Genomic DNA, 57,671 nt, shown 5'->3' with positions numbered 1-57,671 from the left:
ATCTTTTTCCTATTATGAGGCTTGAGGTAAATTGAAAATTATTTTCGGACAAGCTCTTATGGTTTTATGCTGGGCTTGTCCGAAAAATAATTTTCCAAACCGATAACAGACAACATATAGCGCTTATTCCTGAGGCTTCTCCGTTTTGAACCCCGGATGTCCCATCCCTTTGCCCTGATGCCGGTTCATGGCCCTTTCCCGCCGTTCTTCCCGAAGCTTGCGAAAAGCGTCCATCTGATCTTCGTTGAGAATTCCCTTCAGCTTTGTTTCTTCTTCGGCATCCATGGCGTCCATGGCGGCCCTGGCCTTTGCATGGAGATCCTCAATCAGGGCATGCCGTTTTTCCATCATTTCGGCAAGAACGGGTTTCAGGGCTTCCTTCTGGGTGGCATTGAGATCCAGATACTCTTCCAGACGATCCGCCATGCGTTCAGGATCTCTCTGTCTGTGGCCCTTTTCATAGGCCAGGGCACTGACGGGCAGAAGAAAAAGGATGAGGGCAAGGGGAATCAGGGATTTCAGTTTCGTTTTCATGGCGTACCTCCCTATGGGCATGTTGAAGACAGGCCGGAGGGGCTGAACACTCCGGAACATGAAAATGAGCATACTTCCTTTTCCCGTAAAGGGGGGTGAAGTTGGGTAAAGTCGGGCAGAAAGTCCCTTTACAAATATTTACGCTGGAGTGTGCAGCGTTCTGGCATGATGGCAGGGTAAAAAGGAGGTGGGAATGCTGCGGATTCTGGTGATTGACGATGACAGGGAACTGACGGGTCTTCTGGCCGAGTATCTGGGGCCGGAGGGGTTTGGGGTGGAGGGCGTGCAGGACGGGGCCGAGGGTCTGGAAAAAGCCCTGGCCGGGGATGCGGATCTGGTGGTACTGGATGTGATGATGCCGGGTATGGGGGGCCTGGAGGTGCTGCGCAGACTCCGGGCAAAAAGCCGTATCCCCGTGATCATGCTTACCGCAAGGGGAGAGGATGTGGACCGTATTGTGGGGCTTGAGATCGGGGCGGATGACTACCTCGGCAAACCCTTTAACCCCAGGGAACTTGTGGCCCGTATCCGTGCCGTGCTCCGCCGCAGTGCCGCTGAGACCGACGGTTCGGGGAACATGGAGGAAAGCCGGCCTGTGGAGCTGGGGGATGTGCGTCTGTATCCGGGAACACGGCGGGTGCTCTGCGGCGGGGAAACGGTGAACCTGACCATGGCGGAATTCGATTTTCTGGCCCTTTTTCTGAGCCGCGCAGGAACGGTATTGAGCCGGGAGTTTTTATCTTCCGAGGTGCTGGGCAGGCCCCTGGGGGCCTATGACCGCAGTGTGGATGTGCATGTGAGCAGCCTGCGCCGCAAACTGGGGCCAAGACCCGATGGTGTGGAGCGTATCCGGGCCATCCGGGGGGTGGGCTACCTGTACGTCTTTTCCGGAAGGGACTGAGCATGCACCGGCTTTTTTTTAAACTGTTTTTTGGGTTTCTGGCCTTTACCCTGGCCAGCATGGCCCTGTCCCTCATTCTTGCCTTCACCGCGTCCAAGGGCCCCTGGGGGGAGCATCGCCAGCGGGTACGCCAGGAACGGCAGGAGATGTTCCGGCAGTCCATGGCCCTGTACGGATATGGTGCCGCCGCCGTACTGCGGGACGAGGGACTTCAGGGCTACCTTGATTACAGAAAGCATTTTCTGGAAAGAATGCATACCGCAACCTGGCTGTTTTATCCGGATCAGACCACCGTATCCGGTGATTTTCCGCCGCTCCGGGTACGGGATGCTGTCCAGACCCTGCCCGCAGCAAGGAGGGCGCGGGTGACGGTTCTTGACGGTGAACTTCTGGTGCTGACCCGGTTTTCCCACAGGAATCAGCGCTGGCTGATGGCGGCACTGGTTCCTCTTCCGCCCCATGCGGAGCGCCTGCTGTTTCGTTTTCCCAGGGATCTGGGATTTCGGTTCTGGACGTCGATTTTTCTTGCCGTTCTGCTCTGCTGGGCCATTGCAAGGCATATTACAGGCCCGATCACAAAGCTTCGTTCTGCCACCCGGAATGTCGCTTCCGGAAATCTGGATGTCCGTGTGGCTCCGGATCTGGGGAACCGCAGGGATGAGCTGGGGCTTCTGGCCAGGGATTTTGATGCCATGACCGGTCGCATGGCGGATCTGCTGGAATCGAGAGACAGGCTTTTGCGCGACATCTCCCATGAGCTGCGTTCCCCTCTGGCCCGGATGGCCGTGGCCCTGGAGCTGGCCAGACAGGGCGGCGGCAATGCTCCGGCCCTGGCGCGTATGGAAATGGAGATGGAGCGTCTGAATGCCATGATCGGCGAAATTCTCACCCTGGCCCGTCTTACCTCGGGCAATGAAGGGGGAGACGCTTTTGAAAAAATTGATTTTTCCCGCCTTGTCATGGATGTGGTGGCAGATGCGGATTTTGAAGCTCAGGGTGAAAGACGGTCTGTGGTGTTTTCCGGTGTGCAGGGAACGGGGCTGACGGGCCTGCCCACCCTCCTGCACCGGGCTGTGGAAAATGTGGTACGCAATGCCCTGCGGTATACGCCGGAAGAAGGGGAAGTGCAGGTGTTTCTTGCCGTTGAAGAAGGCCGGGAAGCCGTGCTGCGGGTGGAGGATCCCGGGCCGGGGGTGCCGGAAAAGGATCTGCCCCGGATTTTTGAACCGTTCTACAGGGTGCACGACGACAGGGATCGCCGCACCGGTGGCGTGGGACTGGGGCTGGCCATTACGGCCCAGGCCGTACGGCGTCATGGGGGACGCATTGCCGCCCGCAACCTTGAGAAGGGGTTCTGTGTGGAAATCCGGCTGCCTGTGAAGGGAAAGGGGTAGGGCTTTCGTGGAGAACAAGGGAAAAAACGGGACAGAAAAAGAAGCCAGCCTCTGGTTGCAGGATCAGGTGAAGCGGGTGCAGGGCCTGCTCCGGCTTTCCGCCCTTGCAGGGGGGCTGGCGTCGGTGCTCATGGTGTTTCAGTGCGGCCTGCTTTCTTCCTTCCTGGTGGGGCTGGCCCTTGAAGACCGCCTTGAGATGCGGACGTTCTGGCTTCTCGGGCTTTGCCTGCTGCTGCGTCCCTTTCTGCTTGCGGCCAAGGATCTTCTGGGAGTACGGGCAGGGCTTCGCCTGCGCCGTCATCTGCGCGGGGAGCTTCTGGAAAAAATTGTTGCTGCCGGGCCGAAGAGAAGCCGTATTGCAGGAGACGGTGCCCTGTCGGCCATGGTGCTGGAGCAGGTGGATGCCATGGATGAGTATATCGTGCGCTACCTTCCCCAGAAGATTCTGGCCCTTGTTACACCTCTTCTGATTGTGCTGGCCGTCTGGCCCCACAGTATCCTTGTGGCCCTTCTGCTCATGATGACCGCCCCTCTCGTTCCTTTTTTCATGATTCTTGTGGGCAATGAGGCGGCCCGTGCCGGTCGCAGGCAGTTTCAGACCCTTGCCCTTCTCGCGGGACGGATGCGGGATCTTTTGACGGGGCTTCCGGTGCTGCGACAGCTCAATGCCCTGGAGCCTGCCAGGGAAAAACTGAGCCGCTCGGCGGAAGCGTACAGAAAACGTACCCTCTCCGTTCTGCGTCTGGCTTTTCTGTCTTCTGCCGTGCTGGAGCTTTTTGCCTCCCTTGCCATTGCCCTTGTCGCCGTGTATCTCGGTATGGGCCTTCTCGGCCATGTCCCCTGGGCCAGAGGGGTGGTGCCGGTTCCCCTGGAATCCGGTCTTTTCATTCTTCTGCTCATCCCTGAGTTCTATATGGCCCTGCGCCGTTTCGGTGCGGACTACCATGCAAAGGCCCAGGCTCTGGCAGCGGCTGCGGCCCTCCTTCCCCTTGTGAAGGCAAGGATTTTTTCTCCCCCCGGTGGTGGTGTGAATCTGAAACTGACGGCAGCCCCTGACCTTCGCATGAAAAAGGTGAGCTGGCAGCCCGACGCCAGGGAGCCTGTTCTCAAGGCGGTGGATCTGGTGGTTCAGGGAGGGCAGCGGGTGGGGCTTGTGGGATCCAGCGGTGCGGGAAAAAGCAGTCTCCTCCAGCTGCTTCTGGGCTTTGACCGGCCTTCGGAAGGCCGCATCTGGGTCAATGACCAGCCCCTTGATACCCTGGATGCCGACGGGTTCCGCAGCCAGATCGCCTGGCTGGGGCAGCGTCCGGAGTGGTTTTCCGGTACCGTTGCCGAAAATCTGCGTCTTGCCCGCCCCCAGGCCCCGGACGGAGAACTTCAGCGGGTGCTGGAAGAGGCCGGAGCCTGGGAGTTTATTGCGGCCTTACCCGAAGGGGTGAACAGCCGTCTTGGTGAAGACGGACGGGGGTTTTCCGGAGGACAGTTGCAGCGTCTGGCCCTGGCCAGGGCATTGCTTCAGGATGCCTGGCTCTGGATACTGGATGAGCCGGGAGCCCATCTGGACACCAAAACGGCCAGAGCGGTGCGGGCGCATCTGGGAAAGGTCACTGCGGGGAAAACCCTGATTCTGGCGACCCATCATCTGGAAGGGCTGGAGTGGCTGGATGGTCTGGTGCGGATAGAAAAGGGACGGGTGCTGTCCTTTTAAGAATCCGCAATAAAAAAACCTTCCGGACACCCACAGGGGATGCCCGGAAGGCGGACAAAAGTCTTCAGGAATCAGGGCAGGGGAATCAGTTCCACCCTGCGGTTTTCCGCCTGACCTTCCCGTGTGTCATTGGAGGCAACGGGCTGATCCGGGCCATAGCCTTTGACCTGCAAACGGTCTGGGGCAATCCCTTTACTGATGAAGTAATCCGCCACAGCCTGGGCTCTGGCTGCGGAGAGTTTCCGGTTCAGGGCAAGGGATCCCCGGCTGTCCGTGTGACCGCCGATTTCCACGCTAAGTTCCGGATTCTGTTTCAGCACATGGAGGACGTTGTCCAGAATGCCATATTGCCCGGGCTGGATGACGTTGCTGCTGCTGGCAAAGGCAAGCCCCTGGATTTTCCAGCATCCCTGCCGGGTTACCGTGGCCCCTTTGGGGGTTCCCTCACAGCGGTCCAGATAATCGGGAATACCATCTCCATCCGTATCCACAGGACAGCCTTTGGCATCTGTGGTCACGCCTGGGGGGGTATCCGGACAGGCATCCCGGGTATCCACAATACCATCGCCATCCCTGTCGCCTGCCAGGGGACAGCCTTTGGCATTCACGACCACACCGGCGGGGGTACCGGGGCAGGCATCCAGGGTATCGGAAACCCCGTCGCCGTCACTGTCCAGGGGACAGCCCTTGGCATCCACAGGCACACCGGCGGGGGTGCCGGAACAGGCATCCAGGGTATCGGAAACCCCATCCCCGTCACTGTCCAGGGGACAGCCCTTGGCGTCCACGGTCTCACCCGCAGGGGTTCCCGGACAATGATCCAGATAATCGGGTACCCCATCCCCGTCACTGTCCAGAGAACAGCCGGTGGCATCCACGGCGACACCCGCCGGGGTGTCGGGGCAGCGATCCTGGGTATCCGGAAGACCATCACCATCGGAATCCCGTACCACGGGCGGGGTGAGCTTTACGGGTTCCACGGCCTGGGTACGGCCAAAAGTCCAGGCCAGACCCGCATGGGCAGCCAGATTCCACTCCATGCCATCCGGAGGCAGGATAAAGCGGCCATCCAGACGGAAGGCCAGATCCTGCACAATATCCGCAAAAAAGCCTGCCCCTGCGTTCAGGGCAAAGTCCTTGTCCTTGTCCTTGCCATCCACGTCCCAGGCAAGCACGCCAAAGCCTGCGGCACCATAGGGCCGGAAAGCCTTGTCCGGGCGCAGCAGATACAGGCCGTTCAGGGAGGCATGCATGGCTTTGGCTGCAATGTGGGTTTTTTCTTCTTCCGTGTTTACGCCGTGTACCATGATCTCCCCCATCCACTGGGGAGCAAAACGGTATCCCAGCCCCAGCCCCAGACTTCCGCCCGTGTCCAGGTTCTGATCCTCATGGAAGCCATGAAGCCCTATCATGGGACTCAGAATCATTTCTTTCTGAAAATCACCGCTTTCGGCAAAAGCCGCGTGGCTGAGAATGAGGCTGGCAATGAGCAGGCCTCCTGCGAGAAAACTTTTTTTCATACAAGCTCCTTTGTTCAGGCTGACAAGGGTAAAAATCTGTACCGAATACAGATCCGTAAGATTTCTGTTCATGCAGAATGGCGGAAAGCTGGAGAAGAAACGGCAATGGGCATCAGTATATGTCCTGTCGGCGTGGGAATCAAGATCAAGAAACCGCTCTGTATTTTTTTGATCCAGGATGGACAAAAAAGGGGTTTTGTGGAGGTGTTCATACAAAAATGTTGCATTTTACCGCTCCCTTGTTTATGAGACAGGAAATTTTATCATTTTCCCACTTCAAGGAATCCCCATGCCCAACATGTCTGATACTGTAAAACTGCCCATCACGGATAATATTGAGGAAGTGACCCTTCTCTATGAAATCTCCAAGGCCCTTGGCGAGCATATGGATCTTAAAAAATCCCTCTATACGGTCATGGATATTCTGGCCAATTATGGCAACATGCTCCGGGGAACCATCACTCTGCTGAATCCCGTGACCGGTGAAATCCGCATCGAAGTGGCCCATGGTCTGAGCAAGGATGCCATGGCCAAGGGGATTTACAAGCTCGGCGAGGGGGTGACGGGGTCTGTCATCAAGGAAGGAAAGCCCGTTGCCATTGAAAGGGCTTCCCAGGATCCCTCTTTTCTCAACCGCACCTCCGTGCGCAGGACAGACGAAGACTTTTCCTTTATCTGTGTCCCCATCAAGGAGGGGGATCATGTCATGGGGGCCTTGAGTACGGACAGACCCTACCTTGCGGCCTTCAATCTCAAGCGGGGGGTTCAGCTCCTTTCCGTCATCGCCACCATGATTGCCCGCCATGTGAGCAATCTCGAACGCATCCAGATGGAAAAGGAAAGGCTCAAGGCGGAAAACCGCAGACTCCAGGAAGAGCTGGAAAAAAAATACCGCTTCACCAATATCGTTGGCAATTCCAATAAGATGCGGGAAGTTTACCAGATGATTTCCCAGGTGTCCCGGAGCAATGCCACCGTTTTGATCCGTGGGGAATCCGGCACGGGCAAGGAGCTTGTGGCCAACTCCATCCATTACAATTCCAACCGGGCCAACCAGCCCTTTGTGAAGGTCAACTGCGCGGCTTTGCCGGAAAATCTCATTGAAAGCGAGCTTTTCGGCCATGAACGGGGGGCCTTCACCGGTGCCGTCAGCCAGAAGAAGGGTAAGTTTGAGCTGGCCCACAAGGGCACCATTTTTCTCGATGAAATGGGTTCCGTATCTCCGGATGTTCAGGTGCGGCTTCTGCGGGTATTGCAGGAAAGGGAGTTTGACCGGGTAGGCGGGCACAAGACCATCAAGGTGGACGTGCGGGTGGTGACAGCCACCAACAAAAACCTGGAAAAGGCCGTGGAGGATGGCAGTTTCCGGGGGGATCTCTATTACCGCCTCAATGTGTTTCCCATCTACATGCCCCCTCTTCGGGAACGCAAGACGGACATCCTCCTCCTGGCCGATCATTTTCTTGAAAAATATGCGAAAGAAAATGAAAAGGACATCAGGCGTTTTTCCACACCGGCTATAGACATGATGATGGCCTACCACTGGCCGGGCAATGTCCGGGAGCTGGAAAACTGCATTGAGCGGGCCGTTCTTCTCTGCGAGGAGGGGGTTGTTCACACTTACCATCTGCCTCCTACCCTTCAGACCGGGCTTGAAACGGACAGTCTGCCCAGTCACTCTCTGGAAGACGCTGTGGCCAAGCTGGAAAGGGACATGCTCATTGATGCCCTGAAAAACACCCGGGGCAATGTCACCCAGGCTGCCACCCTGCTCCAGACCACGGTGCGCAAGTTTTCCTACAAGGCCAAGGCCTATGACATTGATTACCGGGAATACCGCTGACAATTTCGGCAAAAGGGCTTGAAAAAATGGCCTGGGGCTATTCCTGAAGAAACGTCGGGGATCCCGGTTTTTGTTCAAAAATTAAAAAAAGCGAAGGGCCGCATTCCGTATCCCATGAGGGTACAGAGTGCGGCCCTTTTTATTTGGACTGGCAATATGATGGTGTCGCTTATTCCGGTTTTTCCGGGAACATCCCGCCTGCACCACCGCCAAGGGCCGCGTAGAGCTGCACCTGATTGACAAGCCGTGCAAGGCGGGTGGCGATGAGTCCCTGCTGGGCACTGTACAGGGAACGCTGGGCATCCAGCACACTCAGGTAGGTGTCACTGCCTTTTTCATACCGGGCATTGGAAAGCCTGTAGGTCTGGGAAAAGGCTTCCACAAGGGATTCCTGGGCCTTTAGCTGATCGCCCAGCGTACCTTTGCGGGCCAGGGCATCGGCCACATCCCGGAATGCTGCCTGAATGGCCTTTTCATACCGGGCCACAGCGATTTCCTGCGCCACCTTGCTGGCCTCAAGACCGGACCAGATGCGGGGATTGAAAATGGGCACGCTGATGGCGGGTGCGAAACTCCAGGTATCGGATCCGGAACGGAAGAGTCCGGAAAGTTCGCTGCTGGCCGTACCGATGGAGCTGGTCAGGGTGATGCGGGGAAAGAAGGCCGCCCGGGCGGCACCAATGTCCGCATGGGCCGCTTTGAGCAGGCTTTCCGCCTGAAGGATATCCGGTCTCTGGAGCAGTACTTCCGACGGGGTGCCAAAACCGCCTTCCTTCAGGGGATACAGGGCGCTGAGGTTTTCCGGCAACAGGGTTTCATCCACAGGTCTGCCCACAAGAAGGTGGAGGGCATTGAGATCCTGGGCCGTCAGCTCCGTGAACCGGGCCACATCCAGGCGGGCGCTTTCCACCCGGGTCTGCACCTGTCTGAGATCCAGCTCCGGCACCAGTCCCACCTCAACGCGGCGGCGGATCAGTTCAAGGGAAGCCTCCTGGGCCTTGAGGGTGGAGCTGGCCAGATGCAGGTTTTCCCTGTCCATGGCCAGGGTGAGGTAGGCTCTGGCCACTTCGGAGATGAGCATGAGCTGCACACTGCGCCGGGCCTGTTCCGTGGACAGATATTCTTCCAGTGCCCGCTGTTCCAGGCTGCGGAGGCGTCCGAAGAAATCCAGTTCCCAGGCGGTGATGCCCAGCTCCAGCCCGTACTGTTCAGCGGTCATGGAGCGGCCCGTGCTGGAAAGATCCGCAGGCACACGCTGCTGCGAGGCTTTGGCTCCCGCATGGACGGAGGGCAGGAGGTCACTGCGCTGGATACGGTAAAGAATGCGCATTTTTTCCACAGAAAGGGCGGCGATGCGCAGATCCCGGCTGTTGTCCAGAGCCGCCCGGATCACCTGCCGGAGTCTGGGATCCGTGAAAAAGGATTCCCAGGGGATGGCCCCTGTGACTTCCCCATCGCCGGATTCGGGATAGGCCGGTCCCTGGGGCCAGGCCTTTGGCACAGGGGCTTCGGGCTGATGGTATTCGGGAATCAGGGAGCAGGCGCTGAGAAAAAGCAGCGCAGGCAGTATCAGTAATATCAGAGGTCTTTGCATATCAGTGTCCCTCCGAAGGAATGGGCGGATTCGTCAGGGCCTGTGGGGTGGCAGCAGCCTCTTTTCGGCCAAAAAACCGCACCACCACGACGTAGAACAGGGGAATGAAGAGAATGGCCAGGGTGGTGGAGGTGATCATCCCTCCCAGAACACCGGTGCCGATGGCGGTCTGGGCGCCTGCGCCGGCACCTGAGGCCAGAGCCAGCGGCAGAACCCCAAAGCCAAAGGCAAGGGAGGTCATGACAATGGGCCGAAGACGCAGCCGGGCTGCTTCCAGGGTGGCTTCCACCAGGGGTTTCCCCTCCTGCATGCGAACCATGGCGAACTGGACAATGAGGATGGCGTTTTTGGTGGTCAGGCCCAGAACGGTGAGAAGACCGATCTGAAAATACACGTCATTGGGAAAGCCCCGTGCCATGGAGGCAAGGACACCACCAATGACGCCGAGGGGCAGAACCAGCATGATGGCTACGGGTACGGTCCAGCTTTCATAAAGGGCGGCAAGGCAGAGAAAGATGACAATCATGGAAAAGGCATAGAGAAGGCCGGTCTGGGATTTGGCCATGCGTTCCTGAAAGGAGATGCCGCTCCAGTCAAAGCCGATGCCTGAAGGCAGGCGCTCCACGATTTCCTCCATGGCCTGCATGGCCTCCCCGGTACTCGTACCATGGGGGGCTTCCCCCCAGATGTTGATGGAAGGAAAGGCGTTGAACCGGGCCAGCTTTGGCGCGCCATGGGTCCAGCGGCCGGAGGCGAAGGCGGAAAAGGGGGTCATGGTGCCGCTTTCGTTGCGGACATAAAGACGCTCAATGTCGCTGGGCAGCATGCGGTGTTCGGCATCCGCCTGAACAAAAACCCGTTTGACGCGACCGGCCTGAATGAAGTCATTTACATAGGCGCTGCCAAAGGCTGCGGCAATGGTGGTGTGGATGCTGTTGATGGGCACACCGAGGGCTCCGGCCCGCTCCCAGTCCACGTCCATGCGGTACTCCGGCACGTCTTCCATACCATTGGGCCGGACGCGGGTGAGGCGGGAATCCTGGGCGACCATGCCCAGAAGCTGGTTTCTGGCATCCATGAGGGCGGCATGGCCCAAGCCACCGCGATCCTGGAGCTGAAAGTCAAACCCGCCGGCCTGCCCCAGCTCCGTAACCGCAGGCGGTGCAAAGGCAAAGACCCGGGCGTTGCGGATACGGGTGAAGCGCCCCATGGCCCGTCCGGCGATGGCATTTACCTTGAGATCCGGACGATTCCGCAGATCCCAGTCCTTCAGCTTGATGAAGGCCAGGGCCATGTTCTGTCCGCTGCCGGCAAAGCTGAATCCGGACACGGTGAGAATGGAGGCCACAGCTTCCTTTTCGTCTTCCAGGAAATAGGCCCTCACCTCGTCCATGACCTTTTCCGTCTGCTCCATGGTGGAACCTGCGGGAAGCTGGGCCTGGATGAACATGATGCCCTGATCCTCGTCGGGCAGATAGGCCGTGGGCATCTGCTGGAAAAGCCAGCCCAGAACGCCCACGAGAAGAACATAGATGAAAAGATACCGGAATTTTTTACGGATCATCCTGCCCACCCAGGCCTCATACCGGTTCCGGATCCAGAAAAAGACCCGGTCAAAACCCCGGAAAAAGGGGCGGAACAGGAAAAAGGCGTTGTCTGAAGGCTCATGCCCCATGGGCACAGGTCTGAGAATGGAGGCACAGAGAACGGGGGTGAGGATGAGGGCCACCACCACGGAAAGAAGCATGGCGGCGATGACGGTGACGGAAAACTGCCGGTAAATGACGCCGGTGGAGCCGCCAAAAAAGGCCATGGGCCCGAAAACCGCAGAGAGCACAAGGCCGATGCCGATGAGGGCACTGGTGATTTCCTTCATGGATTTTCGGGTGGCTTCCATGGGCGAAAGGCCTTCTTCCGCCATGACCCTCTCCACGTTTTCCACCACGACAATGGCATCATCCACCAGAAGACCGATGGCCAGTACCATGGCAAACATGGTGAGCATGTTGATGGAGTAACCAAAAAAACTCAATACGGCAAAGGTGCCGAGGATGACTACGGGCACGGCCATGGTGGGGATGAGGGTGGCCCGGATATTGCCCATGAAAAGGTACATGACAAGGAATACAAGGAAGATGGCCTCAAAGAGGGTTTTTACCACCTCATTGATGGCCACCCGGACAAAGGGCGTGGTGTCGTAGGGATAAATCACCTTCACGCCAGGGGGGAAATAGCCAGAAAGCTCCTCCATTTTTTCCCGTATGGCCCTGGCCGTATCCAGGGCATTGGCCCCTGCGGCCTGACGGATGGCCATGGCTGCGGTGGGCTTGCCGTTAAAGAGGGCATTGGCATCATAGCGCTCCGTTCCCAGTTCCGCGGTTCCCACATCCCGCACCCGGACAATGGAGCCGTCGGGCCGGACACGTAAGGGAATCGCTTCGAACTCTTCCGGAGTTTTGAGCAGGTTCTGGACAATGATGGAGGCGTTCATCCGCTGTCCCTGCACCGCAGGCAGGGCACCGAACTGACCTGCGGAGATCTCCACGTTGTAGGCTCTGAGGGCAAGGATGACATCTTCGATGGTGAGCTGGTAATCCGTGAGCTTTTCCGGATTCAGCCAGATCCGCATGGCGTACTGGGTGCCGAAACTTTCCACCTCCCCCACGCCGGGAACCCTGGCCAGAACCTTTTCCACGTTGGACTGGGCGTAATCCCGGAGATCGTTGCCGTCCATGCTCCCGTCTTCGGAGATCAGCCCCACGATGATGAGATAGTTCCGGGTGGACTTGCTGACTTTCACACCCTGACGCTGCACCACATCCGGAAGACTGGCCATGGCAAGCTGGAGTTTGTTCTGCACCTGGGACCAGGCCAGATCGGGATCCGTTCCCGGTGCAAAGGTCAGCTCCACCCGGCCCGCACCGGAAGAGTCACTGGTGGAGGCCATATAGAGGAGCTTGTCAAAGCCCGTCATTTTCTGTTCGATGATCTGCACCACGCTGTTTTCAACGGTTTCCGCCGAAGCACCGGGATAAAAGGCCTCGATGGCGATGGAAGGCGGGGCAATGGGCGGATACTGGGAAATGGGCAGGTGATGAATGGCCAGCCCACCTGCCAGCATGATGACAATGGCGATCACCCAGGCAAAGACCGGGCGATCCAGGAAAAAGTTGGATAACATGACCGTGCGCTCCCTCTAGGGCCGGTTGGCGGTTGTCAGTTGGGAAAGTTCCGTGTGCTGCACGGTTTCCCGGACAAGGGTCGCGGGAACGGCTGTCACCTGCATGCCCGGCCTTACCTTGAGAAGACCTTCCACAATGAGACGGTCTCCGGGGGCCAGCCCGGAGGTGATGAGCCACTGATCCCCGATGGCGCGGTTGAGCACCAGAGCGTGCTGCTGCACCGTATTGTCGTTATCCACCACCAGGGCCACGGGCTCTCCTTTGGGTGTGCGGCCCACCCCCTGCTGGGGAACAAGAATGGCCTGATCCGTGATTCCTTCCTGAATGACAGCCCGTACAAACATGCCGGGAAGCAGCACATGATCGGGGTTGGGCACCACAATTCTCAAGGAAAAGGAGCTTGTGGCCGGATCCACCGTCACATCCCTGAACTGCAGGCGGCCTTCCAGGGGATAGGGCGTTCCGTCTTCCAGAAGAAGACGCACGCGGGTGCTCTTTTCCTTATCCGTATTGAGCAGGCCACTTTGCAGACTGCGGGTGAGGCGCAGCAGTTCCGCGGAAGACTGGGTCACATCCACATAAATGGGGTCGAGCTGCTGCACCGTGGACAGGGCCGTGGGCTGATAGGCTGTGACCAGGGTTCCGGTTCTGGCCTGGGTGCGTCCGATGCGTCCGGGAAAGGGCGCCTTGATCCGGGTATAATCGAGATGGATGCGGGCCGCATCCACAGCGCTTTTCCAGTAGGCGATCTCCGCCTGTACCTGGAGCAGGGCTGCGGAGGCATCTTCATAGTCCTGATGACTGACGGCGTTATCCTGGAGAAGATCCCTGTACCGTTCCACCCTGGATCGGGCGGGCGGAAGATTGGCTTCGGCCTTGCCAAGGGAGGCCCTGGCCGAATCATGGGCCACCTGGAAGGGGGAGGGATCAATCTGGTAAAGAACCTGTCCTTCCTCAACATCCGTGCCTTCCTCAAAAAGGCGTTTCTGGATCATGCCGTTGATCTGGGGCCGGATTTCCGCAATCCGGTAGGCGGAGGTGCGCCCGGGCAGCTCTGTGCTGAGTTCAAGGGTTTCATGCTGAAGGATCAGTGTGCCGACCTCCGGAGGAGGGGGCGGCTGGGAAGAGGGTTCGCTGTGGCTGGTCTGGCATCCTGCAAGGAGCAGAATTCCAAAGAGGAGGCAGAGGCCTCCTGACAGAAGACGGAAAACGTGACTGGGGTACATCCGCAACCTCCGGTATGGGGTAGGGGGAAGGAAAACTGGAACCCGCTGGGTTTCAGGAAACAAGCAGGCCTTTAAAAAGTATGTCGAGAATGGTGTCCGGATTATCGGGGTAAGGGTGTTCTTCGGGCTTTTCCAGCCAGAGGAGGAGAAAGGCATCCAGGATATTGTCCAGTACCACGGCCAGGGTGAAGGGGGGGGCGATTTCCCGGAAAATGTTTTCCCGGATTCCACGGGCAAAGACTTCGGCCACCTTTTCCAGGAAAAGGGTATACCGTGCCCGCACTTCCCCATCGAGACCGGCGTTGAGGTTAAAGCTGGCCCCCTTGCTCTCCGCAAGAAAAAGGCGGACAAAGGCGAGGTTTTCACGGAACATGTTCCCCTTGGCCTGAATATAGCTGCGGAGTTTTTCCGTTACGGGTTCGGCGGCATCCAGAGCCTGGGTAAAGGCCAGGTCAAAGCGGTCGCACTGATCCAGCACCATGGCCTTGTAGAGGTCTTCCTTGTTCTGGAAAAATTTGTAGAGGGTGCCGATGGCAAATTCGGATTTTTCGGCAATCTCCTGCATGGAGACATTGTGGTATCCCTTTTCGGAAAAAAGGAGCAGGGCGGTGTCCAGCATTTCCTGGCGCTGCCGGATTTTTTCCCTTTCCCGTCTTGTGAGGGGTTCCTGGTTCATAGGGACTCTTTCTTTCTGGGGAAGAAGGTGGCAATAAAAAACGAAGTTATCGATAAGTACTGTAAAATTAAAATTTTACATAAAAAAGAGAATCTGACGTCAGATTATATAATAAGATTTCGCATTGTCAATTTTTTTCTGATTCCCCCCGGACTCAGCCATGCCGTCGCAGATTTTAGCCATGCAGCATCAAACCCATCGTCCCCACGCTGGAGCTGGGAACGATAGCTGCAACAAAATGGTAATCCGTATTTTTTGTGTCTGCTGCCCTTCCCTGGAAAAATCCGGGATCACGGGAGACACAGAAAAAAAAGGGGAGTCAGAGGTTAAGACCTCCGACTCCCTTTCGTTATAGCTGGGTCAGGCTGGATTCAGATATTTCCGGCCTAGATATCGTAGTACAGGTGGAACTCGTGGGGATGGGGTCTGCGCCGTACTTCCGTGACTTCCTTTTCCATCTTGTAGGCAATCCACTTGGAGATCACGTCCTCGGTAAAGACGTCTCCCTTGAGGAGGAAGGCGTGATCCGCCTTGAGGGCGTTGAGGGCTTCTTCCAGATCGCCGGGGGCGTTGGGGATGTTGACCAGCTCTTCGGGCGGCAGGTCGTAGATGTTCTTGTCCATGGGATCGCCCGGATCAAGCTTGTTCTGGATGCCGTCGATCATGGCCATGAGCAGGGCGGAGAAGGCCATGTAGCCGTTGCAGGAGGGATCCGGAGTCCGGAACTCGATGCGGCGGGCCTTGGGCGAATCGCTGCCGATGGGAATACGGATGGCAGCGGAACGGTTTCTGCCGGAATAGGCGATGTTGATGGGTGCTTCAAAACCCGGCACCAGACGCTTGTAGGAGTTGGTGGTGGGGTTGGTGATGGCGCAGAGGGCCCGGGCGTGTTTCATAATGCCGCCAATGGCCCAGAGGGCTTCCTGGGAAAGACCTGCATAGCCGTTGCCGGCAAAGAGGGGCTTGCCTTCCTTCCAGATGGAGGCGTGGATGTGCATACCGGAACCATTGTCCCCAAAGAGGGGCTTGGGCATGAAGGTCACGGTCTGTCCGTTCTGGTAGGCCACGTTTTTCAGCACATACTTGAACCAGGCCAGCTGATCGCCCATTTCCAGAAGAGACTTGAAGCGCATGTCGATTTCGCACTGTCCGCCCGTGGCCACCTCGTGGTGATGGCATTCCATCTCAATGCCCACATTCTGGAGGGTCAGCAGCATTTCAGAGCGCAGATCCTGAAGCTTGTCCAGGGGAGGCAGGGGGAAATAGCCTTCCTTGGAGCGGGGCTTATACCCCAGGTTGGGGCCTTCATCCCGGCCCGTGTTCCAGGTGGCGGACTTGGAGTCAATGCGGTAGAAGGAGGACTGCTGGGTGGATTCGTAGCGGATGTCATCAAAGATGAAAAATTCCGGTTCCGGTCCCATGAAGCAGGTATCGCCGATGCCTGTAGATTTGAGATAGGCTTCCGCCTTGGCAGCAATGTGACGGGGATCCCGGCTGTAGGGTTCTTTGGTGATGGGGTCTGCGATGTTGCCGATGAGCACCAGGGTCGTGTGCTTGAAAAAGGGGTCGATCTTGGCGGTTTTGGCATCGGGAATCACCAGCATGTCCGAAGATTCAATGCCCTGCCAGCCACGGATGGAAGAGCCGTCAAAGCCAAAACCGTTTTCAAAGGTGGATTCATCCAGCTCGCTCAAGGGGTAGGAACAGTGCTGCCAGGTACCGGGGAAATCCATGAAGCGGACGTCCACCATTTTCACATTGTTTTCCTTGGCAAAGGCCAGAACTTCTTTCGGGGTCATGATACTTCTCCTTATCAGTTTCTTCTCTGGGGTCGGATGGGCAGAAAAGCCAGAATCTTTCCGCCTCTTGTTCTCTGATGCCTTAAAAAAACAGTTTTTTCAGATGGCGTCGGCACCCGTTTCTCCGGTACGTACCCGCACCACGGATTCCACGGGCATGACAAAAATCTTGCCGTCACCGATTTTGTCCGTCACGGCCGCCTTGCGGATGACTTCCACCACTTCTTCCGCCCTTGCTGCGGGCAGAACAATCTCGATTTTTACCTTGGGAATGAAATCCACCACATATTCCGCTCCCCGGTAGATTTCCTTGTGACCTTTCTGTCGCCCGTAGCCTTTGACTTCGGAGATGGTCATGCCTTGGATGCCGATTTCATTCAGGGCTTCCTTCACGTCATCGAGCTTGAAGGGTTTGATGATGGCCTCAATCTTTTTCATGGATGAGCTCCTTTCTTCAGACATTTTTATGGGCATGCGTTGTTCTGGCAGGCCTTCCTTACCGGGCTGCCGGAAGGAAGGCGCAGTATCAGAGGGTGTATCCGACCTCGCTGTGCTGGGAGAGATCCAACCCCTGGAGTTCCTCTTCCGGGCTGACGCGCAGGCCGATGAAGCGGTCGATCAGCTTCAGGATAATCAGCGAACCTACCAGAGAAAACGCAATCACTGCAAGGGCGTCGATGAGCTGAATGCCCAGCTGCGCCGGGTTTCCGTAAAAGAGACCATCCGCACCGTTGGGGTTGATGGCAAGAGAGGCGAAAAGTCCCGTGGCCAGAGCCCCCCAGAGTCCGCCCACACCGTGGATGGCCACCACATCCAGGGCATCATCGTACCCGAAGCGGGTTTTCATGCGGATGGCCACACAGCAGAGCACGCCTGCCACAAGCCCGATGAGGAGGGCAGCCATGGGGCTGACAAAGCCCGCAGCCGGAGTGATGGCCACAAGACCGGCCACGGCACCGGAGGCTGCGCCCAGAGCCGTGGGCTTGCCATGGCTCTTCCATTCATAGATCAGCCAGGAGAAGGCAGCGGCGCCTGCGGCGACCTGTGTGGTCATGAAGGCATTGGCTGCAATGCCGTCTGCGGCCAGGGCACTGCCCGCATTGAAGCCGAACCAGCCCAGCCAGAGGATTCCTGCCCCCATCACCGTCATGGAGACGTTGTGGGGCGGCATGGCTTCTTTGCCCCAGCCTCTGCGGGGCCTGATGACAATGGCCGCCGCCAGGGCCGCCACGGCGGAGTTGATGTGGATGACCGTACCGCCCGCAAAGTCCAGGGTGCCGTGCCCTCCGATCCAGCCCCCTCCCCAGACCCAGTGGCATACGGGGAGGTAGATGAAGGTGATCCAGAAGAAGGTGAAGACGAGGAAGGCGGAAAAACGGATGCGCTCGGCAAAGGCACCGGTGATCAGGGCCGCTGTGATGACGGCGAACATCAGCTGAAAGGCGCAGAAGAGAATATGGGGAATGGTATCCGAGTAAGGGCCTGCACCCGCATCCACGCCCTGAAGGAAAAGAAACTCCAGGTTGCCGATGAAGCCGCCCACATCCGTGCCAAAGGCCAGGGTGTAGCCGTAGGTCACCCAGATGAGGGTAACCAGTCCAAGACAGATGAAGCTCTGTAAAATGGTGGACAGTACATTGCGGGAGCGCACCAGACCACCGTAAAAGAGGGCAAGGCCGGGGGTCATGAACATGACAAGGGCAGTTGCAATGAGCATAAAAGCGGTATCTCCGGTATCCATCAGATTCTCCTTTTAATTTCAGAAAAAAGCGGGACAGACATGCTGTTTTTTGGGGTCAGGGTTGAACAGCCCATCTTTTTCCCTCCTTTCTGAGGGGTTAGCGTATCCGGATGGATTCTGAAACCTGGCTCATGCATCGGGCAGAACGTTGCGCACCGTCTGCCGGATCAGGGCTTCCTGCTCCGGTGAATCCATCTTTTCTCCGTCAAAATCCCGGACGTAGAACACATCCACCACCTGATCCACCTTGGTGGCGATTTTGGCGCTTTTGACATCCAGTCTGCACCGGAAAAGTGCGCTGGTCAGCCGGAACAGCAGTCCCGGAAAATCGTAGGTATGTACTTCCACAATGGTGTAGAAGCTGGAACTCTCGTTGTCGATGCGGATCACCGGCGGCTCCACGGGCAGGCCTTTTCGGGAGCGGATCACCGGAGGGCTTGCCGCGATGGAGCCGATTTCGATTCTGCCGCTGAGAAGATCTGCAAGATCTTTTCTGGTCTTTTCCCAGACTTCCTCCTCAAACATCTGATCTGGCGGGGGCTTGAGGATGAAGAGGTTGGCTGCGGATCCGTCCTTCCAGCCGTAGATGCGGGCATCGAGGATATCAATGCGGTTCAGGGTGAAGGCCCCTGCGGCTCTGGAAAAGAATCCGGGCTTGTCTTCGGCATGGATGAGCACCCTGCGGAGATTGGCGTCCGGGCAGCGTTCAATATGCCAGGCAAAGGAGGCGTCGCTCCGTTGCATCCTCAGGCGCAGATGGGTGCGGATGTCCGCCACGGAAAGCTCCAGCAGGTAGGCGGGCGGCATTCCCGTGATGAGGGTTTTCATGACCGGGTACTCGGTATCCGATGCTTCTTCCAGAATGCGATACTGTTTTTCCTCAATGCGGTCCACGGCCCTTTCGTCGGCAAGATCGCCCTTTTCCAGCATTTTCAGAATTTTGAAATAGAGGCTGGTGAGCAGGCTTGCCGTCCAGTCGTTCCAGGCCTTGGGGCCGGTGGATACGGAATCCGCAACGGTCAGGAGAAAGAGCATGCGCAGGCGTTCCGGTTCCCGGATTTTCATGGCACAGGCGATGACCGTCTCTTCATCGTTGATGTCCCGGCGTGTGGCGGCTTTGATGAGAAAAAGGTGTTCCTGTACAAGAAAGATAACGGTGTCCACATAATCCGAGCGCAGGCCCAGACGGCTGAGGATCAGCCGGGTTCTTTCGGCTCCAGCGCTGCTGTGATCCTCACTGGAAACCCCCTTGCCGATGTCGTGGAGCAGGGCTCCCCAGAGCAGGAGACGCTTGTTTTTGATCTCCTGGAAGGTCTCGTGATAGAGCTTGCCATGGGTCAGGGAAATCTGATCCGGACTTAAGGAAAAACCTGCGGTGGTCTGCACCGTACGCAGGGAATGCTTGGCGACAGGATAGAGGTGATACTTGTTGTACTGGATACGGCTGATAATGGAGGCGAACTCCGGAATCAGCCGGGTCAGAAGCCCTGTGGCCTGCATTTCGTTCAGGGGGTGGTAGTCAAAGGCCGGAATGGCCAGAATTTTTTCAAACATCTTGACCACATCCCTGCGAGAGCAGAGCGCCGTATCGAGAAGGTAGCCCATTTCCCGCACAATGCGCTTGGCCTCTGCGGAAAGGGGCAGGCGTTTCGCACCGCTTTCCTGAAAGATGGCCATGAGCAGTTCCGGCTGTTTCAGGACGGTCTTGATGTCATCAAAGCCCAGCATTCCCTTGTGCACCACCAGACCGGGAATTTTTGTGTTTTTGTGATACCTGCGTTTCAGGCCCAGTTTCTGTTCGTGTCCCACCTCATCTAAGAGCATGAGCAGGTGCTGTTTGATGAAATCCATTTCCATGTGCAGGGCACCCAGAAAACGTTCCACCGCCGTCATACCGTCCTCTGCGGCAAAGCCCAGGGTTTCGGCAAGACGTATCTGATGCTCAAAGTACAGCTGGTCACACTTTCTGCCCGTGATGTGGTGCAGGTGGTTGCGCACCTTCCAGATAAAGGCCAGGGCGTTTTTCAGATGATGAAATTCTTCCCAGGAAAGGTAGCCGTTGTATTCGAGATCTCTGGGTTCTTTCAGGTGAAATTTTACCCGGCCCAGCCAGAGCATGGTGTGGTAATCCCTTAAGCCCCCCTGTCCCAGCTTGAGGTTCGGCTCCAGAAGATGGGTGGAATCCCCGAACTGCTCATGGCGTTTGCGGTTGCCCTCCACCAGCCAGCCCATGATTTTTTTGGGATGGGAGACCACAAAGCGGGCCCGGAGTTTTTCCATGAGGGTCATGAACAGAGGTGACATGCCGCAGATAAAGCGGGCGTCCAGAATGGCCGTCAGCACCTCAAGATCCTGGGAGGCGAGGTGGAGGCATTCGTCAATGGCGCGGGTGGCATGGCCCACCTCAAGGCCGATATCCCAGAGGGGATAGATCACTTCCTGGATCAGGGCTTCGGCGGTTTCGGGGACTTCATTTTCAAAGAGAAAGAGGATGTCCACATCGGAATGGATGCACTGCTCCATGCGGCCGTATCCGCCCAGGGCGATGATGGCATAGGGATTGCGGTCAATGCCCATGCGGGGCCCCACATCACTGCGGGTAAAGCTCTCCCAGAAATACGCATCAATAAGGGCGGCATGGCGGACAAGAAAATCATCGGCCTGACCCTCCAGGTATTCCTGGATCAGCGCCCTGCGCCTTTCCTGCAAGACCCGGACTGCGGATAAATTTTGGGGGGACTTGTCTTTTGTCATGGTCGCATCACCTTTCTGGCGTATACTAAAAGCAAGGTATGTGCCACATTGCTTTTTATTTCATAAAATATTGAAACTATAGTATTTATTTTATTTTTAAGGCGGAGGGCTTTCTGTGGATTCACTTCAAAAATGTAAGAACACAGGGAGAGGAAAATGACATTTTTGTTTCCATGCCTGGGAAGCCCTGGAAAAATATCCCATGGACGGCCTGACCTCTCATGATTTGGGGGAGAAGGCAAGCCTCAAAACGGGATCCCTCAATCCGCCCCTCGGATGCTGGCCCGCTGTCCGCCCCATGGATGCTGACGCTGCGCCTCATCACAGATCCACGGGCCGTGGCGGAGCATGGTGGTATTGACAGTCTTGTTGGGGGGGCGCTGGGATTTTTAGCAACAACAGGGGAGGGGCTTATCAAAAGTGCCCGACGGATGGCTTGACCTTTCAGGATTCGGGGTATATGGCAAGCCCCAAAAAAGGCATAAAACGTCCATGACCCGGCAGAGGGGCCAGCCTGTTTTATTTGCCGCTTTCCCGAAACCCCAAGGCCGAGGTTGTCCATGGAACCCCTCTCCCCTTTCATGCAAGCCCAGATTCCGCGTCTTCTGAAACGTTTCTGTCTTGTCTGTCATGCTGAAGACTGCTGTATGCACTACGCCCTGCAACGCCGTGAGGATGGAAAAGAAATTTCAAAGGAGCTGACCCTTTCCATCAATGCCTTTTCCCATGAAATTCATGTCAGTAAATTTTATCCGGAACTGTACAGGGAAACCCGCTGTCACTATCTTTCCGCAGCCTGTCTTTTTCTCATGACCCAGCATTTTGGCCATTTCTACGGGCTGGATGAGGGCTGGGGGCTGTATCTGGACGCCGAGCCCTCGGTGTTTGAGGATTTTTACGCAAAACTTCAGGATTTTGATTTTCATACCGAGCAGTCGGCAAGGATGGGTACCCTGGCCGTCCGTGCCCATTATGTTCCCTTTGAAGTTGAGACGGAAGTGGTTCAGGTGCTCTGAGCGGCAGCAGGGGCATGGTATGTAAAAAAGGGTGGTCTTCCTGTATGGGAAAACCACCCTTTTTTTATTTTATGCAAAGCCGGGGAAGATCAGGGGCGAAGGATCAGATGACACCCTGAGCGATCATGGCTTTGGCCACCTTGATGAAGCCTGCGATGTTGGCACCTTTGACATAGTTGCCTTCGTCACCGAACTGCTTGGCCGCATCCCAGGCATTGTCATGGATGCTCTTCATGATGCCCTTGAGCTTGGCGTCCACTTCTTCGCGGCTCCAGGAAAGACGCATGGAGTTCTGGGTCATTTCCAGGCCGGAGGTGGCAACACCGCCAGCATTGGCCGCCTTGCCGGGCCCATAGAGCACTTTGTTGGCCAGGAAGACATCCACGGCTTCCGGGGTGCTGGGCATGTTGGCCCCTTCAGCCACCACTTTGCAGCCGTTCTTGACCAGGAGGGCGGCCTCTTCTCCGGAAACTTCGTTCTGGGTGGCGGAGGGGAAGGCGCAGTCCACAGGAACACTCCAGGGACGTTCGCCGGGGGTGAAGGTGGCCTTGGGGTATTTCTTGAGGTATTCCTGAATGCGGCCCCGTTTTACGTTCTTCAGTTCCATGACAAAGGCCAGTTTTTCAGCATCAATGCCGTCTGCGTCATAGATGAAGCCGTTGGAATCGGAGAAGGTTACGGGCTTGGCACCCAGCTCCAGGAGTTTTTCCGCCGTGTACTGGGCCACGTTGCCGGAACCGGAGATGGAGCAGACCTTGCCTTTGAAGCCATCGCCCTTCTGGGCCAGCATGTTTTCCGCAAAATAAACGCAGCCGTAGCCTGTGGCTTCGGGACGGATGAGAGAACCACCGAAGGGAATTCCCTTGCCGGTCAGAACGCCGGTGAAGTGATTCACAATACGCTTGTACTGGCCGAACATATAGCCGACTTCGCGACCGCCTACGCCGATATCGCCAGCGGGAACGTCGGTATCCGGGCCGATGTGGCGGTAGAGTTCGGTCATGAAGCTCTGGCAGAAGCGCATGATTTCGCCTTCGCTCTTGCCATGGGGATGGAAGTCGGAACCACCCTTTCCGCCGCCCATGGGCAGGGTGGTCAGACTGTTTTTGAAGACCTGCTCAAAGCCAAGAAATTTCAAAATTGAAAGATTTACCGAAGAATGGAAGCGAAGGCCGCCCTTGTAGGGGCCGATGGCGCTGTTGAACTGAACCCGGAAGCCCCGGTTCACACAGACCTTGCCTGCATCGTTCACCCAGGGCACCCGGAAAATGATGACCCGCTCCGGTTCCGTAACGCGCTCCAGAATGGCGTTTTCCTGGATCTCCGGCATCTCAGATACAACAGGCTCAAGGCTTTCAAGCACTTCATGCACAGCCTGAAGGAACTCGGGCTCATGTCCACTTCTGGTTTTTACCTGGTTCAGCACGTCCTGAATATAGGCGTTTCCCATTCCCATCTCCTTTTTGGGCAGCTTTCGTTCCCGCAGCGTTCTGCCGGAATTTCCCCGCCGTTTTATGGTGAATAACGTTGTTTGACAGCGGGCGAACCTAACATTTTTGAATTTTTTTGTACAGATTTACATGATACTTTTTTTGTCTTGCCGTGATAAAATTTTGTATTTCGTTAAAAATCAATATTTTGATGCTTGATTCGTTGTTGTGCCCTGTTTGGGAAAAACAGAATAAAAAAGGGTTCCCTGCAAAAAACTTCTTTGCAGGGAACCCAACAAGGCTTAACAACAGGTTTTTTTATACAGATGCCTCTGTCCGACACACAGGGGCTTGGGATTTTATGGCATAAAAGCCAAAAAAGTAAGAATCAGCCCATTTCTGCGTGGAATGCCTGAAGGCTCTGTACCGCCTCCTTGCCTTCCCTGCGTGCGGCAATCCCCTTTGCCGCAGCCAGGGCCGCAGCCGGGGTGGTGATATAGGGTACCTTGAAGCGGATGGCAGCCTTGCGGATATAGGAATCATCGTGCTGGCTTTGCCTTCCGGAGGGCGTGTTCACCAGAAGCTGGATCTCGTTGTTTTTAATGGCATCGGCAATGTGGGGACGGCCCTCATGGAGCTTGAGGATCAGCTCCGCAGGAATGGCGTTTTTCGTAAGAAAGGCCTGGGAGCCCCGTGTGGCAAGAATCCGGAAACCCAGGGTGTGGAAAAGACGGGCTGCCTCCAGAATATCCTTTTTGTCCTGTTCCGCCACGGTGATGAGCACTGTCCCTTCCAGGGGAAGGGAGGCGTTGGCGGCTTCTTCTGCCTTGAAAAAGGCAAGTCCCGGAGAATGGGCAAGCCCCAGCACTTCGCCGGTGGAGCGCATTTCGGGGCCCAGTATGGGATCCACCTCCGGGAACATGGAGAAGGGGAAGACCGCCTCCTTGACCCCGAAATGGGAATACACTGCGGGTTTCAGACCCATATCCCCTATCTTTTCTCCCAGCATGGCCCGAACGGCAAGGCGGGCCATGGGAATGGCGCAGACCTTGGAAACGAGAGGCACGGTGCGGCTGGCCCTGGGATTGGCTTCGAGAATATAGACCGTATCATCGGCAATGGCGTACTGGATGTTCATGAGTCCCACAACGCCCATCTCTACGGCGATTTTTCGGGTATAGGCTTCGATGGTCTCAACATGGCGGGGGGGGATGGAAACGGGGGGAATCACGCAGGCGGAATCCCCGGAATGCACGCCCGCCATTTCGATGTGCTCCATCACCGCAGGCACAAAGGCATTCTGGCCGTCACAGATGGCATCCGCCTCTGCTTCCGTGGCGTTTTCAAGGAAACGGTCGATGAGAATGGGCCGCTCCGGAGAAACATCCACGGCTTTCTGCAGATACTCCTTGAGCGTGCTTTCATCATGCACCACTTCCATGGCCCGTCCGCCCAGCACATAGGAGGGCCGTACCATGAGGGGATAGCCGATGCGTTCTGCAATGGCGATGGCTTCTTCTTCCGTGGCCGCCATGCCGGAGTCCGGCTGGGGAATGCCGAGACGCTGCATCATGGCGTTGAAAAGCGCCCGGTCTTCGGCCATGTCGATGGTGGAAGGCGGGGTTCCCAGAATGGGGACGCCTGCGGTCTCCAGCTCCCTTGCGATATTGAGCGGTGTCTGACCGCCGAACTGCACCACAACGCCCTCGCAGCCTTCCTTTTCATAGATGGACAGCACGTCTTCCACCGTAAGGGGTTCAAAATAGAGCTTGTCCGAGGTGTCATAGTCCGTGGATACGGTCTCGGGATTGCAGTTGACCATGATGGTCTCATACCCCGCATCCTTCAGGGCAAAGGCCGTGTGCACGCAGCAGTAGTCGAACTCGATGCCCTGGCCGATGCGGTTGGGCCCGCCGCCCAGTACCATCACCTTTTTGCGGGAAGAAACGGGCACGGTGTCTGTTGCATGGTAGGTGGAATAATAATAGGCTGCATTTTCAACGCCGCTTACGGGTACAGCCTCCCATCCGGACTTCAGGCCCAGCTTTCTGCGCTGCTCCCGGATTTTTTCTTCCGGAATGGCCAGAAGTTTTGCCAGATACCTGTCTGCAAATCCGTCCTTTTTCGCCTGGATGAGGAGGGGATCAGGCAGAAGATGGCCTTTGTGTCCGAGGATTTTTTCTTCCAGATCCACAAGCTCTTTGATCTGCTGGAGGAACCAGCGCTTCACATGGGTGACCCGGTGCAGGTTTTCCAGATCCGCGCCCTTACGTAAGGCCTCATACAGAATGAAATAGCGTTCGCTGGAAGGTTCCACCAGAAGTTCCATGAGGGCTTCCAGGCTTTTTTCATGGAAATTTTTCGCAAAGCCCAGACCGTAGCGGCCAATTTCAAGGGAACGGATGGCTTTGTGCAGGGCTTCCTTGAAGTTTTTTCCGATGCTCATGACCTCACCCACGGCCCGCATCTGGGTACCGAGACGGTCATGTACGCCTGCAAATTTTTCAAAGGCCCAGCGGGCGAATTTCACCACCACATAGTCGCCCGAGGGGGTGTAGCGTTCCAGAGTACCGTCCCGCCAGTAGGGAATTTCATCCAGGGTGAGGCCTGAGGCCAGCATGGCGGAAATCAGGGCAATGGGAAAGCCTGTAGCCTTGGAGGCCAGGGCCGAGGATCTGGAGGTGCGGGGGTTGATTTCAATCACCACCACCCGGCCCGTTTCCGGGTCATGGGCGAACTGTACGTTGGTACCGCCAATGACCTCAATGGCATCCACAATGCGGTAGGCGTAGTCCTGCAATTTTTCCTGAAGAGCCTTTTCGATGGTCAGCATGGGGGCCGTGCAGAAGGAGTCCCCCGTATGCACACCCATGGCGTCCACGTTTTCAATGAAGCAGATCGTGATCTTCTGTCCTTTGGCATCCCGAACCACTTCCAGTTCCAGCTCTTCCCAGCCCCGGACGGACTCTTCGATGAGTACCTGACGCACGGGGCTGGCCGCCAGTCCCCGGCTGACAATATTTTCGAACTCTTCCATATTATAGGCAAAACCACCACCCGTTCCGCCCATGGTATACGCAGGACGCACCACCACGGGAAGCCCCATGCGTTCCACCGTGGCCATGGCCTCTTCCAGGGTGGTGACCACCTCACTTTTTGCGGTTTCAATGCCGATGGTGGCCATGGTTTTCTTAAAGGTATCCCGGTCTTCCCCCCGCTTGATGGCATCGAGGTTCACACCGATGACCTTCACCCCGTACTGGGCAAGGATTCCTGCTTCAGCCAGATCCGAAGAGAGGTTCAGGGCTGTCTGACCACCGAGGTTGGGCAGCAGGGCGTCAGGCCGCTCTTTTTTGATGATTTCCCGGAGGCTTTCCACATTCAGCGGCTCAATATAGGTGGCGTCCGCCATAGCGGGATCCGTCATGATGGTGGCGGGGTTGGAGTTGACCAGTACAATTTTGTAGCCCAGGGCCCGCAGCGCCTTGCAGGCCTGGGTGCCGGAATAGTCAAACTCACAGGCCTGGCCAATGATGATGGGGCCGGAACCGATGATGAGCACCTTATGAACATCGTGCCGTTTTGGCATAGGTATCCTCCTTGGAAGGGAAAAAGGGAAATGAAGGCCATTTTTTCGGGCGCAATATGGCAGACTTTCAAAAAATCCGCAAATACATACAAAAACGTATCCGGAGTGCGCCGAACTGCCTGCGACCCCGGATACCTTCCTGCATTTGCAGCCTTTTTCACCATTCACCTAAACCGGATCTGCTCCCATTTCATTCCGCAGTTTTTCCGGAAGCAGATTTTTCCCCATGCACCTCCTCCCATCCGCTGATCATGGCCTTCAGATGGGCAAGGGGGGTGTGGCCTGTGGTGATCATGTACACATGGATCACCACAAACATGAGAAAGAGAAAGGCTCCGGCCAGATGCAGAAGGGCAAGAAGGCCGAGATCCATGGAAAAACCCGCAAGATGCCAGTCATTGTAGACCCAGTACAGAAGTCCTGTGAGAACCTGAACCGGCACAATGGCAATGGCCACTCCGAGATAGGTGAGCCGCTGAAGGGGGTTGTGTTTGGCTTCCGCCGTCTTGGCTACAGGATGGGCTTCTCCCCGGAAAATACCTACGAGATAATACCGGATGACAGAAACCAGTTTGCGGGTGGTGGGAATGTAGTGTCTCCATTCTCCGGTGGTGGCTTCCCAGAAAAGAATGAAGGCGAAAAGAATCAGCCAGGAAATACCCAGCCGATTGTGCCAGGTCACAGCGGTTTTGAAATCCGGCCAGGGAAGATCCCCGTGTACGGCAAAGCCCGTCCAGAGCAGGGCGCAGATGAGAAGGGCCTGGGCCCAGTGCCAGAAACGTTCAAACCGCGTATAGAGGTAAATTTTTTTCATGGTTTTTTTCCTCCTCGGCCCAATGTGCGTCCAAGGGCATGAACCCCCACGCCCAATACGGAAAGAGCGGTCAGTATCCAGCCTGCCTGCGACAGGGGCCCGCCGCTGTCCCGGCCCGGCATGTAGACCCCGCCAATCCCTGCAAGGCGACTGCCGTCACGGACATGGCATTCCGCGCAGGAAAGGGCCTTCTCCTTAGGGGGCACCATGTGGGTGATGGGATAACGGAAGGTGGTCTCCACAAAGCCCACCTTGCCACTGAAGGGAAGTCCCGCAGCCGCCATGCCCTGGGCTACGGCTTTTTCCCAGTTAAAGTCAGCCCAGTAGGCACCGCTGCCCTTTGGGCCAAAGAGTTTGGGGAAGACAAGGGTTTTCAGCTCCGCATCATAGGGCTGCACACCCCGGTGTACTTTGAAGGGATAAATTCTGGCTCCCGGCTCATCGGGGGCTGTGTCCACAAAATTCACCCCCACAACGCTGGACGGATCCAGGGTATCCGTGACCAGGGTGTTCCGGATCACGCCCCTGAACCAAGCATATTCCGGTACCACATTCTTTGCCCATTCAAACACCCCCTTTTTGCTGTCATAGACGGTTCTGTCCAGAGCCCCTTTTTCTTTATAGGGTTTGCCATCCTGCATCCGTCCGGCCTGAGACCAGTCCCAGAACATCTTGGTGGGCAGCTCCCGGGCAAAGGCGGGGATGTGGCAGGTCTGACAGGCCACCTTGTCCGTATGGTCATTGAGTTTGGCCGTATTTTCATGGGGGCTGTCGCCATGACAGGCCACACAGGTAATACGGGCAGTCTGATCGTCTTCCAGGAGGCTCTTGTGTTCCTGAACCGCAGGCGTCTGGTAGCAGCGGCCTGCCACCTTATGGGCTACGGTGGTATGGCAGCGGGTACAGGAAAAATTCCCGCCCTCCGCAGACATATGCACATCAAGCTCCCTGGACGGGTTAAAGAGGGAGGAATCCAGATCCCCATGCTTCACACCGTCGCCGCCGCCACCGTAAAAATGGCAGACGCCACAGTTGTCCCGGCTGGGTCTGGCCACACTCTGGGCGGCCGTATTCCAGTCCGGCGGCTCGAAGACCTTGCCATTTTCGGGAAAACGGGTGGACTTGTCCACGGGATGGCCCGCACCGGAAGGATATTTTTCATAGCTTCCCGTCTGTTCATGGCAGACGAGACAATCAATGTTCTCCTCCTTGCTGAAATCAAAGGACGCATCTTTCCACCCGTAGCCCGCGTGACAGGAGGTGCAGCGGGCTTCGTTACCGGGGATACTGATACAGAAATTGTTCAGGGATTTTCCCGCTTTGCCCAGGCTTTCATCTTCAGAATGGGGACAGATCCAGGTCCAGTGGATGGTTTTCATGAACTGGTTTCCCGCTTCATTGTGGCAGCCGAGACAGGCCTTTGTGACTTCCGGGCCGGAGCGGAAGGGCTGGTGCAATTGCGTAAAACGGCTGTGATCCGCCGTGGTACCAGGGGGGCTGGCCCAGGCAGGCAGGGACAAGAGCAGGGCCAGGACAGATGCCCAGCCCATACCTTTTTTTTTCATGTGATCCTCCTTCTATATCCGTTTGGGTGGGGGTGCTTTGCCAAAGGGAAACCCGGCGCCTGAAAAAGGTTACAAAAAAAGAGAAGGGGTATTTGTTATGTTTTTGTTTTGTAAAACCATACACGTAATGAAAGCCGGAAGGCAAGAAAAGGAAACGGGAAAGTATTTTTGTTTCCGCTTCTGTCCGGATCCCTGCCTTAGGCTTGCCTGTACCGTAAAAGAGCACTATTCTGATCCGGATCTGTACAGCCTGCCACCCTCCAGCCCCGGGAAAAAACGCCATGCACCTTTCCGATGAAAAAGTCTGCAAGTCGAAGCCCAGCGTCGCCCTTGTTTTCCGGGAAGAAATTCCTGATATCACAGAAGCCATTATCCGCTCCTGTGAGGAACCGGGGAGCTTTACCCATATCAACCATGAGCCCATTCCCTCCAGAACGGAGGTGGTTGCCATTGTTCATGCGCTTCAGAAGCTGATTTTCCCGGGGTACTTCAGCCGGGAAACCCTGGATGCCACCAATCTGCGGTACAAGATCGGACACAGTGTCTCCCGGCTTTTTGACACCATGGCGCAGCAGATCATCCACAGCCTGCGCCACGATTGTTTCCGCTACGATCAGCCCTGCTCCCACTGCAATGAACAGGGCTATGAAACGGCCCGCAGACTTTTCAAGGCCATTCCTGAACTGCGTCGTATCCTGGCGACGGATGTCCATGCCGCCTATGATGGGGATCCTGCGGCCACAAGTCATGATGAAATTATTTTTTCCTATCCGGGCATCTTTGCCATTGCCGTGCAGCGCATGGCCCACATTCTTTACCAGGATCAGATTCCCTTTATCCCCAGAATCATGACCGAATACGCCCACAGCGTTACGGGAATTGATATCCACCCCGGAGCCATCATTGGGGAGCGTTTTGCCATTGATCACGGCACGGGTGTGGTCATCGGGGAAACCACCACCATCGGGGTCAATGTCCGCCTGTATCAGGGGGTTACCCTGGGAGCCCTCTCTCTGCCTCCGGATGCGGGAAACCGGCTGCGGGGTAGAAAACGGCATCCCACCATTGAGGATGATGTCATTATCTACGCAGGCACCACCATCCTCGGAGGGGATACGGTGATCGGCGCACGCAGCATCATCGGTGGGAATGTCTGGCTCACCGAGTCCGTGCCTCCGGATACCCTGGTGGTGATGGAAGCCCCCAGACTCAGCTACAGGACTTCGGGTGCCCAGCCCAGGCAAGGAAAGTCTTCCCATGAATGTACGTGAACTCCGCAGGGAAACCCGGCTGCCCCTTTCTCCTGAAAGGGTGTTTCACTGGCATACGCAAAAAGAGGCGCTTTTGCGTCTGAGTCCGCCCTGGGCCTGGCCCGAGAAGGTGCAGCGGGAGGGCGGCATTGAGGCGGGAGGCCGGGTTTCCATGCGTATTCCAGCGGGGCCTTTGAAGCTGGTCTGGGAAGGAAGGCATGTGGCAAGCCAGCCCCCCCTTTTTTTTAAGGACGTGCAGACCCAGGGGCCCTTTGCCCTCTGGGAGCACAGCCATTTTTTTCATCCCGACGCCGAAGGGTGCCGCATGGAGGACGTGCTGCGTTTTGCCCTGCCCGGAGGATGTCTTGGGGACATCCTCGCTGGAAAGCAGGTGGAAAAACGCCTGAAGCGTTTCTTTGCGTATCGCCATGCCATTCTCCGGGAGGACCTCTCCGCCCCTCCTGTCCGCCCCCTGAGCATCCTCATCAGCGGCAGTTCCGGTCTTGTGGCGGAAAGTCTCATGCCCGCCCTGAGTACGGCAGGCCACCGTCTGGTTCCCCTGGTTCGTAAAAGGGGGATTCCTCATACCCGTTTCTGGAATCCGGAAAAAGGAGAGGCGGATCCCGGTCTTCTCGAAGGTATTGACGTCGTACTCCACCTCGGAGGCGAACCCATTGGTGAAGGGGGCTGGACACCGGAAAAAAAGGCCCGTATTCTCCGGAGCCGCATCCAGGGAACCCGTTTTCTCGCCCAGGCCATTCGCAAGGCCCATACGCCGCCCCAGGTTTTTCTTTCCGCTTCGGCCATTGGTTACTATGGTAACCGTAAAGGAAGCAGCCTCCGAGAGTCGGATGGCAGAGGGGAGGGCTTTCTGGCAGGGGTCTGCCAGAGCTGGGAGGAAGAGGCCATGGCTGTGCAGGATATCTGTTCTGTCATCTGCCTGCGCATCGGTATTGGCTTAAGCCCGAGGGGCGGGGCACTGGCCCGGCTCTATCCCCTGTTTTCCATGGGGCTTGGGGGTGTCATCGGCAGGGGACAGGGCTGGATGAGCTGGATTGCCATGGAAGATCTGGTGCGGGCCATTCGTTTTCTTGTGCAGACGCCGGGAATTTCAGGGCCTGTGAATCTTACGGCTCCCCAGCCCGTCAGGGCGGAAGCGTTTGCGCGTACTCTGGGACGGATTCTGCACCGGCCCGCAGTGCTGCGTATGCCCCGGGAGATGCTTCAGCTTTTTCTGGGAGAGATGGGGCGGGAGGTGATTCTGACCAGCGCCCGTGTTCTTCCCGCAAAACTGGAGGCGGCAGGTTTTCGTTTCCGTTATCCAGACCTTGAAAGTGCCCTGACCATGCTGCTGGGAACTGAAGCCGGAGGAGCGGATCGCCCATGATGAGGATTCGCTCATCCGGTTGAAGCAACGCGACCTTATTTTCAAACTGTGCAATGAGGGGGTTCATGACATCTTTTTATAGGCGCAGCATCACCCTGCTGATGATGCTGGCCATGGCCTTTGGATTTTTTCATCTTTTTGTTCCAGGGGATGCCCTTCCCTATGACTTTGAACGCCTGCACATTTTTCTTTTCAACCTGTGCAGCGGTGGCAGCCTCATCCTTTTTTATACCCGGAGGGAACTGCCACCCGGCCCTGGCATTCCCGCCTTTTTGATTCTCAGCCTTAGCTTTGCCGTCTCAGCCTTTCTGGAACGGTATCTGCCTGCCATGGCCTGTGCCCTTCTCCTCGCCCTTCTGGTAGAATCGGAAAGAATCCGGATGTTTTCTTTTTTCCCCATGGATTTTTTCAGAAATCGGGTACCCGTTTCCCGGAAGTTTCATCAGGCGTCTCTGCTTTGTCTTTCCATGGGCCTTTTCATTTCCGTTCCCGTGATGTTCAATGAAAGTTACGGCAACTGGATTTCCATGGAAAAACTTACCCTGAACACCTTTTTTCTGGGATTTTCCTTTCCCGTTTCCCTCATCACCATGAGCGTCATGTTCCGCCTTATCGGTGACAACCGGGTTCGGATCACGCGGGTGCTGAAAAATATCGGTTTCTGGTCTGTCAATCTCGGAGTCATCCTCTTTTTTTTCTTCATCCTTTTTGAATGGCCCTCTCTTCAGCTTTTTATCTCCCTTGTGCTTTTCGGAGCCGTACTGCTCATTCTTATCCTCTTTCTCCAGGATCGCAGACAGGCCCAGGAAAAGGCCTTTCTCACCTCGGGCATGTTTTTTCTTGTGTTTACGGGTATCAGCGGTATCGCCTACATCCTCCTTGAAATGACCTCCTTCTATACCCCGGAAACCGGTAAGATCCTTTTAAAAATGCACAGCTTCGCTTCTCTCTACGGGTGGAATCTCAGCGGTCTGGTTGTGATCATGCGCTACAGGGATTTTCCCATACAACTGCATTCCCGCAGTCTTATTCTCACCCACTGGCTGGTGGTACTGGTCCTGGCCCCTCTGGGGTATTTTTCGCCCTTTGCCGCTGTGCTCGCCACCCTTGGCTATGCGGTGCTTCTGGAAATTCTGTTTTTCAGTGCCAGGAGCCTGACAGGGGTCGGAAGGGAGGATGTTCTTCCCCGGGAAATCTGAGACAACTCTGTCCTGAAAAAACAGAAACTATGTTTTTTTTTCAGATCCGGAAGTGAGCAGGGGCGGGGCTTCAAGGCATAGCGATTTTGTTGGCGTATTTTTTGCTTTCTTTCAGTCAAGACGTTTTTGTACCGGATTCTGAAAAGGAGATTCGCCATGACGGAAAAAGAACGGAAGCGTTACAGGGTTACCATGGCCTGCCCTCAGTGCGGATGCAGTGCCGTTGCCAATCTCTCCAGGGAAGAACTCCGGAAACGGTTTCCCGATGTCCCCAATGTGGAGCTGGAATGCCATGAGTGTCTTTTAAAATACGAGGCTGCCAGGGCTGATGTCTGTCCGGAGTGGGATATGGAATGCCGCATGATGCGGGAAGGAAAGGCAGAAGGCTGAGTTTTTGGAGTTTCAATAGATAAAGAAACTTTTTTGTATTGACAAACATCGCAGTGGTATTGCCATAGTCCTCGCTAAATATTTTTAGTCCTGAAAAAAACCTCTCCAGGTTTTGTCACCACTTCATGTACTGGTTTAAAAAAGAAACGCCTCCGCAAGCCCCTTGCAGAGGCAAACAAGACTTCCGAAGAAAGGAAAGAAAATGGCCTTTGACTTCAATGCAAATGAAATTTTTGAGATGGCTGTTCAGATCGAGCAAAATGGGGTGAAATTTTACAGAAACGCCGCTGAAAAAGTTCAGAATCAGGCAGAAAAGGATCTTCTTCTCCAGCTGGCGGAAATGGAAGTGGATCACGGGAACACCTTTACGGAGATGAAGCGCAGCCTTACCGAAGATGAAAAAGCCAAAACCGTGTTTGATCCTGAAAATGAAACACTTCTGTATCTTAAAGCCCTGGCCGATACCCGGGTATTTTTTCAGAAAACCATTGATACCAGCAGCATGAAGGAGATCCTGAAAGAAGCCATTGTGGCAGAAAAGGACTCCATCGTATTCTATCTCGGTATGAAGGAACTGGTTCCCGCAGGCAAGGGCAAAAATCGCCTGGATGCCATCATCAAGGAAGAAATGGGCCATATCCGCCTTCTCAGCAAGGAACTCATGTCGGTCAAATAAGAATGACAGAGGAGATTTTTCCTCTCCTCCAGGTCTTGCATGGACAACAATCAAAACGCATACCTTTTTCAGGTATGCGTTTTTGCATTTGTCCGGTAAAATCGCCAGGTCGTTCGCTTGACAGAAGGCGGGCAGTCTCCGTCCGGTGGAAAAGGATTCTGATCGTACAAGGATTTCAGGTAACGGAGACTCTGGAGAAAGTGTTCATCCTTCGGGAAAGTGATTCCCATAGAGGGCTGCATGGGCTTTTTCGTCGGGAAGAATGGTTTTCAGGATACGTGCCAGTCCCGGATCTTCACACAGGGGCAGATCCTGTTCTATTCGTCTGACAGCACCGGTTTCAATGTGGCGGAGTTTTTTCATTTTGCTTTGAAGGGACAGGGGGCGCATGAAAAAAGCCAGCATGCGGCCTCCCATCATCCAGAAAAGCCGGCCTTTCAGCTTTTTCCCGGTACTTTTCTGGAAAAGTTTGGCAAAAAGCCTGCCATGTTTATATTCATCCTGGCTGAACCTTGAAAAGCAGGCAGCAAGCTCAGGCTCCTTTGCCGAATACTGGGAGGCAAGGCTCCTGTACAGTCCAGCCCCGACCATTTCCATACGAAATGCCCTTTTTACAGCTTCTTTGACGACAGCCATCAATGACCTCCTTCAGGGTTTCCCCCGTTCAGATGAAACATTTCCTTGAATTCCCCATGGCTGAAGAGATCCTGCATCCAGCCAATCCTGTCTGGCACCGCATAAAAAGGCTGTTCCCGGAAATGGCGTATGAAGGGTTCGTAATACGCTTCTTCGAAACGTAAAATCCGTTGTCCCAGCATATCCTGTACCCGCATGCCTTCCGGTCTGTGATACCGCAGTTGTTTTGCATCCAGCATTCCCATGTCGGCAAAGGCCTTCACCTTGTTGGTGCAGCGGCAGGGATTTTCCGGATTCACATGACCGCAGATGCCCTCCATGTAACCTGCAACCTTTCTCCGACTCCGGGAAAGTTTCTGCCGGAAATTTTCCCGGCTGATTTCCATGATGATCGTTCCTTCCTCGTCCCGGAGTCCAAAGACGGCTCCCAGAAGAAAAACCATCCGGTCAATTCGTTTCAGGCAAAGAAGCATCCCCATCATGCAGCCCGTTTTCAGTTCTTCCGCCAGAAGGGCCGTTTCCGGATGGGACGCTGCGTGGTTATCGGGTAGTTTTTCGATGAGGGAGACATAGGTATCAAAGTCATGGATCCGGACTTCAAACTTCTTTTTCCGCATATTGAGGGTATGGTTCACCACGATGCGGTAGAGCCAGGTACGAAAGGCTCCCTTGGCCGGGTTGTAGGAGGCGAGGCTGGTCATGATGCGGATGAGGATCTCCTGGGTGATGTCCTTCGCATCCTCATGATCCATGATCATCTTGAAGGCGATGTTGTAGATCCATGCCTGATGTCGGAGCATGAGCGTTTCCAGAGCCTGGGCATCTCCCTCCAGAATACGGCTTATGAGCCGGGTGTCCGGGTCTTTCCGGATCTGGTCTTCCTGTTCATACACAGTTTTCATGTCTCGAATCCTTGTGGGAGCGGGTGTCACTTCTTTTCAGGGGCTGATACAAAAAAGAGGTGGCCTTGTGACAGGATCGTGTTTTTTCTTGGTGAGCGCATGGTTTTTTAAAGAGATCCATGGTGGTTGAGGGGAGCGGATGATACTCCAAAAAGGAGAGCAGGCACATGCATGTTTGGGATGATTCGGAGAGAAACAGGAGTGTTTCTCTCCATAAGTGGGAATAAGGTTGGGCAGGAGCCGCACGCATGGTTCTGTGAGAGGGCCAGTAAGAAAAAGGGCACTCTGTACGCTCCGGGGGATATTATTCCATTCTTCCTTCCTCGGCCACCAGGGTCAGACCTTCGGGATCACAGATTTCCAGGGTACTGCCCGTGACATGCAGATACCCCGCAGACACCATACGTCCCAAGATCCGGGAAAGGGTTTCCGGGCTGGTGCCCAGAAGACTTGCTAACTGGGCCTTGGAAAGGGGCAGCACCAGAGACGTTTCTCCGCCGCATTCTTCTTTCAGGGTATTGAGATAGGCGGCGAGGCGGGCGGGAACCTCCTTTAAGGCCAGATGTTCAATCTGGGTGGTGAACACCCGAAGGCGTCGGGACAAGACTGCCAGCATGGCAAGGGCCAGTTCAGGCATCTCCCGGAGTTTCCGGATAAAGGCTTCTCTGGGAAGAAAAAAAAGATGGCAGATTTCCAGGGTCTGGGCACTGGCCGGATAGGGCATACCGGCAAACATGGGGACTTCCCCCACGGGTTCTCCCGGCCCCAGAATATGCAGAATCTTTTCCTTGCCTTCCGGGGTCGCCTTAAAAATTTTCACCTTACCGGACAAAACCACAAAAAAGCCCTTTGCAGTTTCTCCTTCCTGAAACAACAGTTCTCCCCGCAGGCTTTCCCGGCTTCGTCCCATGGCGGAGACAGCGGCCAGTGCCGTATCCTCCAGCCCCGAGAACAGGGCACTCTGGGCCAGAGCTTCGGCCAGATCCGTATCGTTCATTTTTTTCCTTTCATTTTCAGAGCTCTTGACCTGTATCAAGTTTTTTTTTCATAAAAACCGTATGCTGTACCTGACATGACATTTGCCCCACTTCAGAAGGAGGACGCCCATGAAAATCTTACGGGATATTGTTGAAATTGATGAAGCAAAATGTGATGGCTGCGGACACTGTATCCCTTCCTGTGCCGAAGGGGCTCTTGCCCTTGTGGATGGCAAGGCCCGTGTAATCCGGGATCCCCTCTGTGATGGTCTCGGTGCCTGTCTCGGGGCCTGCCCCCAGGGAGCGCTGCGTATTGTTAAAAAGGAAACCCAGCCCTTTGACGAAGCTGCCGTGCATGCCCATCTCAGGGAAGGGGGCTGTCCTTCGGAACAGTCCATGGATACCCTGACGAGAGATACACCGTCTATGGCGTCCTCCCTTTCCCACTGGCCTATCCAGCTTCGGCTGATTCCGCCCACAGCTCCTTTTCTTAAAAATGCCGATCTCCTGATTCTTGCAGACTGTTCTGCTGTGGCCGATCCCAGACTGCACCAGGATCTTTTACCCGGCAAGGCGGTACTCATGACCTGTCCCAAGCTTGATAACGGTGAGGAGGCTGTGGAGCGTCTGGCTGCCATCTTCCGGCAGGCCGGCGTTCGTTCCCTTACGGCGGTTATGATGGAAGTTCCCTGTTGCGGAGGGCTTTCCCATATTCTCAGACAAGCCCTGAAGCGGGCCGAAAGCCCCCTTGAAATTGAGGAAGTCATTATTCAGCGTACAGGAAGGCGGGGACGTCCTGTCCTTGCTCCTCAGCCGCCGCAATTTTTCTGATGCCGGAAGGAACACCGTCCGGGTTCCGGTGTGCTGACTTTCTCTGCCGCTTCTCCTGGACGGAGGGCAGGGCTTGTCCAGAACCATGCAGTTCTGATTCCCCATCTGCCGCAGAGGGACAGTCTTCCCCAGAGGCGTTGTGTAACCGGAAAGGGGCATGGAGGCTCCTTTCTTGATGAAGGCTCTGCTCCTTGAAATTTATGGACATTAAAAAAACAATTCTTTAAAAGGAGAAGGACATGTACGAGCTGCTTTCCCTGCTGCTTCTCTTCGGTATCTGGTACCTGCTTCAGACATGGATTCTGCCGAAGATGGGGATTTCCACCTGACTGAGGGGGGCTTGTCAGGTGACAAGAACAGGAGAAAATCATCAAAAGCACAACAAAGGATATTCCCCGGAAACAGGATCCGGATCTGGAGCTGGTTCTGGCGATTAACCAGGGGGAAACCCTGCGTTTTGAGGATCTGGTGCGGCGCTATCAGGATCGTCTGTACAACTTCGGCCTGAGAATCTGCAAGGATTCCCAGGATGCCGAAGATCTCGTGCAGGAAACCTTTATCAATATCTTTCGGTATATGAATGGCTTCCGTCAGGAAAGTCTTTTCAGAAACTGGGTATACCGGATTGCCGTCAGCGTCTGTATTAAAATGCGGCGGCGATCCAAATTTTCCCCTGAAAAGGAGCTTTCTCTGGAGGATGTACTTCCCGGTGATGCCGCCCTGGCAGCGGAAGAACTTCCCGAATGGGCAAAACAGCCCGCAGAGCGTCTTCTGAACGAGGAGCTGGGGGCAAAAATCAAGGCCGCCATTGACGAACTGCCCCCCACCTATCGCCTGGTTGTGGTACTTCGGGACATGGAGGATTTTTCCACAGAAGAAACCGCCAGGATTCTCGATATTTCCCAGGCCAATGTCAAGGTTCGGCTCCACAGGGCGCGCTTTTACATCCGGGAAGCCCTGAAAGGATATTTCGCCCATGACCCAGTCAACTCCTGAAATTCCAGCCCATTGTCTGGCACTTTTTGACCTTTTTTCCGCCTATGTGGACGGAGAACTGCAAGGAGAGGAGCGCAGGAAGCTGGAGGATCATTTGCAAAACTGTCCCAAATGCCGGGTCTGCCTGGCCACCCTTACCCAGAGCATCCGCATCTGCAAGAAGGTGGGTACCCGGCCCGTCCCCCAGTCCCTCTCCCTCAAGCTGGAAAACCTTGCCCGGAACCTTCGGGTCTCCCCGCACTGATTTCCGGATCCGAAAGATGTGTTGACCATGATCAAGAAAAATCCTTTTGGCACAACCCTCAAAGAACAGCTCCGGGCCAATGCCCTGGATAAGGCCCATCTCTTCCTTCTTGCAGACGGACGCATCCGGGGAGGATTGGTACATGCCACCCGTATGATCCATGAGATGCGGGCCAATCACGACCTGGGCATTCTGGAAACTCTGGTGTTGGGCCACGCCTACATGGCGGCCTGTCTCATGGCGACCTCTCTTAAGGGAGAGGATCGTATTCAGCTTAAAATTTCCTGTTCCGGCCCTGTTCGCGGTCTCAGTGTGGATGCCAATGCCCTGGGAGAAGTTCGGGGCTACCTGTATGAGAATCCCATCCCCGTCAAAGCGCCTGTGGAAAATTTCAATCTTTCCCCCTTTTTTGGTGCCGGTTTTCTGACCCTTACCCGGCATACCCAGACAGCACGCCAGCCCTTTACGGGGCAGGTGGCTCTGGCCTATGGCAATATCGCCGAGGATGTGGCGCACTACTATGCCACATCGGAACAGACACCCACGGCCCTTGCCTTAAGTATACAGTTTGACAGTGAGGGGGAGGTGAGGGGAGCCGGAGGACTCCTGCTTCAGGCCATGCCCGGTGCCACAGCCGATGAGGTGGCCGCTCTGGAAGGACAGGTGGCCACCCTGGAAAGCCTCGGAGAAGCCTTCAGCGGCGGCAGAGAAGCGGAAGGTCTGATTCTTGAGACCTTTGCCTCGCTGAAGCCCCATATCCTTGACAGCCACAGGGTAGAGTTTTTTTGCAGATGTACGGAAGAGCAGATGGGAGCCTATCTGAAAGGCTTACCCCAGGAAGATAAAAAAGATATTTTGAAAAAAGGTCCTTTTCCTCTGGAAATTACCTGCCACAACTGCAATTCCCGTTACATCTTCCCAAAGGAGACTCTTGCCGCTATTCTCTGAGAATCCGAGCTCTCAGGGGGGACGTGGGCAATACAAAAGGGGGGCTTGGCGTATCCGCCATCCCCCCCTTGTTTTTTGGCACAGAGAAATATCTGAAAATCAATTCGGGCAGCATGGCCCGGCTCTATCGCTTAAAAACGGATCTCGTATCCCAGCAGAAGATTGTAATCTTCCTTGCTCCATTTCCGACCCTTTTCCTCAAAATCCACGGAAATTCTTCTGAGATCCAGGCGTACGCTGGCATTCTTCAATACATGGAACCCCAGCCCCCCACGCACTTCCCAATAATACTCTCCGTCCTGCCAGGTCAGGGGCTTGGGAGATCCTGAAAACTGTCCGTCCAGGCTGACAGGAATGGGCAGCGGATTCAGGCTGGCATCCAGCTCATAGTCCATGCCAAAAAGAAAGGCGATGCCCGAAGCCATGCCATCCCCACCGGAACGTCCATCCTCTGCATCCATGTAAAAACCTCTGAAGCCCACGGTAAAGGCAAGCCCGGGACTCAGCTGGTCATTTTTCACGGCAAGAATACCGGAAAGCATTTTGTACTGTTCGTCCTTGTACACGCCTTCCCCCCCCAGTGTCATGAACCCGTGGGGGGTTTTCATGTCTCCCATGAGAGAGCCTGCCACACTGGCATGGTTCACATACAGCCCCAGCCCCATGTCCGCATGGGCAGGAATCCAGCCGAGCATCAAAAGTAAAGCCATGCAGCATCCAAACCGCTTCATTATTGTTCCTCTTCCTGATAAAAGACAAGTCATTACGCCCCCTTTCGGGGGAGGGTCATACAGTTTCAAACGGCTATTTGGGAGCATCCAGCCGAACCACCAGTACGGGTACGGGACAGCGACGGATAACCCCATTGGCCGTACTGCCCAGAAGCAGATCCTCAAATTTGCTGTGACCACGGGTACCCATAACCACGATATCAAAGTTCCCTTCCACGGCTGTGTCAATGATGGTCTTCACGGGATGCCCCACTTTGACCATTACGTTTTCACAGCATGTCTGGCAATCTCCCACCTCTTCATGAAGTTCCGCGCAGGTTTCCTCAATACGTTTTAAAACGGCATCTTTGGCACTGGCAAGACGTTCTTCCGTGAGGGAACGCCACCGGTCGATGCCAAAGTAAAGATCCATGTCAATACCCGTGGACAGGGTCATCTCTTCATAGATGTCGGGGATGACATGGAGACTGGACATTTCTGCTCCGTAACGGCCGGAAAGGCTCACTGCATAGCGCATGGCATCCCGTGCAGTTTCCGAAAGATCCGTGGCATAGAGAACTTTTTTAATGGACTGATACATGGCAACCTCCCTGTTGAAGTCAACAAAGCTTCCCTGCATGACAGATTGATGCAAGATCAGGAATACGCCCAACCATTGTAGAAAATCCCAGCCCCAAAAAGCAAGGACTAAGAGGGAGGATATGAAAAGCAATAAAAAAAGGCTTACGGTATTTGTCCGTAAACCTTTGCTTTATGATTGGCGGGAGCGACGGGACTCGAACCCGCGACCTCCGGCGTGACAGGCCGGCGTTCTAACCAACTGAACTACACCCCCATTTTTTGCTGGTGGGCGAAACAGGGATCGAACCTGTGACCCACGGCTTGTAAGGCCGTTGCTCTCCCAGCTGAGCTATTCGCCCTTCTTGCAGCCATCCTGCCGCTACAAAAGTACGGACTATCTAGCAGCATATTTTTTTCACGTCAAGTCATAAGAAACGATGCATCAGGAAAAATTGTATTGCGGGAAATCCTTGTCTTTTCCACGGGAGGCATGTGGTTGAAACAGGCGTTTTTATTTAGGGCACGCTCCCTGAGTATGTGATTGAAGAGGCAGGAACAAAAAAAGACTTACGGAGCAATCCGCAAGTCTTTGTTTTTTTGTTGGCGGGAGCGACGGGACTCGAACCCGCGACCTCCGGCGTGACAGGCCGGCGTTCTAACCAACTGAACTACACCCCCATTTTTTGCTGGTGGGCGAAACAGGGATCGAACCTGTGACCCACGGCTTGTAAGGCCGTTGCTCTCCCAGCTGAGCTATTCGCCCTTCTTGCAGCCATCCTTCCGCCGCAAAAGCGAGATCTATCTACCAGCAGGTCTTTTCCGCGTCAAGCAAAAAAAGAATATTTTTGTTTTTTAGTTCAGACCGGTCTCTGGGGGGCGGAGGGTAAGAGTGCCTGTGCCAGCACCTCATCCATATGACTTACGGCAATGAGCTGAAGTTTTTTACGTACGGAGGAAGGAATCTCTTTGATATCTTTCTCATTTTCCTTTGGGTACAAGACCCGGCTGATGCCTCCCCTGTGGGCTGCCAGTACCTTTTCCCGTAAGCCGCCAATGGGAAGAACCCTGCCACGCAAGGTGATTTCTCCGGTCATGGCCACATTTCTGTCTACGGCCCGCCCGGTAAGGGCGGAAACAAGGGCTGTACAGATGGCTATGCCCGCGCTGGGGCCATCCTTGGGAATGGCTCCTTCAGGAAAGTGAATGTGCAGATCCTTTTCCTTGTAAAAGTCAGGAACAATGCCAAAATCTGTACTCCGGAAGCGGACATAACTGACAGCCGCACGGGCAGATTCCTTCATGACATCTCCAAGCTTGCCCGTTACCGTCACTTCCCCCTTGCCAGGCATCAGGGCTGTTTCAATGGTCAACAGCTCTCCGCCGGTCTGAGTCCAGGCCAGCCCGGTTACAGATCCGACCTCATGTTCTTCTTCTGCACGTCCAAAACGGTATTGATCCACTCCCAGATATTTCCGAACACCTTCGATATCAATGCTGAAGACAAGTTTTCCGGAATGCCGTACCAGTTCCCGGGCCACTTTGCGACAAACCGTGGCAATCTGCCTTTCCAGACTGCGGACTCCGGCTTCCCGTGTATGATGGCGTATCATGTGTAAAATGGCATTTCGGGTGAAGCGGATCTGCGAGGTGTCCAGGCCATGCTGCTCCACCTGTTTGGGGATCAGATGCTGTATGGCGATGTGCAGTTTTTCGATTTCCGTATATCCCGGAATACGTATGATTTCCATGCGATCCTGCAGGGGTAGGGGAATATTGTGCAGGGTGTTGGCTGTGGTGATAAAGAGAATTTCCGAAAGGTCGTAATCCAGATCCAGATAATGGTCATTGAAGGAGGCGTTCTGTTCAGGATCCAGCACTTCCAGAAGGGCTGCCGAAGGATCCCCCCGAAAATCCATGCTCATTTTGTCCACCTCATCCAGGCAGAAGACGGGGTTGCGTGTCCCCGCCTTTTTAAGACTCTGGATGATTTTTCCGGGCATGGCTCCGATGTAGGTTCTCCGGTGACCGCGGATTTCCGCTTCATCCCGTACTCCTCCCAGAGAAAGGCGTACATATTCCCTGCCCGTTGCCCTGGCCACACTGCGGGCAAGGGATGTCTTACCGACTCCCGGAGGCCCCACAAGGCAGAGGATAGGCCCCTTGATCTTTTTTACCAGGGTTTGTACGGCCAGATATTCAAGAATACGTTCCTTGGGTTTTTCCAGGCCATAATGATCCTTGTCCAGTACGGTTTCTGCAGCATGGATATCCATGGACAGCTCGGACAGCTCATTCCAGGGAAGATCCAGGATCCAGTCCAGATAATTGCGCACCACCGTGGCTTCTGCGGACATGGGGGGCATCATTTTCAGTTTGCGGATTTCTGATTTTACACGGACAATGGCCTCTTCCGAAGGTTTTTTCTCCTCCAGTCGCCGCTCCAGCTCTTCCGCCTCTTCCAGACTGTCTTCGCCGTCGCCCATTTCTTTGCGGATGGCCCGTATCTGTTCATTGAGGTAGTAGTGGCGCTGATTCTTTTCCATCTGTTTTTTAACCCGGCTGCGGATTTTCTGATCCATGGAGAAGATTTCCATTTCCGTTCGGATCAGATTCACAAGAAGCAGCATCCGTTCCGCAAGCTCCTCGGTTTCAAGGAGCTGTTGTTTGTCCGCAATCTTAAAGGAAAACTGGGCAGCCACCGCATCGGCCAGATGGCCGGGTTCCTGAATAGTGGCCAGGGCATCCAGGGTTTCCTGGTTCAGTTTTTTATTGAGATTGGCGTATTCCCTGCATGCCTCCATGACGGCATGGGTCAGTGCCTGTGCCTCCACAGGCTGTACATCCATGGGGGCCATGGGCAGGACTTCCACGCGGGAGTAGGCACCTGTCTCATCACAGGCCCGTATCTGCGCACGGAAATCTCCTTCCACCAAGGCTTTGACAGTACCATCGGGAAGCTTCAGCAGTTGCAGAACGCGCCCTACGCAGCCGACCCGAGCAAGATCTTTTTCTCGGGGTTCATCCACGTCCGCTTCCACCTGGGAAGTCAGAAAGATCCGTCGGTCATGCTCCATGGCTGCCGAAAGGGCCTGGATGGATTTTTTCCGGCCAACAAAAAGGGGGGCTACCATATGGGGAAAAAGCACCATGTCCCGCAAAGGGAGCAGGGGAAGTATCAACACGGCCATATTGTCATCCTTAAGGGGTGAAGGTTCCCGGAAAGATCCGCAGTGCCTTCTTTTCACACGCAGGCCCCAAAAAATAAGGAAAGGCCTTAAACCTCAGAAGATATCCTGGGGTTCAAAACCTTTCCCGAGGGGGGTGCTTCAAGCCTGCTGCTTGGATTGGGCATACAAAAGAATGGGTTCTTCCTTGTTCAGTACCACTTCTTCACTGACCACGCATTCCTTCACGTTTTCCAGTGAAGGAATCTCATACATGATGTCCAGCATGATATTTTCAATAATGGCACGCAGCCCCCTGGCACCGGATTTTCTCCGTACGGCTTCTTTGGCAATGGCCTCCAGGGCACCGTCTGTGAACCGCAGATTGACACCTTCGTAGGCGAAAAGCTTCTGAAACTGCTTTACAAGGGCATTTTTAGGTTCCTGAAGAATCTTGACCAGCGCATCCTCCTTCAGTTCTTCAAGGATGGCAATTACCGGTAAACGGCCCAGAAACTCGGGAATCAGGCCGAATTTCACAAGGTCTCCTGCTTCGGCCATGTGCAGCAGTTCTGTGGAAGACTTTTCACCGGGTTTGGTTACTTTGGCACCAAAACCCATGGCCTTCTGACCAATACGGCGCTGCACAATCTTGTCGAGGCCGGTGAAGGTTCCCCCGCAGATAAAGAGGATGTTGGAGGTATCCACCTTGACAAAATCCTGCTGGGGATGCTTGCGTCCTCCCTTGGGCGGTACACTGGCTGTGGTGCCTTCGATGATCTTCAGCAGAGCCTGCTGGACGCCCTCTCCGGAGACATCCCGTGTGATGGAAGGGTTGTCGCCCCGGGAGGCGATCTTGTCAATCTCATCAATATAAACGATGCCCCGCTGGGCCCGCTCCACATCGTATTCCGCATTTTGCAGAAGAGAGAGGATGATATTTTCCACATCCTCGCCCACATAGCCCGCCTCTGTGAGGGTGGTGGCATCGGCAATGGTGAAGGGTACATCCAGAAAACGGGCCAGGGTCTGAGCCAGGAGAGTTTTGCCGCTGCCCGTGGGGCCAATGAGAAGAATATTGCTTTTCTGAATTTCCACTTCATCGTGGATATCCCGGCCGACAGAAGATTCCAGACGACGGTAGTGATTGCGTACAGCCACTGCCAGGGTTTTTTTGGCAGCATTCTGTTCAATCACGTAGTCGTCCAGACGTTCCTTGATTTCCTTGGGTGTCAGCAGAGCCTCCGGAGTCTCCGGAGCCTTATCCCCTTCTTCTTCAATGATCTCACTGCATAACTGGATGCATTCGTCACAGATATAAACCGAAGGGCCTGCGATGAGCTTGCGGACATCCTTCTGGCTTTTTCCGCAGAATGAGCAGTACAGCCTGTCTCCGGTATCTCCGTGATCCGTCATTTGGCCTCCGTTTTTTCGATAATGGCCGCAAGATCATCCCGACTGGCCACCACATGATCGACAATGCCGTAAGCCTTGGCTTCCGCGCCGCTCATGAAATGATCCCGATCCGTATCGGCCTCTATGGATGCAAGATCACGTTTGGTATGCCGGGCAAGGATGTGATTCAGGGTATCCTTGATCCGTAAGATTTCCCGCGCCTGGATCTGAATATCCGAGGCCTGCCCCTGGGCACCCCCCAGAGGCTGATGGATCATGATACGGGAATGGGGGAGGGCATAACGTTTCCCATCGGCCCCTGCGGCAAGGAGCAAGGCTCCCATGCTGGCCGCCTGGCCGATACATACGGTCACGACATCCGGCTTGATGTACTGCATGGTATCGTAAATGGCCATGCCTGCCGTGACGACGCCACCAGGGGAATTGATGTAAAAATTGATTTCCTTTTCAGGATCTTCGGACTCCAGAAACAGCAACTGGGCCACAATGAGATTGGCAATCTCGTCATTCACTGCAGATCCAAGGAAAACAATCCGATCCTTGAGGAGCCGCGAATAAATATCGTATGCTCTCTCGCCTCTGCTGCTTTGTTCCACGACCATGGGAATCAGCGGCACGACGAACCTCCCTTTTTCTCTTTGTTGGACCCGATATCTGCGCGGCACACCTGGAAGGGCCTTCAGGCCCTTCCTTACAGACAAACATCAGGCTTCGGACGTCTGGTCTTCCATTTCTTCCGCTGCTTCAGCGGCTTCCGGACTGACCTCTTCAATAACACTATTTGTCAAGATAAGCTGAATAGCCTTTTTTTCAAGCAGAGTATGTTTTAAATACTCCAGCTTTTCCGGGCTGGTCTCGTAAAAACTGCGAATCAGATCTACGGGCTGATTGAAATTCCTGGCCAATTCTTCCAGACCGGCTTCAATTTCATCCTTATCCAACTCCAGTTTTTCCTGGGTGATAATGGCTCCCAGGATCAGGTGGCGGCGGACCTGTTTTTCAGCAAGCTCCCGGTATTCTTCGGAAAGACTTTCGCGCGAGTACCCCATCTGCTCAAAGCTGATTCCATTGGCGGAAAAGGCCCTTTCCGCTTCCTCAAGAATACCTTCCAGCTCATAATTCACCATCACATCGGGGACTTCAAAGCTGGTTTTTTCGATGAGGGTGGAAAAAATCTGTTCGTTCAACTCCTGCTCAATGCGTTTGTCATAGCCCTGCTGCAGGTTCTCCCGGATAGCCTTGCGGAGATCGTCTACGGTTTCAAAGCTGCCAAAGTTCCGTGCAAAGCTGTCATCCAGCTCCGGAAGCACCTCTTCATGGATATCCTTCAGGGTCACGGTAAAAGAAAGGGTCTTGCCGGCAAAAGCCTTGTTCACATACTGATCATCATAGGCAACATCGAAGGTGCGGGTTTCTCCGATATGCATCCCTTCCAGATTTTCATCAAAGGCGGGAGAAAGGGTATTGCGGCCAATGCGGTAGGCATGGTTCTCCGTTTTGGGAGTCCCGCTGAAAGTTTCAGTGTCGAGAAGGCCTTCATAATCAATGAGGACAAAGTCACCGGAGACAGCAGGTCTCTGATCAGAAATGGGTACTTTTTTTGCAAGGTTTTTCCGGAGCATTTCAACCTGCCCCTCAACTTCTTCTTCAGTGAAGGCATAGAGGGTTTTGCGCAGGGTCAGTTCCTTGAACGCAATGTTTTTTATTTCAGGCTTGATTTCCAGGGTAAAACTGAACCTGAAAGGGCCTTTTTCATCAAAATTTCCCAGATCCGGTGCGTCAATATGGGGGGTTCCGATGAAGGCAAGCTGTTCTTTACGAATGGCTTCGGCAAAGGCATCCTGAATCAGTTTTTGGGAAACATCGGCATAGACATCTTTTTTATACATGCGCTCCAGAGTGGAACGGGGAATTTTCCCGGGACGAAACCCCTTGACCTTAACGCTTTTTTTCAGATCCTGATAGGCGTTATCCACAGCCTGGGTAACCTGTTCACCAGGAATCTCAATATGCAGGGCCTTCTTGACCGTGCTCAGATCTTCTACCGTAACTTGCATGACGATCCTTTCTTCGTAAACACCCTAAAAGCCCATGGGAAAGACTTCATCCCTCCCCAGAACAGGGGATAGCCCGACGGGGCTGTACGGGATGAATTTTGAAGTTTTCATGGGGGAGACCGTTCCTGCACTCCCCGAACCAATCCATTTTGCTGAAACCTTATGATGGGGATTCCATACAGAGATCCGAAATCCGGGAAACACCCGAAGCCCACGAAAGAATTTTTCGACGGAATGGCCTGATGTTCACCTTGACGGGACAGGAATTTTTCCCGTAGAGTCTACTTTCTGCTGGGTTTCCTTGGCGGATATGCCCAGACTGGCACCCTGGGCGGCATCCGGCGCAATCTTTTAAATTTAATCACGCCATTCTTATGTGTCAAGCAAAAAGCCTTTTACAGCCATGCCCGTACCCAGGGAAGACAAGCCTTCGAAAAAAATATATTTTTTTTCTTTTGCTTTTCATCCCACAGCTTGTCTCTTCAGGCCCGTCAGATGGACACTTTTATCCGGAAAAAAGGCCTGCCCTTATCATCCTTGATCCTGGACATGGGGGGAAGGATACCGGCGGAAAAGGGCTTCATGGGGCAACGGAAAAAGGACTGGTTCTCCAGCTGGCCCGGCGCATTGCCCAGGAACTGACCCCCTTCTGCCGCACTGTACTGACCCGGGAGAGTGATTTTGATCCCGGACTTATCAGGCGGGCTGAAATGGCCAACCAGGAAGGCGCCCGTCTTTTTATCAGTCTGCATACGGGGGCTGTGTTCCGAAACCATCCTGGTTCCATCCGTATCCTGTATGGCTTCCAGCCTTCTCCTGGGCAAATCCAGAATCCCGCGGCCTGGGATCAGGGGCAGATTCCCCATATCCAAGACAGCGCACAATTTGCCCGAATCCTGGCTCATACCCTGGAAAGTGCCGCATTATGGGAAAAGGTACATCTGCAGCAGGCAGAGCTGTTACAGCTTAAAAGCCTGGCTCTGCCTGCTGTTCTCATGGAGTTTGGACATCTTAATGTTCCTAAGGATTTTCTCTGGCTCAGCAACCCGGTTCAGCAACAGGCACTGGCAAAAAGCATTGCCCGGGGAATCCGGAGCTATCTTGAGGAGGGACAGGACACCGGGAACCCCTGAAATCCTGCATCATGGCAGAAGTCCGTTGCAAGAATATGGCCGACACGAGACTCCGGTTCTTTCAGAAGCCCGGTCATCAGGTCGGCCATTTTCAGACTGTCTTAAACAGAAATTTTCGCGAGGATTTTTTTGCCCAATCCTTTACAGGGGAATTTCCTCCAGCCCGATCCCCAGAGCTTTTGCCACGCCTTGGCCATATGCAGGATCCGCTTTGTAACAGTTTGCTATATGCCGGAGTTTTATTTCTTTGGGGGCATCCCCCATGGCACGGGCCGTATTGCTGAAAAGGGCCTCCATCTGTTCATCATTCATCAGCCGGAAAAGGGCTCCGGGCTGGGAGTAGTAATCCGTATCTTCCCTGTGGTTCCAGTGATCCGCAGCCCCTTCGAGACTCAGGGGCGGTTCAGAAAAATCCGGCTGTTCCTGCCATTCTCCGTAGCTGTTGGGTTCATAGCCAAGGGTGCTGCCATGGTTGCCGTCCACGCGCATGGCTCCGTCTCTGTGGTAACTGTGGAAGGGGCAGCGGGCCTTGTTCACGGGAATGAGGTGGTGGTTGACACCTAAACGGTAACGCTGGGCGTCTCCATAGGAAAACAGACGGCCCTGGAGCATTTTGTCCGGAGAAAAACTGATACCCGGAACGACATTGGCAGGGTTGAAGGCGGACTGCTCTACTTCCGCAAAATAGTTTTCCGGATTGCGGTTCAGCTCCATGATCCCCACCTCCATCAGAGGATAATCCTTGTGGGGCCAGACCTTGGTGAGGTCAAAGGGATTGTAGGGACATGAAGACGCTTCCTTTTCCGGCATGATCTGCACAAAAAGAGTCCAGCGGGGAAAATCGCCCTTTTCGATGTTCTCATAAAGATCCCGCTGATGGCTTTCACGACATTTTCCGATGAGGGCTTCGGCTTCGGCATCCGTCAGGTTTTTGATACCCTGCTGGGTTTTGAAGTGGAATTTCACCCAGTAACGTTCGTTTTTGGCATTGATGAAACTGAAGGTATGGCTGCCAAAACCGTGCATGTGGCGGTAGGTGGCGGGGATGCCCCGGTCGCTCATGACCACGGTGACCTGATGCAGGGCCTCGGGCAGGGATGTCCAGAAATCCCAGTTGTTTCTGGCACTGCGCAGGTTGGTGCGGGGATCCCGTTTTACCGCATGGTTTAAGTCGGGGAACTTCAGGGGATCGCGCAGGAAGAAAACGGGGGTGTTGTTACCCACCATGTCCCAGTTGCCCTCTTCTGTATAGAATTTAACGGCAAAGCCCCGGATGTCCCTTTCCGCATCCGCAGCCCCCCTTTCACCGGCAACGGTGCTGAACCGGGTGAAAAGTTCGGTTTTTTTGCCGATCTCGGAAAAAATTTTTGCTCGCGTGTAAGGCGTGATGTCGTGGGTGACGGTGAAGGTACCATAAGCTCCGGAACCTTTGGCATGCATTCTGCGTTCCGGAATGACCTCCCTGTCAAAGTGGGCCAGTTTTTCCAGAAACCACACATCCTGAAGAAGCATGGGGCCTCTCGGGCCTGCTGTGAGGGCATTCTGGTTGTCGGGAACGGGGGCGCCGGCATTGGTGGTGAGTTTTTTCTTTTCGTCTGTCATGCAGCATCTCCTTTTGGTGGTGGGGGAACCGCTTGGTGAGCGGATATGACGCCTGCGGGATCTGCAAAATAGAAAAATGAAATCAAACGGATTTCCTGATGATATGATTTGGTGGCACCGCATGTCAAACCACAATATTGATGACAAGGTTGCTTCAGTTATCGTTCCCGCGCAGGAACGTGGGGAAGATGGGGCTAATGCTGTAAGGTTAAATGGCAGGGCTGTTCTTGCCCTTCAGGGAAATGGCACAGAACCTTAAAGAAGAAGCTGGGTACTGTGAGGCTGAGTTAGGGCTGTAAGTCTCCTGAGTGCCAGGGAGGGTCAGAAGAGGGCAGATAAGCGCGTCGGGGTACGGGGCAAGGCTCCAGATGAACGTCTGAATTTCCAGAGGCTTCCAGAAATCCAGTCCCAAAGATTTTTTTTACCGGGCTGACCCCACAGACGGGCAGCCCGGTTTTGGTGACGGAAAAACCTCACGCCGCTCCCGACATCAGAAGGGAAAGCACATGCTCTTTGCTGACCTTTCCCTGGGCCTGGGCAAAGAGGCCGGCGTTGGTGAGGTTTTTCATCCGGTTCATGTTCATGCTTTCTTCGGCAAGATCCACATCCCGAATGGAGGACTCCGCAGCCAGGGTCTGTATCCGGCCTGTGTCAATACTCCGGATACTGCTGCCCATCTGGTTATAGGCCGATCCCAGAGTGGCCCGGTTGGTATTCACCTGATCCAGGGCGGCATCCACAATCCCCAGGGCTGCTTCCGTCCCTTCGGATGTGGTCACGTCAATTTCCGCCACGGTGCCCAGTTTCGGATTCCCCAGATTTCCGGAATTGACCGCATCAATGGAAAAGTTTACGGTCTGGCCCGGTAAGGTACCGATCTGAAAAGTCTTGTCCGTGAAGGTTCCGGAAAGAAGGGGCTGATTGTTGAAACGGGTGGTACCCGCAATATCATCCATGGAGCGGACGGCTTTGGAGATATCCGCCTGAATGGCGGCCCGGCTTTCCGGAGACTGGCTGGCATTGCCCGCCTGCAGCACCTTTTCCCGGATACCGTGAAGGGTGGCGGAAACACCGGAAAGCCCCCCATCGGCCACCTGGGCGATGCTCACCGCATCACTGGCATTGCGCATGGCCTGCCCCAGGCCTCTGGACTGGGAAGAAAGGCTGGTGGCGATGCGCATTCCGGCCACATCATCGGCGGCTGTCCGGATACGCTGACCGGAGCCCATACGGGAAAGGGACGTTTCAAAGCCCTGCTGTAACCGTGAAAGCTGGTTGACCCCGGACATGCCTGCGGGGTCAGTGTTGAATCGGAGGGTCATGACAACCTCCTTTGTGCTGAAGTGGTGGGTTTCCGTGGAAAGGATTCGGTAGAAGTCACGGATGAAAATATAATAACCCATAGATTTTTAATGTCAATTTAATCATAAAACTCCCATGCACACCGCGGGCTGTCCCGACTGCCCATTTTGAAAAAAAGGATTTACGGATGAAAGGCCGGGGATGTACCATGCAGTGGCCGACAAGGGGGTCGGGAGCGGCCCCTTCATGAAACAGCAGACCTGTTCCGCCCGTTTTCAGGGGCCTGCCCCAGGCCGACTTCATCCTTTCAACCATATCCAGGTTTCGGCGGGTATCCGGCCCAAAGACCTGTTCACAGGGAGATCACCAGAACACCATGTCCCAGACGCCACACTATGATATCCTTGTCATCGGTGCCGGTCATGCGGGTTGTGAAGCCGCTTTGGCCGCAGCCCGCATGGGATGCCGCACCTGCCTTTTTGCCATCGACCTTGACAAGCTGGCATCCATGCCCTGTAGCCCCTCCATCGGTGGGACAGCCAAGGGCCATCTCGTCAAGGAAGTGGATGCCCTGGGCGGTGAAATGGCAAAGATTACGGATAAAACCGCCATTCAGTATAAAACTCTTAACACCAAAAAAGGGCCTGCCGTCTGGTCCTCCCGTACCCAGAACGATAAGAATCGCTACCACAGGGCCATGAAACAGGTGGTGGAACAATGCCCCAGCCTGGATCTGCGTCAGGCCCTCATTGAAGAGCTGATTGTGGAGGATGGCCGCATCCTCGGAGCTGTGGACCATACGGGTTTTGCCTACAGGGCAGATTCTGTGGTGCTGGCCACAGGAACCTTTCTTTCGGGGCGGGTGCACATCGGCCTGAAGTCCATTGAAGCGGGAAGGGCAGGAGAGTTTGCCGCCTACGGACTGGCCCGGAGCCTGAAGGCCCTCGGACTTTCCCTCGGCCGCATGAAGACGGGCACGCCTCCCCGGCTCAAAAAGAACTCCATTGATTTTTCCAAATTTGAACGTCACACGGCAGACAGCGATCCCAGGCCCTTTTCCTTTTCCTCTGAAAGCCCTTCCAGCCTGCCCCAGCTTCCCAGCTGGATAGGCCGCACCTCTCCCCGAAACCGGGAAATCGTGCTGGCCAATCTGGATCGTTCTCCTTTGTATTCCGGTGTTATTCAGGGCGTTTCTGCCCGTTACTGCCCATCCTTTGAAGACAAGGCCGTCAAGTTTCCCGAAAGGGAAACCCACCAGGTGATTCTGGAGCCGGAAGGGCTGGATACCGATGAAATCTATGCCAGTGGTCTGGGCAACAGCCTGCCTCTGGATGTACAGATTCCCTTTGTGCGTTCCGTTGCAGGACTTGAGGAAGCGGAAATCATCCGACCGGGCTATGCCATTGAATATGATTTTGTGGATCCCCTGCAACTGAAGCCCACCCTGGAATGCAAGTCCGTCGCTGGTCTTTTTCTGGCAGGTCAGATCAACGGCACCTCGGGCTATGAGGAGGCTGCTGCCCAGGGCCTCTGGGCCGGAATCAATGCTGCCTGCCGGGTTCAGGGCCGCCCCCCCTTTCTGCCGGACAGATCCGAGGCCTATATGGCCGTCATGGTGGATGACCTCGTCACCCGGGGCACACGGGAGCCTTACCGCATGTTCACCTCCAGGGCGGAATACCGCCTCCTGCTGCGGGAGGACAATGCGGATCTGCGTCTGGCGGAAAGGGCCCATGCTCTGGGACTTGTGGATCAGATTGCTGTGGAAAGGGTTCGGGAATACCTGCGGAAAACGGAGCTGGAAATTCAGCGCATCCGCAGCCTCCATGTCAGCCCGGGGATCAGCAGTGCCTTTCTGAGGCAGGCCGGATCACCGGAGCTGAAAAACGGTGCCCCTTTGGATCAGCTTCTGAAAAGGGTGGAACTGGATTATTCCTGCGTGGAAGCCCTGGCTCCACCTGAAACTCCCATGGAGGATCGGGTGAAACGTCAGGTGGAAATCGCCATCAAATATGAAGGCTATATCCAGCGTCAGCTTCAGGAGGTGAACCGCTTCCGAGACCTTGAAAAAATAAAGATCCCCGAGGATTTCAGTTATGAAGGTCTGCCCGGTCTTTCCAATGAGCTGGCGGCCAAGCTTCTCAAGATCCGACCCCATACCCTGGGACAGGCCTCCCGTATGGAAGGCATGACGCCTGCTGCCCTGAGTCTGATCCGGGTGGCTTTGAAAAAAAACAGAGAAAACGAATCTACCCTGGGGTGAAGAATGTTTTCGATAGAGGATCTTCGTATTCATCACATCGGCCCCATTTCCCTTAGGGTACGTGAAGGAGAATGTGCAGGAATATCCGGCCCCTCGGGAACGGGTAAAAGTATTTTTTTCCGGGCTCTTGCCGATATGGAACCCTTTTCCGGCAAACTGTGTCTGCAGGATACGGAACATAGGGACATACCGGCTCCCCTGTGGCGCAGGCAGGTGGCCCTGCTGCCTGCGGAGAGTCAGTGGTGGCAAGCGGAGGTGGGGGCGCACTTTCCACAGAATTTTCCTGTGGAAGCCGCAGCAGGCCTGGGGTTTGCGCCAGACGTTGCACGATGGGCCATCCATCGCCTCTCCAGCGGGGAAAAGCAACGCCTAAGTCTCTTGCGTATTCTTGTCAATCGGCCACGGGTGCTCCTCCTTGATGAACCCACGGCCAATCTGGATCCGGCCATGGTCAGGGCTGCGGAATCCCTGATCCTGGATTATCAGCAGAAAGAAAACGCAGCCCTGCTCTGGATCAGTCATGACAGGGAGCAGCTGCAGCGTGTCGCCCATACCCTTTATCACCTGGAAAACGGAAGACTGTCCCTTAAGGGAAAGGTGCTTCGCTGAAGGAGTTTCCATGGTTCTGCTCACCCCCTATGACCTGATACTGGCCGCATCCCTCATTGTCATCAATGCCGGACTTTCCCTTCTGCTGAACCTCGGAATCGGCCGTTCCCTTCTCATTGCCGCCATCCGAACCACCCTGCAGCTCTTTCTCCTGGGGCTTGCACTGAAATTTATTTTTAATCTGGTGCATCCGGGGCTGATTGCGCTCATGGCCCTTTTCATGCTCTCCACCGCAGGCTGGGAAGTCATGCGGCGCCAGCAGTATCGTTTTCTGGGATTCTGGGGATTTGGTATTGGTGCCTCATCCATGTGCCTTTCTTCCTTTCTCATCACCTTTTTTGCCCTTGTGTGTATTCTCCGGAATGACCCCTGGTATGCCCCCCAGTATGCCATCCCTCTTCTGGGGATGCTTCTTGGCAATACCATGAACGGTATTGCCATTGGTCTGGATCGTCTGACCCAGACCGTATGGGAAAAAAAAGCCATTATTGAAACCCGGCTTATGCTGGGCCAGAATTTTTCCGAAGCCCTGTCCGATATCCGTCGGGACAGTATCCGCAGCGGTCTCATCCCCATCATCAATGCCATGAGTGTGGCCGGTATCGTCAGTCTGCCGGGTATGATGACCGGCCAGATTCTTGCGGGAGCGGCTCCCATGGAAGCGGTGAAATATCAGATTTTCATCATGTTTCTCATTGCAGGGGGAGCGGGCTTTGGAACGCTTTTTGCCATAGGCGCCGGTGTGCGGAGACTTTCGGACAAGCGCCACCGCCTGCGACTGGACAGATTGGGAGCAGGCAGCCACAGGTAGCGGCAAAGAAGAGTGCCTTCGTCTGCCTCCGGATATCTGATCTTGTCCAAAAACAAGGCCATGTATTGACAGCTTTTCAAGGACAACTATCTTTTCTGGGTCAAAATACCGTTTCCTTCCTTCAGGGGAGTTCAGGAGAAAAACCATGAGCAGTACAGACTACTATGAAATTCTCGGAATTGACCGCAAGGCCAGCCCGGAAGAAATCAAAAAAGCCTATCGAAAACTTGCTCAGCAGTACCATCCGGATAAAAATCCCGACAATCCCGGTGCAGAAGCCACCTTCAAAAAAATCAGTGAAGCCTATGCCGTTCTTAGTGACCGGGAAAAACGTCAGCAGTATGACACCTATGGTTCCGCAGGCTTCCAGCAGCGTTATACCCAGGAAGATATTTTTCGAAATTTCGATTTTTCCGATATTTTTAGGGAGTTTGGCTTTGGGGGTTCCGGATTTACATCCTTTTTCGGAACCGGGGGCAGGGGGGGGGGGCGTTTTCACCATGCCCCCGTTAAAGGCAGGGACAGGATCTATGAGCTGCCTCTTACCCTGAGAGACATGGCAGAGGGGGCGCAGAAAACCATCAGTTTTTCCCTTCAGGGTAAAAATGAACAGCTTCAGGTTCGTATCCCAAAGGGCATGTTGCCTGGCAAAAAGATACGCCTTTCCGGTAAGGGCGATCCCAGCCCCAACGGCGGCCCTCCCGGTGATCTTTACATTCAGGCCAGCCTGATACCGGATCCGGTCTTCCGCAACGAAGAACATGATCTTTTTCTGGATCGTACCCTTCGGCTCAGTGAGGCGATACTGGGAACCCAGATTCGTATTCCCACCCTGGAAGGGAAAGAGCTTGAGCTCAAAATAGCCCCGGCAACCCAGCACAAAACCCGGATGCGTATCCCTGGGAGAGGGCTTCCCCATATGCAGAATTCTGAAAAAAAAGGAGATCTTTATGTCCAGATTCTGGTCTCCCTTCCCAAGGAACTGAATTCGGAGCAGCTCCGGCTTCTTGAAAAATTGAAGGAAGCAGGGCTTTGATAGCGATATCCCTTAAGTACCGTTCTGATTTTTGACGCTTTCCGGATCAGGCGCCTTCCGATTCCCAAGGATTTTTTGTCAGACACCGGGAGCTGTGCGGCACCACATCCTGTCTGCAAAGTTCACAAAAAGAAACACAGATCCGGTAGAACGGTTGACTTTCTTCCGTTTTCCGGATATTTTTTTCCCGTTAATTTTCCAGCAAAACCCCATCGGATCCAGAAACTTGCAAGGATTACCCCATTCCCATGACAGAACTTATTCCCGTATTGTCTGAGCAGGAAATTCACTCCCGTATTCAAGCCGTTGCCAGGCAAATTTCCGAAGACCATGAGGGAAAACCTCTGGTCATGATCGGCGTACTTAAAGGGGCCTTTATTTTTCTCGCGGATCTTGTCCGGGAACTCTCCGTGCCCTGCACCATTGACTTCATCGGGGCTTCAAGCTACGGCAAGGAGCAGATTTCCTCCGGACATGTCCGTATTACCAAAGATATTGATCTTGATCTGGTCGGTACCCATGTGGTGCTTGTCGAGGATATTGTGGATACGGGTCTCACCCTTTCCCATATCGTAAAGCATATCCAAAATCGCGGTGCCGCCAGTGTTAAAATCTGTACTCTTCTGGACAAGCATGAACGCCGCGAAAAAAATATTGATATCCATTATATCTGTCACAGCATTCAAGACGGTTTCATTGTCGGATACGGTATTGATTATGCAGAAAACTACCGCCACCTGCCGGCCATCTATCATCTAAAATCCTAAAGAGAGGATGCTTCCATGATCATCACGTGCGAGGCCTGCGCCGCCCGATTCCGACTTGACGATCATTACATAAAGCCGACCGGCACCAAGGTGCGTTGCGCCCGCTGTCGTCACGTTTTTATTGCCTACCGAAAAACAGATCCGCAAGCCTCTGAACAGGAGGTAACTGTACAAACCGCTATTTCCCCTTCCCCGGCGGTTGTCTTTCCCCCATCATCTGCTGCCTCCCAGACCGCTGCCAGAACTATCCTTCCGGATCTTGCCCCTTTACCGGACTTTACCGTACTGTCCCGTGATGTACTGCCCAATCCGGATATTCCCGATTTTGACCCGGACTTTCTGAACAGTCTGACGTCTTCTCCCGAACAGCTTCCGACAGGCGCGGTTTCCCAAACGGCCACAAACGATTTTAGTCTGGACCTGGATCTGGAACCCGAGGCCACGCCTGCCAAGGCTGCAAGTGAAGATTTCAGTCTGGACCTGGATCTGGATCTGGA

At 54.9% G+C, this 57,671-nt stretch carries 47 protein-coding genes and 4 tRNA genes; 22 read left to right on the top strand and 29 right to left on the bottom strand.

Features of this window, described 5'->3' with window-relative positions; genetic code table 11:
* Positions 1-123: 123 nt before the first annotated feature.
* On the bottom strand, positions 124-534 hold the full coding sequence (locus BR04_RS05740) for a hypothetical protein (protein WP_496355041.1): 411 nt from the start codon (positions 532-534) through the stop codon (positions 124-126).
* A gap of 193 nt (positions 535-727) precedes the next feature.
* Between BR04_RS05740 and BR04_RS05735 the strand changes: the two genes are divergently transcribed.
* The 3 genes from BR04_RS05735 to cydD are packed head-to-tail and all read left to right on the top strand — an operon-like array spanning position 728 to position 4,537.
* Positions 728-1,435, top strand: a complete 708-nt coding sequence (locus tag BR04_RS05735; protein ID WP_496355040.1) for a response regulator transcription factor — start codon at positions 728-730, stop codon at positions 1,433-1,435.
* 2 nt (positions 1,436-1,437) lie between these two features.
* Entirely contained in the window at positions 1,438-2,829 is a 1,392-nt protein-coding gene (locus BR04_RS05730) for an ATP-binding protein (protein ID WP_496355039.1), read from the top strand.
* Between the two features lie 7 nt (positions 2,830-2,836).
* Positions 2,837-4,537 (top strand): thiol reductant ABC exporter subunit CydD, encoded by a 1,701-nt coding sequence (gene cydD / locus BR04_RS05725; RefSeq protein WP_496355038.1) that lies wholly within the window; start codon positions 2,837-2,839, stop codon positions 4,535-4,537.
* A gap of 71 nt (positions 4,538-4,608) precedes the next feature.
* Here cydD and BR04_RS05720 read toward each other — a convergent pair whose 3' ends face one another.
* Entirely contained in the window at positions 4,609-6,057 is a 1,449-nt protein-coding gene (locus BR04_RS05720; protein WP_496355037.1) for a thrombospondin type 3 repeat-containing protein, read from the bottom strand.
* Between the two features lie 289 nt (positions 6,058-6,346).
* Between BR04_RS05720 and BR04_RS05715 the strand changes: the two genes are divergently transcribed.
* A complete protein-coding gene (locus BR04_RS05715) occupies positions 6,347-7,900 on the top strand; it encodes a sigma-54 interaction domain-containing protein (RefSeq protein ID WP_496355036.1) in 1,554 nt (517 codons plus the stop codon).
* A 169-nt stretch (positions 7,901-8,069) separates the two neighbouring features.
* Here the strand turns inward: BR04_RS05715 and BR04_RS05710 are convergent, their stop codons facing one another.
* The 8 genes from BR04_RS05710 to glnD all read right to left on the bottom strand — a co-directional run bounded on the left by BR04_RS05710 (position 8,070) and on the right by glnD (position 20,872).
* Positions 8,070-9,494 (bottom strand): efflux transporter outer membrane subunit, encoded by a 1,425-nt coding sequence (locus tag BR04_RS05710; protein ID WP_496355035.1) that lies wholly within the window; start codon positions 9,492-9,494, stop codon positions 8,070-8,072.
* A 1-nt stretch (position 9,495) separates the two neighbouring features.
* Positions 9,496-12,675, bottom strand: coding sequence for an efflux RND transporter permease subunit (locus BR04_RS05705; RefSeq protein WP_496355034.1), 3,180 nt, complete (start codon positions 12,673-12,675; stop codon positions 9,496-9,498).
* 15 nt (positions 12,676-12,690) lie between these two features.
* The gene (locus BR04_RS05700) at positions 12,691-13,902 is read right to left on the bottom strand and encodes an efflux RND transporter periplasmic adaptor subunit (protein ID WP_496355033.1); all 1,212 of its coding nucleotides are present in this window, start codon (positions 13,900-13,902) and stop codon (positions 12,691-12,693) included.
* Positions 13,903-13,954: 52 nt separating this feature from the next.
* On the bottom strand, positions 13,955-14,578 hold the full coding sequence (locus tag BR04_RS05695) for a TetR/AcrR family transcriptional regulator (RefSeq protein ID WP_496355032.1): 624 nt from the start codon (positions 14,576-14,578) through the stop codon (positions 13,955-13,957).
* A 386-nt stretch (positions 14,579-14,964) separates the two neighbouring features.
* Positions 14,965-16,377 (bottom strand): type I glutamate--ammonia ligase, encoded by a 1,413-nt coding sequence (gene glnA, locus BR04_RS05690; RefSeq protein ID WP_496355031.1) that lies wholly within the window; start codon positions 16,375-16,377, stop codon positions 14,965-14,967.
* Positions 16,378-16,476: 99 nt separating this feature from the next.
* Positions 16,477-16,815, bottom strand: a complete 339-nt coding sequence (locus BR04_RS05685) for a P-II family nitrogen regulator (protein ID WP_496355030.1) — start codon at positions 16,813-16,815, stop codon at positions 16,477-16,479.
* Positions 16,816-16,903: 88 nt separating this feature from the next.
* Positions 16,904-18,118, bottom strand: a complete 1,215-nt coding sequence (locus tag BR04_RS05680; RefSeq protein ID WP_496355029.1) for an ammonium transporter — start codon at positions 18,116-18,118, stop codon at positions 16,904-16,906.
* A 129-nt stretch (positions 18,119-18,247) separates the two neighbouring features.
* Positions 18,248-20,872: a [protein-PII] uridylyltransferase gene (glnD, locus tag BR04_RS05675; RefSeq protein WP_496355028.1), complete on the bottom strand. Its 2,625-nt coding sequence runs from the start codon at positions 20,870-20,872 to the stop codon at positions 18,248-18,250.
* Positions 20,873-21,093: 221 nt separating this feature from the next.
* Here glnD and BR04_RS05670 point away from each other — a divergent pair, with 221 nt between their 5' ends.
* Positions 21,094-21,312 carry a hypothetical protein gene (locus BR04_RS05670; protein WP_496355027.1) on the top strand — a complete coding sequence of 73 codons (219 nt, stop codon included), beginning with the start codon at positions 21,094-21,096 and terminating at the stop codon, positions 21,310-21,312.
* Positions 21,313-21,432: 120 nt separating this feature from the next.
* Complete coding sequence (locus BR04_RS05665) at positions 21,433-21,888, top strand: hypothetical protein (protein ID WP_496355026.1); 456 nt, start codon at positions 21,433-21,435, stop codon at positions 21,886-21,888.
* A 103-nt stretch (positions 21,889-21,991) separates the two neighbouring features.
* Here BR04_RS05665 and gdhA read toward each other — a convergent pair whose 3' ends face one another.
* The 4 genes from gdhA to BR04_RS05645 all read right to left on the bottom strand — a co-directional run bounded on the left by gdhA (position 21,992) and on the right by BR04_RS05645 (position 29,286).
* Positions 21,992-23,323 (bottom strand): NADP-specific glutamate dehydrogenase, encoded by a 1,332-nt coding sequence (gene gdhA / locus BR04_RS05660; RefSeq protein WP_496355057.1) that lies wholly within the window; start codon positions 23,321-23,323, stop codon positions 21,992-21,994.
* A gap of 383 nt (positions 23,324-23,706) precedes the next feature.
* On the bottom strand, positions 23,707-26,907 hold the full coding sequence (gene carB / locus BR04_RS05655) for a carbamoyl-phosphate synthase large subunit (protein WP_496355025.1): 3,201 nt from the start codon (positions 26,905-26,907) through the stop codon (positions 23,707-23,709).
* 190 nt (positions 26,908-27,097) lie between these two features.
* The gene (locus BR04_RS05650) at positions 27,098-27,721 is read right to left on the bottom strand and encodes a cytochrome b/b6 domain-containing protein (RefSeq protein WP_496355024.1); all 624 of its coding nucleotides are present in this window, start codon (positions 27,719-27,721) and stop codon (positions 27,098-27,100) included.
* Positions 27,718-29,286 (bottom strand): tetrathionate reductase family octaheme c-type cytochrome, encoded by a 1,569-nt coding sequence (locus BR04_RS05645; protein WP_496355023.1) that lies wholly within the window; start codon positions 29,284-29,286, stop codon positions 27,718-27,720. The genes BR04_RS05650 and BR04_RS05645 overlap by 4 nt, the downstream gene beginning before the upstream one ends.
* A gap of 281 nt (positions 29,287-29,567) precedes the next feature.
* Between BR04_RS05645 and epsC the strand changes: the two genes are divergently transcribed.
* From epsC to BR04_RS05620, 5 genes are all read left to right on the top strand, one after another.
* Positions 29,568-30,557, top strand: coding sequence for a serine O-acetyltransferase EpsC (epsC, locus tag BR04_RS05640; protein ID WP_496355022.1), 990 nt, complete (start codon positions 29,568-29,570; stop codon positions 30,555-30,557).
* On the top strand, positions 30,544-31,923 hold the full coding sequence (locus BR04_RS05635; protein WP_496355021.1) for a TIGR01777 family oxidoreductase: 1,380 nt from the start codon (positions 30,544-30,546) through the stop codon (positions 31,921-31,923). Before epsC ends, BR04_RS05635 begins: the two co-directional genes overlap by 14 nt.
* Before the next feature lie 65 nt (positions 31,924-31,988).
* Entirely contained in the window at positions 31,989-33,122 is a 1,134-nt protein-coding gene (locus BR04_RS05630; RefSeq protein WP_496355020.1) for a hypothetical protein, read from the top strand.
* Positions 33,123-33,278: 156 nt separating this feature from the next.
* Entirely contained in the window at positions 33,279-33,512 is a 234-nt protein-coding gene (locus BR04_RS05625) for a hypothetical protein (RefSeq protein WP_496355019.1), read from the top strand.
* Positions 33,513-33,714: 202 nt separating this feature from the next.
* The gene (locus BR04_RS05620) at positions 33,715-34,188 is read left to right on the top strand and encodes a ferritin-like domain-containing protein (RefSeq protein WP_496355018.1); all 474 of its coding nucleotides are present in this window, start codon (positions 33,715-33,717) and stop codon (positions 34,186-34,188) included.
* Positions 34,189-34,392: 204 nt separating this feature from the next.
* Here the strand turns inward: BR04_RS05620 and BR04_RS05615 are convergent, their stop codons facing one another.
* From BR04_RS05615 to BR04_RS05605, 3 genes are all read right to left on the bottom strand, one after another.
* Positions 34,393-34,824, bottom strand: coding sequence for a ferritin-like domain-containing protein (locus tag BR04_RS05615; protein WP_496355017.1), 432 nt, complete (start codon positions 34,822-34,824; stop codon positions 34,393-34,395).
* Entirely contained in the window at positions 34,824-35,726 is a 903-nt protein-coding gene (locus tag BR04_RS05610; protein WP_496355016.1) for an RNA polymerase sigma factor, read from the bottom strand. Before BR04_RS05610 ends, BR04_RS05615 begins: the two co-directional genes overlap by 1 nt.
* 304 nt (positions 35,727-36,030) lie before the next feature.
* Positions 36,031-36,723 carry a Crp/Fnr family transcriptional regulator gene (locus BR04_RS05605; RefSeq protein ID WP_496355015.1) on the bottom strand — a complete coding sequence of 231 codons (693 nt, stop codon included), beginning with the start codon at positions 36,721-36,723 and terminating at the stop codon, positions 36,031-36,033.
* A 109-nt stretch (positions 36,724-36,832) separates the two neighbouring features.
* On the opposite strand from BR04_RS05605, the gene BR04_RS05600 reads away from it, so the two are divergent.
* The 4 genes from BR04_RS05600 to BR04_RS05585 all read left to right on the top strand — a co-directional run bounded on the left by BR04_RS05600 (position 36,833) and on the right by BR04_RS05585 (position 39,722).
* Positions 36,833-37,534 (top strand): ATP-binding protein, encoded by a 702-nt coding sequence (locus tag BR04_RS05600; protein WP_496355014.1) that lies wholly within the window; start codon positions 36,833-36,835, stop codon positions 37,532-37,534.
* 468 nt (positions 37,535-38,002) lie between these two features.
* The gene (locus tag BR04_RS05595) at positions 38,003-38,530 is read left to right on the top strand and encodes an RNA polymerase sigma factor (RefSeq protein WP_496355013.1); all 528 of its coding nucleotides are present in this window, start codon (positions 38,003-38,005) and stop codon (positions 38,528-38,530) included.
* Positions 38,511-38,774 (top strand): anti-sigma factor family protein, encoded by a 264-nt coding sequence (locus BR04_RS05590; RefSeq protein ID WP_496355012.1) that lies wholly within the window; start codon positions 38,511-38,513, stop codon positions 38,772-38,774. The genes BR04_RS05595 and BR04_RS05590 overlap by 20 nt, the downstream gene beginning before the upstream one ends.
* 27 nt (positions 38,775-38,801) lie before the next feature.
* Entirely contained in the window at positions 38,802-39,722 is a 921-nt protein-coding gene (locus tag BR04_RS05585; RefSeq protein ID WP_496355011.1) for an Hsp33 family molecular chaperone HslO, read from the top strand.
* A 131-nt stretch (positions 39,723-39,853) separates the two neighbouring features.
* Here the strand turns inward: BR04_RS05585 and BR04_RS05580 are convergent, their stop codons facing one another.
* From BR04_RS05580 to tig, 10 genes are all read right to left on the bottom strand, one after another.
* Positions 39,854-40,432, bottom strand: a complete 579-nt coding sequence (locus BR04_RS05580) for a YfaZ family protein (RefSeq protein WP_496355010.1) — start codon at positions 40,430-40,432, stop codon at positions 39,854-39,856.
* 94 nt (positions 40,433-40,526) lie between these two features.
* A complete protein-coding gene (locus tag BR04_RS05575) occupies positions 40,527-41,033 on the bottom strand; it encodes a universal stress protein (RefSeq protein ID WP_496355009.1) in 507 nt (168 codons plus the stop codon).
* Between the two features lie 178 nt (positions 41,034-41,211).
* Positions 41,212-41,288, bottom strand: a tRNA-Asp gene (locus tag BR04_RS05570).
* A 9-nt stretch (positions 41,289-41,297) separates the two neighbouring features.
* A tRNA-Val gene (locus tag BR04_RS05565) sits at positions 41,298-41,373 on the bottom strand.
* A 242-nt stretch (positions 41,374-41,615) separates the two neighbouring features.
* Positions 41,616-41,692, bottom strand: a tRNA-Asp gene (locus BR04_RS05560).
* 9 nt (positions 41,693-41,701) lie between these two features.
* Positions 41,702-41,777, bottom strand: a tRNA-Val gene (locus BR04_RS05555).
* A 94-nt stretch (positions 41,778-41,871) separates the two neighbouring features.
* Positions 41,872-44,202 carry an endopeptidase La gene (gene lon, locus BR04_RS05550; protein ID WP_496355008.1) on the bottom strand — a complete coding sequence of 777 codons (2,331 nt, stop codon included), beginning with the start codon at positions 44,200-44,202 and terminating at the stop codon, positions 41,872-41,874.
* 138 nt (positions 44,203-44,340) lie between these two features.
* Positions 44,341-45,594, bottom strand: coding sequence for an ATP-dependent Clp protease ATP-binding subunit ClpX (gene clpX, locus BR04_RS05545; RefSeq protein WP_496355007.1), 1,254 nt, complete (start codon positions 45,592-45,594; stop codon positions 44,341-44,343).
* Entirely contained in the window at positions 45,591-46,211 is a 621-nt protein-coding gene (clpP, locus tag BR04_RS05540; RefSeq protein WP_496355006.1) for an ATP-dependent Clp endopeptidase proteolytic subunit ClpP, read from the bottom strand. The genes clpX and clpP overlap by 4 nt, the downstream gene beginning before the upstream one ends.
* A gap of 87 nt (positions 46,212-46,298) precedes the next feature.
* The gene (gene tig / locus BR04_RS05535; RefSeq protein ID WP_496355005.1) at positions 46,299-47,651 is read right to left on the bottom strand and encodes a trigger factor; all 1,353 of its coding nucleotides are present in this window, start codon (positions 47,649-47,651) and stop codon (positions 46,299-46,301) included.
* Between the two features lie 455 nt (positions 47,652-48,106).
* On the opposite strand from tig, the gene BR04_RS05530 reads away from it, so the two are divergent.
* Positions 48,107-48,784, top strand: a complete 678-nt coding sequence (locus BR04_RS05530) for an N-acetylmuramoyl-L-alanine amidase family protein (protein WP_496355004.1) — start codon at positions 48,107-48,109, stop codon at positions 48,782-48,784.
* 141 nt (positions 48,785-48,925) lie between these two features.
* Here the strand turns inward: BR04_RS05530 and BR04_RS05525 are convergent, their stop codons facing one another.
* Both BR04_RS05525 and BR04_RS05520 read right to left on the bottom strand, forming a co-directional pair.
* Entirely contained in the window at positions 48,926-50,386 is a 1,461-nt protein-coding gene (locus tag BR04_RS05525; protein WP_496355003.1) for a catalase, read from the bottom strand.
* Between the two features lie 473 nt (positions 50,387-50,859).
* Positions 50,860-51,708: a flagellin gene (locus tag BR04_RS05520; RefSeq protein WP_496355002.1), complete on the bottom strand. Its 849-nt coding sequence runs from the start codon at positions 51,706-51,708 to the stop codon at positions 50,860-50,862.
* Between the two features lie 356 nt (positions 51,709-52,064).
* Here BR04_RS05520 and mnmG point away from each other — a divergent pair, with 356 nt between their 5' ends.
* From mnmG to BR04_RS05490, 6 genes are all read left to right on the top strand, one after another.
* Positions 52,065-53,951 carry a tRNA uridine-5-carboxymethylaminomethyl(34) synthesis enzyme MnmG gene (gene mnmG / locus BR04_RS05515; RefSeq protein ID WP_496355001.1) on the top strand — a complete coding sequence of 629 codons (1,887 nt, stop codon included), beginning with the start codon at positions 52,065-52,067 and terminating at the stop codon, positions 53,949-53,951.
* 3 nt (positions 53,952-53,954) lie between these two features.
* Positions 53,955-54,560 carry an ABC transporter ATP-binding protein gene (locus BR04_RS05510; protein ID WP_496355000.1) on the top strand — a complete coding sequence of 202 codons (606 nt, stop codon included), beginning with the start codon at positions 53,955-53,957 and terminating at the stop codon, positions 54,558-54,560.
* 10 nt (positions 54,561-54,570) lie between these two features.
* Positions 54,571-55,371 carry an ABC transporter permease gene (locus BR04_RS05505; protein ID WP_496354999.1) on the top strand — a complete coding sequence of 267 codons (801 nt, stop codon included), beginning with the start codon at positions 54,571-54,573 and terminating at the stop codon, positions 55,369-55,371.
* A gap of 145 nt (positions 55,372-55,516) precedes the next feature.
* Positions 55,517-56,407 carry a DnaJ C-terminal domain-containing protein gene (locus BR04_RS05500; RefSeq protein WP_496354998.1) on the top strand — a complete coding sequence of 297 codons (891 nt, stop codon included), beginning with the start codon at positions 55,517-55,519 and terminating at the stop codon, positions 56,405-56,407.
* A gap of 248 nt (positions 56,408-56,655) precedes the next feature.
* The gene (hpt, locus tag BR04_RS05495; protein ID WP_496354997.1) at positions 56,656-57,174 is read left to right on the top strand and encodes a hypoxanthine phosphoribosyltransferase; all 519 of its coding nucleotides are present in this window, start codon (positions 56,656-56,658) and stop codon (positions 57,172-57,174) included.
* Between the two features lie 15 nt (positions 57,175-57,189).
* The coding region (locus BR04_RS05490; protein WP_496354996.1) for a zinc-ribbon domain-containing protein at positions 57,190-57,671 on the top strand (482 nt) is incomplete at its 3' end.

The sequence above is a fragment of the Desulfobotulus sapovorans DSM 2055 genome (assembly GCF_059569355.1).
Note: the sequence above shows the minus strand (reverse complement) of the source record. Positions and strands in the feature narration are given on the sequence as shown.

Excerpts from the sequence above, each read along its gene's own strand:
- BR04_RS05580 (WP_496355010.1), bottom strand. The coding sequence starts at position 40,432 with ATGGCTTTACTTTTGATGCTCGGCTGGATTCCTGCCCATGCGGACATG.
- BR04_RS05575 (WP_496355009.1), bottom strand. The coding sequence starts at position 41,033 with ATGTATCAGTCCATTAAAAAAGTTCTCTATGCCACGGATCTTTCGGAA.
- BR04_RS05665 (WP_496355026.1), top strand. The coding sequence starts at position 21,433 with ATGGAACCCCTCTCCCCTTTCATGCAAGCCCAGATTCCGCGTCTTCTG.
- BR04_RS05600 (WP_496355014.1), top strand. The coding sequence starts at position 36,833 with ATGAAAATCTTACGGGATATTGTTGAAATTGATGAAGCAAAATGTGAT.
- BR04_RS05735 (WP_496355040.1), top strand. The coding sequence starts at position 728 with ATGCTGCGGATTCTGGTGATTGACGATGACAGGGAACTGACGGGTCTT.
- BR04_RS05625 (WP_496355019.1), top strand. The coding sequence starts at position 33,279 with ATGACGGAAAAAGAACGGAAGCGTTACAGGGTTACCATGGCCTGCCCT.
- carB (WP_496355025.1), bottom strand. The coding sequence starts at position 26,907 with ATGCCAAAACGGCACGATGTTCATAAGGTGCTCATCATCGGTTCCGGC.
- BR04_RS05730 (WP_496355039.1), top strand. The coding sequence starts at position 1,438 with ATGCACCGGCTTTTTTTTAAACTGTTTTTTGGGTTTCTGGCCTTTACC.
- hpt (WP_496354997.1), top strand. The coding sequence starts at position 56,656 with ATGACAGAACTTATTCCCGTATTGTCTGAGCAGGAAATTCACTCCCGT.
- BR04_RS05710 (WP_496355035.1), bottom strand. The coding sequence starts at position 9,494 with ATGCAAAGACCTCTGATATTACTGATACTGCCTGCGCTGCTTTTTCTC.
- BR04_RS05670 (WP_496355027.1), top strand. The coding sequence starts at position 21,094 with ATGATTTGGGGGAGAAGGCAAGCCTCAAAACGGGATCCCTCAATCCGC.
- BR04_RS05590 (WP_496355012.1), top strand. The coding sequence starts at position 38,511 with ATGACCCAGTCAACTCCTGAAATTCCAGCCCATTGTCTGGCACTTTTT.
- BR04_RS05635 (WP_496355021.1), top strand. The coding sequence starts at position 30,544 with ATGAATGTACGTGAACTCCGCAGGGAAACCCGGCTGCCCCTTTCTCCT.
- BR04_RS05740 (WP_496355041.1), bottom strand. The coding sequence starts at position 534 with ATGAAAACGAAACTGAAATCCCTGATTCCCCTTGCCCTCATCCTTTTT.
- BR04_RS05630 (WP_496355020.1), top strand. The coding sequence starts at position 31,989 with ATGACATCTTTTTATAGGCGCAGCATCACCCTGCTGATGATGCTGGCC.
- BR04_RS05700 (WP_496355033.1), bottom strand. The coding sequence starts at position 13,902 with ATGTACCCCAGTCACGTTTTCCGTCTTCTGTCAGGAGGCCTCTGCCTC.
- BR04_RS05510 (WP_496355000.1), top strand. The coding sequence starts at position 53,955 with ATGTTTTCGATAGAGGATCTTCGTATTCATCACATCGGCCCCATTTCC.
- BR04_RS05685 (WP_496355030.1), bottom strand. The coding sequence starts at position 16,815 with ATGAAAAAGATTGAGGCCATCATCAAACCCTTCAAGCTCGATGACGTG.
- BR04_RS05680 (WP_496355029.1), bottom strand. The coding sequence starts at position 18,118 with ATGGATACCGGAGATACCGCTTTTATGCTCATTGCAACTGCCCTTGTC.
- glnD (WP_496355028.1), bottom strand. The coding sequence starts at position 20,872 with ATGACAAAAGACAAGTCCCCCCAAAATTTATCCGCAGTCCGGGTCTTG.
- BR04_RS05615 (WP_496355017.1), bottom strand. The coding sequence starts at position 34,824 with ATGGCTGTCGTCAAAGAAGCTGTAAAAAGGGCATTTCGTATGGAAATG.
- BR04_RS05585 (WP_496355011.1), top strand. The coding sequence starts at position 38,802 with ATGATCAAGAAAAATCCTTTTGGCACAACCCTCAAAGAACAGCTCCGG.
- BR04_RS05705 (WP_496355034.1), bottom strand. The coding sequence starts at position 12,675 with ATGTTATCCAACTTTTTCCTGGATCGCCCGGTCTTTGCCTGGGTGATC.
- BR04_RS05695 (WP_496355032.1), bottom strand. The coding sequence starts at position 14,578 with ATGAACCAGGAACCCCTCACAAGACGGGAAAGGGAAAAAATCCGGCAG.
- BR04_RS05620 (WP_496355018.1), top strand. The coding sequence starts at position 33,715 with ATGGCCTTTGACTTCAATGCAAATGAAATTTTTGAGATGGCTGTTCAG.
- lon (WP_496355008.1), bottom strand. The coding sequence starts at position 44,202 with ATGGCCGTGTTGATACTTCCCCTGCTCCCTTTGCGGGACATGGTGCTT.
- mnmG (WP_496355001.1), top strand. The coding sequence starts at position 52,065 with ATGTCCCAGACGCCACACTATGATATCCTTGTCATCGGTGCCGGTCAT.
- BR04_RS05610 (WP_496355016.1), bottom strand. The coding sequence starts at position 35,726 with ATGAAAACTGTGTATGAACAGGAAGACCAGATCCGGAAAGACCCGGAC.
- epsC (WP_496355022.1), top strand. The coding sequence starts at position 29,568 with ATGCACCTTTCCGATGAAAAAGTCTGCAAGTCGAAGCCCAGCGTCGCC.
- BR04_RS05720 (WP_496355037.1), bottom strand. The coding sequence starts at position 6,057 with ATGAAAAAAAGTTTTCTCGCAGGAGGCCTGCTCATTGCCAGCCTCATT.
- BR04_RS05715 (WP_496355036.1), top strand. The coding sequence starts at position 6,347 with ATGCCCAACATGTCTGATACTGTAAAACTGCCCATCACGGATAATATT.
- BR04_RS05505 (WP_496354999.1), top strand. The coding sequence starts at position 54,571 with ATGGTTCTGCTCACCCCCTATGACCTGATACTGGCCGCATCCCTCATT.
- BR04_RS05650 (WP_496355024.1), bottom strand. The coding sequence starts at position 27,721 with ATGAAAAAAATTTACCTCTATACGCGGTTTGAACGTTTCTGGCACTGG.
- BR04_RS05500 (WP_496354998.1), top strand. The coding sequence starts at position 55,517 with ATGAGCAGTACAGACTACTATGAAATTCTCGGAATTGACCGCAAGGCC.
- glnA (WP_496355031.1), bottom strand. The coding sequence starts at position 16,377 with ATGACCCCGAAAGAAGTTCTGGCCTTTGCCAAGGAAAACAATGTGAAA.
- BR04_RS05525 (WP_496355003.1), bottom strand. The coding sequence starts at position 50,386 with ATGACAGACGAAAAGAAAAAACTCACCACCAATGCCGGCGCCCCCGTT.
- BR04_RS05645 (WP_496355023.1), bottom strand. The coding sequence starts at position 29,286 with ATGAAAAAAAAAGGTATGGGCTGGGCATCTGTCCTGGCCCTGCTCTTG.
- tig (WP_496355005.1), bottom strand. The coding sequence starts at position 47,651 with ATGCAAGTTACGGTAGAAGATCTGAGCACGGTCAAGAAGGCCCTGCAT.
- clpX (WP_496355007.1), bottom strand. The coding sequence starts at position 45,594 with ATGACGGATCACGGAGATACCGGAGACAGGCTGTACTGCTCATTCTGC.
- BR04_RS05520 (WP_496355002.1), bottom strand. The coding sequence starts at position 51,708 with ATGACCCTCCGATTCAACACTGACCCCGCAGGCATGTCCGGGGTCAAC.
- BR04_RS05605 (WP_496355015.1), bottom strand. The coding sequence starts at position 36,723 with ATGAACGATACGGATCTGGCCGAAGCTCTGGCCCAGAGTGCCCTGTTC.